59 protein-coding genes and 1 riboswitch (1 of these 60 cut by a window edge) are annotated in these 54324 nt (G+C 58.2%); of the genes, 33 read left to right on the top strand and 26 right to left on the bottom strand.

Annotated features, from left to right (window positions below; genetic code table 11):
• Window positions 1-277 carry the 5' portion of a gamma-glutamylcyclotransferase gene (locus tag ACR0J8_RS05870; RefSeq protein WP_480889148.1) on the bottom strand. 254 nt of this gene lie to the left of the window's left edge, so the window shows 277 of its 531 coding nt (coding positions 1-277); its start codon is at window positions 275-277; its stop codon lies beyond the left edge, outside the window.
• Between the two features lie 67 nt (window positions 278-344).
• On the opposite strand from ACR0J8_RS05870, the gene ACR0J8_RS05865 reads away from it, so the two are divergent.
• Both ACR0J8_RS05865 and ACR0J8_RS05860 read left to right on the top strand, forming a co-directional pair.
• Window positions 345-1346: a DUF2125 domain-containing protein gene (locus ACR0J8_RS05865; protein ID WP_480524273.1), complete on the top strand. Its 1002-nt coding sequence runs from the start codon at window positions 345-347 to the stop codon at window positions 1344-1346.
• 58 nt (window positions 1347-1404) lie between these two features.
• Entirely contained in the window at window positions 1405-2247 is an 843-nt protein-coding gene (locus ACR0J8_RS05860) for an FkbM family methyltransferase (RefSeq protein ID WP_480889146.1), read from the top strand.
• A gap of 11 nt (window positions 2248-2258) precedes the next feature.
• Here the strand turns inward: ACR0J8_RS05860 and ACR0J8_RS05855 are convergent, their stop codons facing one another.
• The 4 genes from ACR0J8_RS05855 to ACR0J8_RS05840 all read right to left on the bottom strand — a co-directional run bounded on the left by ACR0J8_RS05855 (window position 2259) and on the right by ACR0J8_RS05840 (window position 6583).
• Window positions 2259-3104 (bottom strand): extensin-like domain-containing protein, encoded by an 846-nt coding sequence (locus ACR0J8_RS05855; protein WP_480524270.1) that lies wholly within the window; start codon window positions 3102-3104, stop codon window positions 2259-2261.
• Entirely contained in the window at window positions 3101-4021 is a 921-nt protein-coding gene (locus tag ACR0J8_RS05850) for a prephenate/arogenate dehydrogenase family protein (protein ID WP_480524268.1), read from the bottom strand. Before ACR0J8_RS05850 ends, ACR0J8_RS05855 begins: the two co-directional genes overlap by 4 nt.
• Window positions 4018-5103: a histidinol-phosphate transaminase gene (gene hisC, locus ACR0J8_RS05845; RefSeq protein ID WP_480524266.1), complete on the bottom strand. Its 1086-nt coding sequence runs from the start codon at window positions 5101-5103 to the stop codon at window positions 4018-4020. The genes ACR0J8_RS05850 and hisC overlap by 4 nt, the downstream gene beginning before the upstream one ends.
• 64 nt (window positions 5104-5167) lie before the next feature.
• A complete protein-coding gene (locus ACR0J8_RS05840) occupies window positions 5168-6583 on the bottom strand; it encodes an aminotransferase class V-fold PLP-dependent enzyme (RefSeq protein WP_480524265.1) in 1416 nt (471 codons plus the stop codon).
• A 103-nt stretch (window positions 6584-6686) separates the two neighbouring features.
• Between ACR0J8_RS05840 and ACR0J8_RS05835 the strand changes: the two genes are divergently transcribed.
• A complete protein-coding gene (locus tag ACR0J8_RS05835; RefSeq protein ID WP_480524263.1) occupies window positions 6687-7148 on the top strand; it encodes an Lrp/AsnC family transcriptional regulator in 462 nt (153 codons plus the stop codon).
• Between the two features lie 124 nt (window positions 7149-7272).
• Here ACR0J8_RS05835 and rpsD read toward each other — a convergent pair whose 3' ends face one another.
• Together rpsD and ACR0J8_RS05825 are read right to left on the bottom strand one after the other, a co-directional pair.
• Window positions 7273-7893, bottom strand: coding sequence for a 30S ribosomal protein S4 (gene rpsD, locus ACR0J8_RS05830; RefSeq protein WP_170614785.1), 621 nt, complete (start codon window positions 7891-7893; stop codon window positions 7273-7275).
• 218 nt (window positions 7894-8111) lie between these two features.
• Entirely contained in the window at window positions 8112-8564 is a 453-nt protein-coding gene (locus tag ACR0J8_RS05825; protein WP_480524260.1) for a hypothetical protein, read from the bottom strand.
• Window positions 8565-8907: 343 nt separating this feature from the next.
• Here ACR0J8_RS05825 and ACR0J8_RS05820 point away from each other — a divergent pair, with 343 nt between their 5' ends.
• Entirely contained in the window at window positions 8908-9330 is a 423-nt protein-coding gene (locus tag ACR0J8_RS05820; RefSeq protein WP_480524258.1) for a hypothetical protein, read from the top strand.
• Between the two features lie 216 nt (window positions 9331-9546).
• On the top strand, window positions 9547-9909 hold the full coding sequence (locus ACR0J8_RS05815; protein WP_480524256.1) for a hypothetical protein: 363 nt from the start codon (window positions 9547-9549) through the stop codon (window positions 9907-9909).
• A 115-nt stretch (window positions 9910-10024) separates the two neighbouring features.
• Here the strand turns inward: ACR0J8_RS05815 and ACR0J8_RS05810 are convergent, their stop codons facing one another.
• Complete coding sequence (locus ACR0J8_RS05810) at window positions 10025-10828, bottom strand: glycoside hydrolase family 25 protein (RefSeq protein ID WP_480524254.1); 804 nt, start codon at window positions 10826-10828, stop codon at window positions 10025-10027.
• A 389-nt stretch (window positions 10829-11217) separates the two neighbouring features.
• Here ACR0J8_RS05810 and rplS point away from each other — a divergent pair, with 389 nt between their 5' ends.
• Window positions 11218-11601, top strand: coding sequence for a 50S ribosomal protein L19 (gene rplS / locus ACR0J8_RS05805; protein WP_170328369.1), 384 nt, complete (start codon window positions 11218-11220; stop codon window positions 11599-11601).
• Window positions 11602-11612: 11 nt separating this feature from the next.
• Window positions 11613-11834 (top strand): 50S ribosomal protein L31, encoded by a 222-nt coding sequence (gene rpmE / locus ACR0J8_RS05800; RefSeq protein WP_170428949.1) that lies wholly within the window; start codon window positions 11613-11615, stop codon window positions 11832-11834.
• Between the two features lie 67 nt (window positions 11835-11901).
• Here the strand turns inward: rpmE and ACR0J8_RS05795 are convergent, their stop codons facing one another.
• Window positions 11902-12273 carry a VOC family protein gene (locus tag ACR0J8_RS05795; RefSeq protein WP_480524252.1) on the bottom strand — a complete coding sequence of 124 codons (372 nt, stop codon included), beginning with the start codon at window positions 12271-12273 and terminating at the stop codon, window positions 11902-11904.
• A gap of 367 nt (window positions 12274-12640) precedes the next feature.
• Between ACR0J8_RS05795 and ACR0J8_RS05790 the strand changes: the two genes are divergently transcribed.
• A complete protein-coding gene (locus ACR0J8_RS05790) occupies window positions 12641-13450 on the top strand; it encodes a division plane positioning ATPase MipZ (RefSeq protein WP_170614791.1) in 810 nt (269 codons plus the stop codon).
• 36 nt (window positions 13451-13486) lie between these two features.
• Here ACR0J8_RS05790 and ACR0J8_RS05785 read toward each other — a convergent pair whose 3' ends face one another.
• Window positions 13487-14023, bottom strand: a complete 537-nt coding sequence (locus ACR0J8_RS05785; protein ID WP_480524250.1) for a winged helix-turn-helix transcriptional regulator — start codon at window positions 14021-14023, stop codon at window positions 13487-13489.
• Window positions 14024-14063: 40 nt separating this feature from the next.
• Here ACR0J8_RS05785 and ACR0J8_RS05780 point away from each other — a divergent pair, with 40 nt between their 5' ends.
• Window positions 14064-14441: a VOC family protein gene (locus tag ACR0J8_RS05780; RefSeq protein ID WP_170614793.1), complete on the top strand. Its 378-nt coding sequence runs from the start codon at window positions 14064-14066 to the stop codon at window positions 14439-14441.
• Between the two features lie 34 nt (window positions 14442-14475).
• Here ACR0J8_RS05780 and ACR0J8_RS05775 read toward each other — a convergent pair whose 3' ends face one another.
• Together ACR0J8_RS05775 and ACR0J8_RS05770 are read right to left on the bottom strand one after the other, a co-directional pair.
• Window positions 14476-15711 carry an adenylate/guanylate cyclase domain-containing protein gene (locus tag ACR0J8_RS05775; protein ID WP_170815751.1) on the bottom strand — a complete coding sequence of 412 codons (1236 nt, stop codon included), beginning with the start codon at window positions 15709-15711 and terminating at the stop codon, window positions 14476-14478.
• A gap of 61 nt (window positions 15712-15772) precedes the next feature.
• Entirely contained in the window at window positions 15773-16225 is a 453-nt protein-coding gene (locus ACR0J8_RS05770; RefSeq protein WP_480524248.1) for a MarR family winged helix-turn-helix transcriptional regulator, read from the bottom strand.
• 57 nt (window positions 16226-16282) lie between these two features.
• On the opposite strand from ACR0J8_RS05770, the gene hmgA reads away from it, so the two are divergent.
• Genes hmgA through fahA form a run of 3 tightly spaced genes read left to right on the top strand, consistent with a single transcriptional unit; the run spans window position 16283 to window position 19564 of the window.
• Window positions 16283-17638, top strand: coding sequence for a homogentisate 1,2-dioxygenase (hmgA, locus tag ACR0J8_RS05765; protein WP_480889141.1), 1356 nt, complete (start codon window positions 16283-16285; stop codon window positions 17636-17638).
• A 6-nt stretch (window positions 17639-17644) separates the two neighbouring features.
• A complete protein-coding gene (locus ACR0J8_RS05760) occupies window positions 17645-18268 on the top strand; it encodes a LysE family translocator (RefSeq protein ID WP_480524244.1) in 624 nt (207 codons plus the stop codon).
• A 39-nt stretch (window positions 18269-18307) separates the two neighbouring features.
• Complete coding sequence (fahA, locus tag ACR0J8_RS05755) at window positions 18308-19564, top strand: fumarylacetoacetase (RefSeq protein ID WP_480524243.1); 1257 nt, start codon at window positions 18308-18310, stop codon at window positions 19562-19564.
• Between the two features lie 99 nt (window positions 19565-19663).
• On the opposite strand, the gene ACR0J8_RS05750 is transcribed toward fahA, so the two are convergent.
• The gene (locus ACR0J8_RS05750) at window positions 19664-20545 is read right to left on the bottom strand and encodes a LysR family transcriptional regulator (protein WP_480889139.1); all 882 of its coding nucleotides are present in this window, start codon (window positions 20543-20545) and stop codon (window positions 19664-19666) included.
• A gap of 103 nt (window positions 20546-20648) precedes the next feature.
• Between ACR0J8_RS05750 and ACR0J8_RS05745 the strand changes: the two genes are divergently transcribed.
• The 13 genes from ACR0J8_RS05745 (at window position 20649) to ACR0J8_RS05685 (ending at window position 36670) form a co-directional block, all read left to right on the top strand.
• Window positions 20649-22091: an aldehyde dehydrogenase family protein gene (locus tag ACR0J8_RS05745; protein WP_480524239.1), complete on the top strand. Its 1443-nt coding sequence runs from the start codon at window positions 20649-20651 to the stop codon at window positions 22089-22091.
• Window positions 22091-23068 carry a membrane dipeptidase gene (locus ACR0J8_RS05740; protein ID WP_170614801.1) on the top strand — a complete coding sequence of 326 codons (978 nt, stop codon included), beginning with the start codon at window positions 22091-22093 and terminating at the stop codon, window positions 23066-23068. Before ACR0J8_RS05745 ends, ACR0J8_RS05740 begins: the two co-directional genes overlap by 1 nt.
• A complete protein-coding gene (locus ACR0J8_RS05735) occupies window positions 23065-24750 on the top strand; it encodes a hypothetical protein (protein WP_480524238.1) in 1686 nt (561 codons plus the stop codon). The genes ACR0J8_RS05740 and ACR0J8_RS05735 overlap by 4 nt, the downstream gene beginning before the upstream one ends.
• Complete coding sequence (locus ACR0J8_RS05730) at window positions 24747-25334, top strand: DUF3726 domain-containing protein (protein WP_480524236.1); 588 nt, start codon at window positions 24747-24749, stop codon at window positions 25332-25334. The genes ACR0J8_RS05735 and ACR0J8_RS05730 overlap by 4 nt, the downstream gene beginning before the upstream one ends.
• Window positions 25335-25344: 10 nt before the next feature.
• On the top strand, window positions 25345-26355 hold the full coding sequence (locus tag ACR0J8_RS05725) for an Ldh family oxidoreductase (protein WP_480524234.1): 1011 nt from the start codon (window positions 25345-25347) through the stop codon (window positions 26353-26355).
• Between the two features lie 101 nt (window positions 26356-26456).
• The gene (gene iadA, locus ACR0J8_RS05720) at window positions 26457-27623 is read left to right on the top strand and encodes a beta-aspartyl-peptidase (protein ID WP_480889136.1); all 1167 of its coding nucleotides are present in this window, start codon (window positions 26457-26459) and stop codon (window positions 27621-27623) included.
• A gap of 56 nt (window positions 27624-27679) precedes the next feature.
• The gene (locus tag ACR0J8_RS05715; protein WP_170614806.1) at window positions 27680-28567 is read left to right on the top strand and encodes a cyanophycinase; all 888 of its coding nucleotides are present in this window, start codon (window positions 27680-27682) and stop codon (window positions 28565-28567) included.
• Between the two features lie 23 nt (window positions 28568-28590).
• Window positions 28591-31392 carry a cyanophycin synthetase gene (gene cphA / locus ACR0J8_RS05710; protein WP_480524231.1) on the top strand — a complete coding sequence of 934 codons (2802 nt, stop codon included), beginning with the start codon at window positions 28591-28593 and terminating at the stop codon, window positions 31390-31392.
• Between the two features lie 15 nt (window positions 31393-31407).
• Window positions 31408-33144: a Mur ligase family protein gene (locus tag ACR0J8_RS05705; protein WP_480889134.1), complete on the top strand. Its 1737-nt coding sequence runs from the start codon at window positions 31408-31410 to the stop codon at window positions 33142-33144.
• A 108-nt stretch (window positions 33145-33252) separates the two neighbouring features.
• Window positions 33253-33455, top strand: a riboswitch (cobalamin riboswitch).
• A 101-nt stretch (window positions 33456-33556) separates the two neighbouring features.
• Window positions 33557-33913 carry a DUF1636 family protein gene (locus ACR0J8_RS05700; RefSeq protein ID WP_480524227.1) on the top strand — a complete coding sequence of 119 codons (357 nt, stop codon included), beginning with the start codon at window positions 33557-33559 and terminating at the stop codon, window positions 33911-33913.
• Complete coding sequence (locus ACR0J8_RS05695; RefSeq protein ID WP_480524225.1) at window positions 33910-34695, top strand: ABC transporter ATP-binding protein; 786 nt, start codon at window positions 33910-33912, stop codon at window positions 34693-34695. Before ACR0J8_RS05700 ends, ACR0J8_RS05695 begins: the two co-directional genes overlap by 4 nt.
• A gap of 18 nt (window positions 34696-34713) precedes the next feature.
• Window positions 34714-35661, top strand: a complete 948-nt coding sequence (locus ACR0J8_RS05690; protein WP_480524224.1) for an ABC transporter substrate-binding protein — start codon at window positions 34714-34716, stop codon at window positions 35659-35661.
• A gap of 1 nt (window position 35662) precedes the next feature.
• The gene (locus ACR0J8_RS05685) at window positions 35663-36670 is read left to right on the top strand and encodes an iron ABC transporter permease (protein WP_170681002.1); all 1008 of its coding nucleotides are present in this window, start codon (window positions 35663-35665) and stop codon (window positions 36668-36670) included.
• Between the two features lie 54 nt (window positions 36671-36724).
• Here ACR0J8_RS05685 and tcuB read toward each other — a convergent pair whose 3' ends face one another.
• Genes tcuB through ACR0J8_RS05670 form a run of 3 tightly spaced genes read right to left on the bottom strand, consistent with a single transcriptional unit; the run spans window position 36725 to window position 39868 of the window.
• Window positions 36725-37792, bottom strand: a complete 1068-nt coding sequence (gene tcuB / locus ACR0J8_RS05680) for a tricarballylate utilization 4Fe-4S protein TcuB (protein WP_480889127.1) — start codon at window positions 37790-37792, stop codon at window positions 36725-36727.
• Window positions 37782-39176 (bottom strand): FAD-dependent tricarballylate dehydrogenase TcuA, encoded by a 1395-nt coding sequence (gene tcuA / locus ACR0J8_RS05675; protein WP_480524220.1) that lies wholly within the window; start codon window positions 39174-39176, stop codon window positions 37782-37784. Before tcuA ends, tcuB begins: the two co-directional genes overlap by 11 nt.
• An 11-nt stretch (window positions 39177-39187) precedes the next feature.
• Window positions 39188-39868, bottom strand: coding sequence for a GntR family transcriptional regulator (locus ACR0J8_RS05670; RefSeq protein ID WP_480524219.1), 681 nt, complete (start codon window positions 39866-39868; stop codon window positions 39188-39190).
• A gap of 122 nt (window positions 39869-39990) precedes the next feature.
• On the opposite strand from ACR0J8_RS05670, the gene ACR0J8_RS05665 reads away from it, so the two are divergent.
• Window positions 39991-41010, top strand: a complete 1020-nt coding sequence (locus ACR0J8_RS05665; RefSeq protein ID WP_480524218.1) for an AbrB family transcriptional regulator — start codon at window positions 39991-39993, stop codon at window positions 41008-41010.
• Here the strand turns inward: ACR0J8_RS05665 and ACR0J8_RS05660 are convergent.
• Window positions 40979-41521, bottom strand: a complete 543-nt coding sequence (locus ACR0J8_RS05660) for an NAD(P)-dependent oxidoreductase (RefSeq protein WP_480524435.1) — start codon at window positions 41519-41521, stop codon at window positions 40979-40981. The genes ACR0J8_RS05665 and ACR0J8_RS05660 overlap by 32 nt on opposite strands.
• A gap of 3 nt (window positions 41522-41524) precedes the next feature.
• Window positions 41525-41668 carry a hypothetical protein gene (locus tag ACR0J8_RS05655; protein ID WP_480889124.1) on the bottom strand — a complete coding sequence of 48 codons (144 nt, stop codon included), beginning with the start codon at window positions 41666-41668 and terminating at the stop codon, window positions 41525-41527.
• Window positions 41669-41716: 48 nt separating this feature from the next.
• Here ACR0J8_RS05655 and ACR0J8_RS05650 point away from each other — a divergent pair, with 48 nt between their 5' ends.
• On the top strand, window positions 41717-41902 hold the full coding sequence (locus tag ACR0J8_RS05650; protein WP_480524214.1) for a sensor histidine kinase: 186 nt from the start codon (window positions 41717-41719) through the stop codon (window positions 41900-41902).
• Between the two features lie 184 nt (window positions 41903-42086).
• Here the strand turns inward: ACR0J8_RS05650 and ACR0J8_RS05645 are convergent, their stop codons facing one another.
• Window positions 42087-42932 (bottom strand): LysR family transcriptional regulator, encoded by an 846-nt coding sequence (locus ACR0J8_RS05645; RefSeq protein ID WP_480524212.1) that lies wholly within the window; start codon window positions 42930-42932, stop codon window positions 42087-42089.
• Window positions 42933-43018: 86 nt separating this feature from the next.
• Between ACR0J8_RS05645 and ACR0J8_RS05640 the strand changes: the two genes are divergently transcribed.
• The 3 genes from ACR0J8_RS05640 to ACR0J8_RS05630 all read left to right on the top strand — a co-directional run bounded on the left by ACR0J8_RS05640 (window position 43019) and on the right by ACR0J8_RS05630 (window position 45451).
• Window positions 43019-43486: a cytochrome c gene (locus tag ACR0J8_RS05640; protein WP_170807858.1), complete on the top strand. Its 468-nt coding sequence runs from the start codon at window positions 43019-43021 to the stop codon at window positions 43484-43486.
• 13 nt (window positions 43487-43499) lie between these two features.
• Entirely contained in the window at window positions 43500-44408 is a 909-nt protein-coding gene (locus ACR0J8_RS05635; RefSeq protein WP_480889121.1) for a c-type cytochrome, read from the top strand.
• A 206-nt stretch (window positions 44409-44614) separates the two neighbouring features.
• Window positions 44615-45451, top strand: a complete 837-nt coding sequence (locus ACR0J8_RS05630; RefSeq protein WP_480524208.1) for a hypothetical protein — start codon at window positions 44615-44617, stop codon at window positions 45449-45451.
• A 75-nt stretch (window positions 45452-45526) separates the two neighbouring features.
• Here the strand turns inward: ACR0J8_RS05630 and ACR0J8_RS05625 are convergent, their stop codons facing one another.
• From ACR0J8_RS05625 to ACR0J8_RS05615, 3 genes are all read right to left on the bottom strand, one after another.
• Complete coding sequence (locus ACR0J8_RS05625; RefSeq protein ID WP_480524206.1) at window positions 45527-46174, bottom strand: response regulator; 648 nt, start codon at window positions 46172-46174, stop codon at window positions 45527-45529.
• The gene (locus ACR0J8_RS05620) at window positions 46171-47553 is read right to left on the bottom strand and encodes a sensor histidine kinase (RefSeq protein WP_480889119.1); all 1383 of its coding nucleotides are present in this window, start codon (window positions 47551-47553) and stop codon (window positions 46171-46173) included. The genes ACR0J8_RS05625 and ACR0J8_RS05620 overlap by 4 nt, the downstream gene beginning before the upstream one ends.
• A gap of 124 nt (window positions 47554-47677) precedes the next feature.
• The gene (locus tag ACR0J8_RS05615; protein ID WP_480524202.1) at window positions 47678-48076 is read right to left on the bottom strand and encodes a MerR family transcriptional regulator; all 399 of its coding nucleotides are present in this window, start codon (window positions 48074-48076) and stop codon (window positions 47678-47680) included.
• Window positions 48077-48175: 99 nt separating this feature from the next.
• On the opposite strand from ACR0J8_RS05615, the gene ACR0J8_RS05610 reads away from it, so the two are divergent.
• A complete protein-coding gene (locus tag ACR0J8_RS05610) occupies window positions 48176-48499 on the top strand; it encodes a hypothetical protein (RefSeq protein WP_480524200.1) in 324 nt (107 codons plus the stop codon).
• A 4-nt stretch (window positions 48500-48503) separates the two neighbouring features.
• On the top strand, window positions 48504-48722 hold the full coding sequence (locus ACR0J8_RS05605) for a GDCCVxC domain-containing (seleno)protein (protein WP_480442187.1): 219 nt from the start codon (window positions 48504-48506) through the stop codon (window positions 48720-48722).
• A 69-nt stretch (window positions 48723-48791) separates the two neighbouring features.
• Here ACR0J8_RS05605 and ACR0J8_RS05600 read toward each other — a convergent pair whose 3' ends face one another.
• The 4 genes from ACR0J8_RS05600 to ACR0J8_RS05585 all read right to left on the bottom strand — a co-directional run bounded on the left by ACR0J8_RS05600 (window position 48792) and on the right by ACR0J8_RS05585 (window position 52997).
• Window positions 48792-49829, bottom strand: coding sequence for a glutathione S-transferase C-terminal domain-containing protein (locus tag ACR0J8_RS05600; RefSeq protein ID WP_480524198.1), 1038 nt, complete (start codon window positions 49827-49829; stop codon window positions 48792-48794).
• A 10-nt stretch (window positions 49830-49839) separates the two neighbouring features.
• On the bottom strand, window positions 49840-50406 hold the full coding sequence (locus ACR0J8_RS05595; RefSeq protein ID WP_480524196.1) for a hemerythrin domain-containing protein: 567 nt from the start codon (window positions 50404-50406) through the stop codon (window positions 49840-49842).
• Window positions 50407-50480: 74 nt separating this feature from the next.
• Window positions 50481-52013: a glutamate synthase-related protein gene (locus ACR0J8_RS05590; protein WP_480889116.1), complete on the bottom strand. Its 1533-nt coding sequence runs from the start codon at window positions 52011-52013 to the stop codon at window positions 50481-50483.
• Between the two features lie 3 nt (window positions 52014-52016).
• Window positions 52017-52997: a glutathione S-transferase family protein gene (locus tag ACR0J8_RS05585; RefSeq protein WP_480524192.1), complete on the bottom strand. Its 981-nt coding sequence runs from the start codon at window positions 52995-52997 to the stop codon at window positions 52017-52019.
• Window positions 52998-53142: 145 nt separating this feature from the next.
• Here ACR0J8_RS05585 and ACR0J8_RS05580 point away from each other — a divergent pair, with 145 nt between their 5' ends.
• Entirely contained in the window at window positions 53143-54051 is a 909-nt protein-coding gene (locus ACR0J8_RS05580; RefSeq protein WP_480889236.1) for a LysR family transcriptional regulator, read from the top strand.
• Window positions 54052-54324: the final 273 nt, after the last annotated feature.

Here is a 54324-nt window from a genome sequence, read left to right as displayed (position 1 = left end):
CGACATAGGCCGAGGAAATCAGCTCGCGCTCGCGCAGTTCGTGCAGGGTGCGTTCCTCGTGCCCCGTTTCGACCGCCAGTGCCAGACCCTTGCAATGGGCGTCGGTCTGCTCGTCCAGCGCCAGCACCAGACCCGGGTGGTCCTCGGTGCCGCGGTGGTGGATGGAACTCATGCAGAAAGAGCGTGCGTATCCGTGCAAGGTTGCGCGTTCGCTGCGCGCCACCGGAAACCCAGGATTCCACAGCAGCGATCCATATCCGAAAACCCACATCGTCATTACACTGGTCCTTGCCCGTTTGCGCCTATAAACATCAAATCCGACGCAGGAAAAAGGGCCATTTGTCATGCGCCGTCTGATACGAGTACTCATATTTGTTGCCGTCGCCTGGAGTGCCTATTGGTTCATCGCCGGTTATGGGCTGCGCAGTGCGATCACCGCCTGGTTCGACAAGCAACAGGAACTGGGTTGGCAGGCCGATTTTTCCGAAGTCGCAACAGCGGGTTACCCGACGCATCACGTGACCCGGCTGAACAACCCGGGGCTGGCCGATCCGGTCAACGGCACCGCCTGGAGCGCCGACTGGATCGAGTTCGAAAGCCCTGCGATCTGGCCCGGTCGGCAGGTGCTGCGGTTTGCGGATACGCCCCAACGGCTGTCCTATTTCGACCAGACGGCGACCGTTCAGGCAACGGATTTGCAGGCAGAACTGCAATTGCAGCCGGGTGTCGCACTTGTTCTGGAAAAGATGGCCCTGACTGCGGACAAGTGGATTGTCGCTGGCGAAGCTGCTGCGGTGGCCGGTGGTGAAACCCTTGATCTGCTTATGGAGCAGTCTGGCCAGCCTGAAGCATACAAGGTCAGCGCCCGGATCGACGGCTTTCGCCCCGGCATGGATCTGCGCGACCTCATGCGGTCGGCCACATCGCTGCCGCAGGCATTTGAAACGCTGGCGATGGACATGACCGTCACCTTTGACAAGTCCTGGGACCGTTCTGCGCTTGAGGAAAGCAGGCCACAGCCGGTAGCCATCGATCTGAGGCTGGCGGAAGTCAGATGGGGTGAGTTGCGCCTGTTTGCTGCTGGCGAGCTGGATGTTGACGCGCAGGGCATTCCAACCGGCGAAATCGCCATCAAGGCCGAAAACTGGCGCGACATGATCGCCATGGCCAACGCCGCCGGTGCCTTGCCGGATCAGGCGGTTGATCCGGTCACGCGGGCGCTGAACTTTATGGCCGGTTTGGGCGGAAATCCGAATGCGCTGGACCTACAGCTCAATTTCCGCGACGGATTCGTAGCACTGGGCCCGTTGCCCCTTGGACCGGCACCCCGGTTGATATTGCGGTGATGCCCGGCGATACCTTGGGCAGACACGAAACAGAATTCAGCGCTTACGGGAACGGTCAATGGGACTAAGAACACTCATTTCCAATCGGATTTCGAACTGGGCGCTGGGACACAAGAAGATCAGGCGCGAACTGCTGCGGCAGTTGTGGAAAGATGACGTTCTGTTCTTTCGCAATTTCGACGATCACAGCCTAGTCTATTACCCTCATGACGTCATCGGAGAACACCTGACGAAATTCGGTGAGTTCAGTCGCGAACCGGTGCGTGAACTGGCCGAATATCTGACCCGTTCGGGCCAGCCCCCGGAAGGCGGTTCCGTGCTTGAGGTCGGTGCAAATATCGGTACACACACAGTTTATTTCTTCAGGGATCTGCACTGCAACTCGGTTGTTGCGATCGAACCCGACCCCGAAAACCACGAATTGCTGTGGCGGAACGTTCAGATCAACGACCTGAACGATAAAGTGACCATTCTGCGCGTTGGCGCATCTGACAAAACCGGGCAGTTGCCCTTCGTCACCAGTGAACTGAACCGTGGAGGTTCGAAAATCGGAGAGGCGCAGGATAATGCGATCATGGTGGAGGTGACCACCGTTGATTCACTGCTTGCGTCCCAGGCGCAATCGCTTCAGGATCTTCGTCTGATCTGGATCGACGTCGAAGGGCATGAATTGCAGGTGCTGCAAGGCGCGCTGCGAACCCTGGGCGAAATCAAACCCCCGGTCTATCTGGAATACACCCCCAATCCGGATGCGTCTGAAAACGAAAAGCTGCGGGATATTCTGTTTGAGGCCTATGATCACGTCGTTGATTTTGCGAACGGTCAAACTGTTCTGACCCGGGACAGTTTCAATCACATCCACGCACAGACCGATCTGCTGGCACTGAATCTGAAACCGTAAGCGCGCCTGAACTAGCGGCAGAACGTACCGCTGCGGTACCGCGCCGTATCCAGGTGGAAATGATCGCGGTGATACCTGTCCGAGTTTGGCCCCAGCACGGTTCCGAACGGGCCACAGGCACCGCGCCAGACCTTGATCAGCTGCTTTTGCGAGGGGTTTTTACGCCAACCGTTCAAAACCGTCACAACCTCACCATCGGCCATTGTGAAACCCGAGATGTCGATGGCACGCCCCTTGCCGTGTTCTGAAATCCGGGCACCTTTTTGGCTGTTGCGCGTGCGGCAGGCGTAATGGGCCGCCACCTGCAACTCGACTACCGGACCACGTCTTTTGAAGGTGGGAATGACGGCTTTGTCGACCCATTTGTTGAGCGCGATCGCCGTGCCGCAATCCATCGTCGACGGGCGGCTAAGCGCAACGCCCGAAACTGATGTGATCTGGACCGCATCCTTGATCCCGCAGGCCTTGATCTTGCCCGGCACCTTGCCTACCGCTTTGCCCTGTATTGCGATGTCACCGCATACGGACCCCTTGCGCAGTTTGCGTTTCTTCAGAAAAGCCTGTTGCTCCAACTCTTTGGGGCGCAGGTACGGCATCAGTGACGTGTCCGGCCCCTGCAGCGGCAGATCCGATGGTCGCGCAGCAGCAGCCAAAACCTGAGGCGATTCCGGACGTGTTTGGGGCCGCATCTCTGACAGCGCCGCAACGGTTGCTGCCGCTTTGGAAATCACTGCGCCCCCAGCAAAGGCCGCCGGGCGCGTCAATGGAAACAGCGATTGTTCTGGTGGCGCAGCCGTGGTTGCGGTGGCGATCAACACCGCAGTTCCGACCAGTATGCGCCCCCAGATCTTTGTCATGAATGGGCCTTGCCACGTCCAAAGTCAGGCGCGTCCGTATCCTGACCCGCGTCAATGATACCGCGTCGGATCGCGCGGGTGCGGGTGAAGTAATCGAACAGATGCTCGCCATCCCCGGTGCGGATCGCACGTTGCAGGGCAAAAAGCTCTTCGGTAAAGCGCCCGAGAATTTCCAGCGTCGCGTCCTTGTTGGTCAGAAACACATCGCGCCACATGGTCGGATCAGACGCTGCAATCCGGGTGAAATCCCGGAAACCGGCTGCCGAGTACTTGATCACCTCGCTATCTGTGACCCGCCGCAGATCGTCCGCGACGCCCACCATCGTATAGGCAATCAGGTGCGGCGCATGAGAGGTCACGGCCAGAACCAGATCGTGATGGTCGGCATCCATTTCATCGACATTCGAGCCCATCCCCTCCCACAGGGCACGCAGCCGGGTAACGGCTACAGGGTCAGCGTCTTCCACCGGCACCAATAGGCACCAGCGATTGTCGAACAGTTCCGCAAACCCGGCTTCGGGGCCTGAATGCTCGGTTCCGGCCAATGGGTGGGCGGGAATGAAATGCACGCCATCGGGAACGTGCGGTGACACGGCCTGAATAACGTGGCGCTTGACCGAACCGACATCCGTCACGGTGGCGCCCGGTTTCAGAACCGGCGCGATATCCTGCGCAACAGCTTCCATCGCACCAACGGGAACGCACAGCACCACCAGATCGGCCCCTTCAACGGCCGCGCGCGCCGTGTCGCACACGCGGTCGCACAACCCGATGCGCCGCGCCGTATCACGGGTGGCTTCGGACCGTGCATAGCCCGTGACTTCGCCGGCCAGACCAGCGCGCTTGATGGCCCAAAACATCGAGGAAGCGATCAGACCGAGCCCGATCAGCGCCACCCGGTCATATATCTGGCTCATGCGGCGCCCCCTTTGAACGCGGTGATTGCTGCCACGACACGGCGGCAGGCCTCTTCATCGCCAACGGTGATCCGCAGCGCGTTCGGCAGGTTGTAGCCTGCAACCCGCCGAACAATCAAACCCTGAGTTTTCAGGTAGTCGTCGCAGGCCTCGGCTTCGGCCTGATCAGCAAAGCGCGCCAGGATGAAATTGGTGCAAGACCGGTCTGACGGAACGCCGATCTTCGCCAGCTCACCCGACAGCCAAACGCGCAGGCGGGCGTTCTCGGTCTGGCAAAACGTCATGTAATCGGTGTCCCGCACCGCCGCTTCTGCCGCGGCCAGCGCAGTCTGCGACAGGTTGAAGGGCTGGCGTACCCGGTTGAGCACATCGATGATCGGCTGCTGCGCGTACCCCCAGCCGACACGCAGCCCGCCCAGACCGTAGATCTTGGAAAAGGTCCGCGTCATGATCACATTTTCAAAACGGTCCACCAATGCCGCGCCGCCATCAAACCCATCGACAAACTCGGCGTAGGCGCCATCAACCACCATCAGGCAGCTTTCGGGCAGGTTTTCCGCCAATCTCGTCAGTTCGGCCTCGGAAATCATGGTCGAAGTCGGATTGCCTGGATTGGTGACAAAAACGATCCGTGTGCGTTCGGTGACCCCCGCCAGAATGGCGTCCACATCGACCGTGCGATCCGTTTCGGCCACCATGACCGGGTCCGCGCCGACCATACGGGCGATGATCGGGTACATGGAAAATCCATGCTCGGTATGGATCACCTCATCGCCCGGTCCCGCATAGGCCTGCGCCACGAACTGAAGAACTTCGTCGCTGCCGACGCCACAGATGATCCGCGCCGCATCCAGCCCGTTCCGCTCGCCGATTGCACTGCGCAGACTGGCATGATCCGTGCTGGGATAGCGATGCAGCATGGCAGCAGTTTCCCGAACGGCCTCAATCGCCTTTGGGCCCGGACCAAAGGGGTTTTCGTTGGAACTCAGCTTGATGACATCCGCCACGCCTTTGATATGCGACTGGCCGCCCTGATACAGCGCGATGTCCATGATGCCGGGTTGCGGGGTAATCTTGGTCATGAGGGGCTCCGTTATCCGAGCCCCTCATACCCGTCTCAACGGATTGAGAAAAGCGGCAATTCCCTTATGCCGCCCGGAAGCGGGCCGTTGCCGGATCAGCGTCGTAGAATGGCGCGAATTCTTCGGTCCGGTGCGACAGGTCATTAACACTGTCGATGATGAACTGAACCGTCTCTTCGGTCATCAGGTACGAGAAGTTCAGCCGCACCCAGCCGGGTTTCTTCATCTCTTTCCCTGCGGACAATTCGGCATGCAAAACCTCGGATGTTGCACGGTCTATACCCAGCAGTCGGTGCGCATAAGGTCCGGCGCAGGCACATCCGCCCCGAGCCTGAATGCCAAACACATCGCTCAGCATGCGGGTAAACAACTGCTGGTGCACGGGCTGGCCGGAATTGTCGCGTACGAGAAACGAAAAGATGGGCAGGCGGTGCGGGTTGTCCACGCCCAGCAATGTCAGGTTTGGATTGCCACGCCAGCCGTCCAGCGCGATTTGATTGTAAAGCGCCTCGCGCTTTGCGATCTCATCGGCGCCGACGACATCCTTGACGATAAAGGCCAGCGCGGCGCGGATATCTCCGATGACGTTTGGCGTTCCGGCCTCTTCCCGGGTGGCAAGATCTTCGCTGTAATCATGGCGCCAGGGCGACACGAAACTGACCGTTCCGCCACCGGGCCAGCTGGGGCAGGTGCGCTGAACCGCATGACTGTTCACGATCAAAACGCCCGACGCCCCCGGCCCGCCCGGAAATTTGTGTGGTGACACGACTATCGCATCCTTGCGCGCGTCCGCCGGCCCCATATCCATCGGCAGATAAGGTCCGCCACCGGCATAGTCCCAGACCGACACAGCACCATGCTCCTTCAGCAACCGTGTGACCGGATCGGGATCGGTGATGATGCCCGTCACGTTTGATGCCGCCGAAAACGAACCAATCAACAGATCCGCATCCTGGTTTGCGACCAGCGCCTCTTTCAGTGCATCCAGATCAAGGCCACCCTCCGGGCCTTCGGGAATTTCGATCACCCGCGCCTTGCTTTCCCGCCATGGCAGAATATTCGAATGATGTTCATACGGCCCGATCAGGACAACCGGCTGGTCAGCTTGCTCTATCCCCAGCAAACTGACCAGCCGGTTGAGACCCGCAGTGGCGCCCGACCCGGCAAAAATCACCGCGTCTTCTCCCCTTGCGCCTACAATGCGGGCGATCTCTGCGCGTGCTTCGCGGCGCAAACGTGTCATATAGGATCCGCAAAAAGAGGCCTCAGTATGGCTGTTGGCATAGAACGGCAACACATGCCCGGCCACATAGTTTTCGACCTGTCGCAACGCACGGCCGGAGGCCACGTAATCCGCATAGACAAGCGGTACGTCCCGATGCAGACCAGGGATCAAAACGTTCTCTCCGATCAGCCCTTTACGCAGGGATGAATCTTGAGCGGCGGTCTGAAGGTTTGCTCGAAATTCGGACAAGGTCATTGCATCTGCTCCATTCCTTTGGAAGCAATGTGATTGAACCTTGTTCTAAAAACTTCACCTAATTTTGCTTCATTTTCCGTTATTTTGTGTCATATGATCAGGAATGGCCTCGAAATTAGATCAAATAGACACACGCATTCTGAAAGAGCTGCAACGGGATGCTTCGTTGTCGCAACGCGAGTTGGCCGACCGGGTCGGCCTGTCGCAGAATGCGTGCTGGCGCCGCCTCAAGGCGTTGACCGACGATGGCGTGCTGCAAGGCTCCAGTGCCCGGATCGCGCGTGAAAAGCTGGGGCTCAGCCTAGTTGTCTTTGTCATGCTGCGCACCCGGCACCATTCAACGGAATGGCTGCAGGCTTTTCGCAGCCACGTCCTGACCATCCCTGAAGTGGTGGATTTCCACCGGATCGGCGGCGACTATGACTATCAACTCAAAGTGGTGACCCAGGACATGGCATCTTACGACAAGGTCTACCAGCGCCTGATCGAAAAGGTGGAACTGGACAGCGTGACTTCGTATTTCGCCATGGAAGCGATTGCCGAGGGGCGTCCGCTACCGCTCTGATCCGCACTTCATCTGGCCAGAAATATCCCGGGGGAAGCGCGGCCTGCCGCGATGGGGGCAGAGCTCCCAACAAAAAAAGGCCGCGCAGAACAGCGCGACCTTTGAAACTTGGGATCGGCGAAGATCAGTTCTTCGCGTAGAATTCGACGACCAGGTTCGGCTCCATGACGACCGGGTAAGGCACATCGCTCAGGCCCGGTGCGCGCACGAAGGTCGCGGTCATTTTCGAATGGTCGGCGTCGATGTAGTCAGGCACATCACGCTCGGCCAGAGCAGCGGCTTCCAGAACAACGGCCAGTTGCTTGGACTTGTCACGCACTTCGATCACGTCGCCTTCCTTGACACGGTAGGACGGGATGTTGACGCGCTGGCCGTTCACCTTGACGTGGCCGTGGTTCACGAACTGACGTGCAGCAAACACGGTCGCCACGAACTTGGCGCGATAGACAACAGCGTCCAGGCGACGCTCCAGCAGACCGATCAGGTTTTCACCGGTATCGCCTTTGACACGCTCGGCTTCGGCGTAGATGCGGCGGAACTGCTTCTCGGTCAGGTCGCCATAATAGCCTTTCAGCTTCTGCTTGGCACGCAGCTGCAGACCGAAGTCCGACAGTTTGCCCTTGCGGCGCTGGCCGTGCTGGCCGGGGCCGTATTCGCGACGGTTGACCGGGGATTTCGGACGACCCCAGATGTTTTCGCCCATCCGGCGGTCGATTTTGTACTTGGCAGACGTGCGTTTGGTCACGACTGATCTCCTTCGTTCAGGTCGAGGCCCATTCGGGCCACTATGAAGGGCGTTGTCCTCTTGAGGTTTCCCCCATGACAGGCATCCCCTTGCGGGGGCCACCAACACCAATGAAGCCGCGCTTATATCCGTGAATTTCGGAGAGTCAACAGGTCTCGGGGCTTTGATTTTTCAACCCGCAGGGAAACAGCCGGCCTGTTGCACCAATAATGGGGAAGTTACAGAAGGCCGTTCCGTGCCGGAAATGCGATCACTGTGCTGTTGCTGTGATCGATGGCGTCCAGTGGCAGGCCGATTTCCCGGATGTCGCTGACCCAGTAATCCTGATCCCGCTCGGGGAAATCCTGTTCAAAAACCAGCGTCGGCGCGTCTTCACCTTCGGGGACAATCAACTCCGCTCGATATTGCCGTGCACCGTTGGTCAGAACAACAGTGCCGAACGCATCACCGGGTATCTCCGAAGAGGAATATACGCTTTCAGCAACAACTCTGCTGCCGACGCTTTCTGCCCTGCCCAGCATCATCTCGGCAGCCACGTCCAGCCGACGTGCCACGCCGCGCCAGGACCATGCCGCACCTACCGTCAACGATTCCAGAGGCGCAGCCTCAAGCCCGTCGATTTCAGTTTGTGTCCACAAGATAGCTTTGCGACCGTTTTGTCCGGTTCTCATTTGCCCGCCCGACCTTTCAACAAACTACACGTTACCGATGCGTATTTATCTATTAAGAATTGGTCGGAAAAAAGACCGAATTGCAGCATTCACAGGAATGTTGTGCTTTTGCCATTTCAAATCGATACTCCCGGGCTTTTCACTGAGTTTTAGTACACGGACCATCGACATCTAAGAACGCGTTCACCCCCCCACTTTGGCCGTCTCATCCGCGCGATTGTGACCAGAAAGTCGCAGAAAGCAGCAATGAACCAATTCACTTTGAGGTTGCTAGAAAATGCAGGTACTCAGCTTGGAGAATACCGGTCGGAATCGACCTCCCAAGAGTGAATAAGTTTGTAAAATGAAAAAGTTATTGTTTGGTGCATTGCTTGTTGTGAGTGCTTGTGCCGCCAATCCCGGACCGTCCATCCCCGTAAAGCCCGGCCACGATCTTGCCTTTGCCCGCAGGGCAGTTCAGAGCTGCTCGGCCAATGCCGAGGCCGGCGGCACCAGCGCCGTTGTCGGTGGCTATGCAACCGGTGTCATTCTGGTCGGCGTGGTTCTGGGCCCGGCGATTGTCGGGATGAATCAGGACACCATTTATGAAAACGGCAAGATCGACGGCGTCGACCGCTGCCTGGCCAAGCACGGCTTTGAACGCCGTGACCTGACGGATGGTGAAGTCTTCTGGCTGGGCGACAGTTACGGGACGGAACGCGAGAACCGGTTAAGTCACCTTATCGGCGGCGGCACCGTTGAAAGCTACAAACCGACTTTGAATTGATGCGTGCACTTGCCTGACGGCATCCGTGGCGGGGAACGTCGCCGCCTCGGCATGCGCGTGGCAAGTCCCCGGAAGTACGGCTATCAAGCCCGATCGGCACAGGATACCTGACCGGATTACAAAAGTTGTCATTGCGAAATCATTGCCCGCGAGACGGTTGGTCTCTTAGCTTTTGGACAGGGTTTCAGACCCAACAATTTCAAGCAGGAGATTACAATGAAAACTGGAATGATACTTGGAATTATCGGCGGTGTTATCGCCTTATTGGTCGGTGCGGTGGGCTACAGCGCCTCATCCGCCCTCGGCTCGTTGTCCAGCGGCATCGGGTATGAGCAGGGCGCGTCATCCGCGCAGTTCTACAGCATCATGTCGCTGGTGTTGCCGGTCGCCGGCCTTCTGGGCGGAGGCATCGCCGGCAGGAACGCGCAGGTTGGAGCTGGCCTGATGGGCCTGTCCGCTGTCGGAATTTTATGGGCCTTCGGCCTGAGCTTTTTGTCAATTGTTCCCGCCGTCCTTCTTGGGCTCGGCGCTTTTCTGGTGCTTTCAGAAGGCGAAAGCAGTTCGCACGAAAATAGCTGAGACACCTACCAAAACAGGCCTGCCCAAATGGGCAAGCCTGACCGGATCATCCGTGCTTTTGCTGTTACCCGGAATTCGCAAAAGCGAACGCCCGGAGCTCACCCCCCAAGAAAACTCAGTTGCCTCCAGCCTTCCAGCGGGCCCAGATTTCCGGCTCTCCGTTGAATGTGTTGATATCAACCTTGCCCTGGACCCCCGGGACCAGCCCGGTGCCGGTGTATTGCCAGAAACGCCAGATCGTATTCGGATAGACATCTCGCGGGTGCCCGGCAACCGAACGCAACCAGAACTCGGTTTTGGGCAGGCGACTGATATTGGTGTCCTGATAGAAATCCACGGTGGTGTAGACGATCGGTCTGCGCCCGTAGTGACGCTCGAGAATATTCAGGAATTTCTCGGCCTCGGCCCGCACTGTTTTGCCATCGGGCCGCAAAGTGCAGGTCTTGGAATGTGGCGTCCATTCCATGTCGAGAACATGGGGCAGATCGGCGCCCTTGGGCACGTTGCGGATAAACCAGCGGGCCTGTTCGGCAGCAGGACGGCAAAAGTAATAATAGTGATACGCGCCCCACGGCACACCCGCTGCCTGCGCGCCCTGCCTGTGTTCGTTGAAGCGCGGGTCTGCGAAATCGCCCCCTTCAGTGGCCTTGATGAACACAAAGCTGACCCCGGCAGAGCGGGCAGTGCGCCAATCGATCGAGTCCTGCCAGCGCGACACGTCCAGCCCATGGACCGGGTAGCTTCCGGGTTGCCGCCCCTCCCACTCATGAGGGTCCGCATCGCCAAAGCGAGGGTGAATAACCAATGGCGGTTCCGGGTCCGTTACCTCGAAGTGCTCGACCACCTGTGGTGGCGGAGGACGCCGCCCGCATGATACAAGTGTCAGCCCGATGAGTGCCAGTAAGACCACTAAGCGCATTATTCTAACCTGCCTGAAATATCTGCTCGTATTGTTGGGTTCAGAATGACAAATCTGCGTGATAAGACAACGCTACAATTGCGTGACGGCGGAAACTTACCGCTTGCACACCGGGCACCTTCAGAAATTGACAATTCATGCTTGATCCCGGGCACCAAAACGCCTAAAGCAGCGCAATCCGGTGCCGCGTCATGCGACTCCGGTGTTTTGGTTTGTTTCGCAGCGTGACGTCCCGCTTTCTTCGGCCCGGACGCGATGCGGCAAACCAGACCAAAGGAACATTCGATCTGACCTCTGGCGGGCTGTACGCAGGACCCGGTGAAGACCAAGAGCTCTCAGGCCGTGCCCAAACTTCGTGGACCAACCACGAGCAGATAGGAGTACCTGCGATGGACCTGATCGCACAGCTTGAGGCGGAACAGATCGCCGCCCTGGGGAAAGACATCCCCGATTTCAAAGCCGGAGACACCATCCGTGTCGGCTTTAAAGTGACCGAAGGGTCGCGTACCCGTGTGCAGAACTACGAAGGCGTCTGCATCGCGCGCAAAGGTGGCAGCGGCATCGCCGGTTCGTTCACCGTTCGCAAGATTTCGTTTGGCGAAGGCGTGGAGCGTGTGTTCCCGCTGCATTCGACCAACATTGACAGCATCACCGTTGTCCGCCGTGGCCGCGTCCGTCGCGCCAAACTGTACTATCTGCGCTCGCGCCGTGGTAAGTCCGCGCGTATCGCAGAAGTCACCAACTACAAGCCCAAGGCTGGCGCCGAGGCGTAAGGAGCGGAAAGATGAAAAAAGACATCCATCCCGATTATCACGTCATCAACGTCAAAATGACCGATGGCACCGTGGTTCAGATGAAATCCACCTGGGGCGCCGAAGGCGACCAGCTGGCTCTGGAAATCGACCCCTCCTCGCACCCCGCGTGGACCGGTGGCTCGTCGCGCCTGATGGACGCCGGCGGCCGCGTGTCGAAGTTCAAGAAAAAATACGAAGGTCTGGGCTTCTAAGCCTGACCGGTTCCGAATGCAGAAGGCCGCCCATTGGGCGGCCTTTTTTTGTGGAGCGCGTTGGGCTTTATCCGAACAGGTAAAAGCACAGCTTGTTGCCGTCCGGGTCCCGCACATATGCGCCGTAGAAGCGGTCAGGCACACGCTGACCCGGCTCGCCGTCGTCCGTCGCGCCAAGGCTGATGGCCCTGTCATACATGGTGGTGACCGCATCTTTGGATTCGGCGGCAAAGGCCAGCATGTTGCCATTTCCTGACGCGCAGGTTTCGCCGTCATAGGGTTCGCAAACCGCCAGCATGGGTGCAGTCGGATCGTTGCCGATGAACGCAATCCGACCGGCATCGATCAGAACCTTCGCGCCTTTGTCCGCGAAAAGCGCAGTATAGAACTCCTTGGCCTTGTCCATGTTGGAAACACCAATGGTAACATATCCGATCATTCAGGATGTCCTTTGCTGATTGCTTAGCTGTTTGCGACGCACTGTCCGTCAGGTGCCACAGGTATACAAGTCACGAAACCGGCATCGACTGACCTTGAAAGCCCACTGGGAAAGTGCAGGTCACGGCCTTCGCAACCACGCGCTGTTTTTGCCTGTCTGGCCCATCGTTTCTTTGGCAAATCTGAGAAACGGTGCAAGCCGCCCGTCTTGTTGCACGGCGTAACCCGCCCGGGCCGCGCTGTTTTCCGGTTTCCTCGCCAATAATAGGCCAATACACCGCTTGAGGTTCTTTCCTTCCCACTAAACACAACATATAGTGGCCACAAACAACGTGTGGGCAAACACGGCGGGACTTGGGAATACAAGCATGGCACATATCATTGTGGTCGGGAACGAAAAGGGCGGCGCAGGCAAATCGACCGTTTCGATGCATGTGGCGACGGCGCTGGCGCGGCTGGGGCACAAGGTCAGCACACTGGATCTGGACCTGCGGCAGCGCAGCCTTGGGCGTTACTTCGAAAACCGCCTGAACTTTCTCAGAAGTTCGGACCTGAGCCTGCCCAGCCCGCGTCATCACGACCTGCCCGAAATCGATGCGGCCACGCTGAAGCCGGGCGAGAATATCTATGACCACCGCCTGTCCGCCGCCGTTGCTGAACTGGAAAGCGACAGCGATTTCATCCTGATCGACTGCCCCGGCTCGCACACGCGCCTCAGCCAGGTGGCGCATTCGTTGGCCGACACGTTGATCACGCCGCTGAACGACAGCTTCATCGACTTCGACTTGTTGGCGAGGATCGACTCGAAGGGTGAAAAGATCCTCGGGCCGTCGGTCTATTCGGAAATGGTATGGAACGCGCGTCAGCTGCGGGCGCAGGCCGGGCTGAAACCCATCGACTGGGTTGTGGTCCGCAACCGGGTCGGCACACAGCGCATGGTCAACAAGGAAAAGATGCAGCGCGCGATCGAGATGCTGTCTCAGCGGATCGGTTTCCGGGTTGCATCCGGCTTTTCCGAACGGGTGATTTTCCGCGAGCTGTTTCCGCGCGGTCTGACCCTTCTGGACCTCAAGGATATCGGTGTCAAACAGCTGAACATCTCGAACATAGCCGCGCGACAAGAGCTGCGCGACATGATGAAGGAACTGAACCTGCCGGGGGTCGAGATCGACTTCTGACGGGGCACATCTTCACCGCTGCCTTGAACATCCTGATCATTTTGCCAGGGCGATCGCCTTGTTGACCTCGATGCCACGATTGATGGCAAGGTAGGTCGGAAAGGGCGATCGGCCTGAGACATCGATGTCGCGCCTAAGCCAGTCATGCGTTTCCAAAAGATAGAGCGACTTCGACAGCGCGCGGTCGGTGATCGTGGACAGATCTGATTTTATGACAGAAAAGCGCTGGGGTTTTTGCGTCACGGCCAGAATCGGCACGGTCCAGCTTCGCCTCAGAAGGGCAAAGTCGTCTTCGTCGGGCACGGCCTTAACAATTCTGCTTGCAACCTCGGCCATTTCTCTACCGTTCTGCGTCAGCCGGAATTCGGGTCGCAGTGGATGACCGTGGCCGGGGTTTTTCTCAAGAAGCCCTAACTCGATCAGGTGCCCAAGGCTTTGGGTAAACGAACTGCGGCCTGCCCCCGTCGCCGCAATCAGCGGTGCCTGCCGCCCCGGAACGCCCGCGTGCAGCTTTGCCAGAATGCTCAGCGACCATGCCCGCGACGTAAGCTTGACAAGTGACTTTGTGTCCATAAAGTATAGTTACTTTATTATTAGATAGTAGGAAAGACCGATGCTGCCAGTTTCTTTGGAAAACACGATCACGCTTGCGATCTCAGTCCGCGACCGTCACGCCAGCGCCAAATGGTACAGCGACATGCTTGGGTTTGAGCTGATCCATCACATTGACGAGGCCGGCTGGAGCGAAATGCAGACAAAGACCGACGGCGTAACCTTGGGACTGGGCGAGCAGACCGAACCCGCGCCCGGTAACACCGTCCCTGTATTTGGAGTAAGCGACATCAAAACGGCAAGGGGCGCGCTGGAAACGGCCGGGGTCAAATTCGACGGCGACACAGAAACCATCGAGGGGATGGTCAGCACCGCCACATTCTACGACTTGGACGGCAACGCCATGATGTTGGCGCAGGACCTGACCGGACAAGGATGACATCTTACGACCGGCGCAATCCCACGGGCCGCCGTTATTCGGCGGCCCTGTAGACAGTAAACAGCTCTTTCGGCTCGGTCACACCGCGCAACATGTAGCGGCCCAACGATACAAGCTCGTGACTGCAAGGCTCGGCGGCCCGGGCGACGTCGTCTGATATCAGGATTCGCTGCCCCAGAGACCGGTGCATGCCGGAGATGCGGGCGGCCTGATTGACAGCGGGTCCGATCACGGTGAAATCCAGCCGGTTTTCCGCTCCGATATTGCCATAGAGGATCTCACCTGCGTGCAGCGCCAGGGTGTAACCAACAACGCGCAGACCCTCTGCCTGCCGCTGCGCGTTCCTTGCGGCCATTCGATCCTGCAACAGCGCCACGGCAGCAAGCGCGGCGCGGGCGTCTTCGTCGATTTCCCCGACATCGAACATGGCCATCAGCCCGTCGCCCATGAATTTCAGGATATTGCCACCGCATTCGTGCACGACCGCCACCACAACCGCCAGATAGTCATTCAGCATTTCGATGATTTCCGGGCCGGGCAATTGCTCGGACAGGCTGGTGAAATCTTCAAGATCGAAGTTCCAGATCACGGCGTCGATCTGCTGTAGCGAACCGCGGCGAATTTCCCCTGACAGCACCCGGCGACCCGCGTCCCGGCCCAGATAGACGCGCATCAGATCCCTGGCCATCCGGCTATTGGACGCCGATTTGAGCGCAAGTCCCAGATGGGGCAAGACGGAATTAATCAGGTTCAGATCATGATCGCGGAACCCCTCGGGCGCGTCGCTGGTCCAGGACATCAGCACTCCGTCGACCGAAGTGTCCGGTTCTTTCAGGGCCTCGCGCATGGGACGCTCGAAAGACACGCCTGTTGCGTAATAGTCCGTGGCACCCTGCTCGCGCAGTTCATTGAGCAAAGGAAAACGGCTGGGCGTGTTCTGATCGACCAGCCGTTCACGCAGGTCCTGCATGTCCTCTGTCATCAACGCATAAAGCGGGCTTTGCTGCCATTGCGGGCTGGGTTCTTCGGAATACTCGAACTTCTGATAGTCTCCGCCATGCCCGTGATACCAGCTGTATCCTGTGCCGCCATACACCGGGTGCAGGGCGGATTGCGCCGCGTGAAATCGCATGAGGGGCACACCCAGATCAACCAGTCGCGCGCAGTACCCGTCCAGCAACTCTTCTTTTCCGGCCCCTTCCAGCCCCCGGTCGACCAGCCATTCGATCAGAGAGTCCGCTTTTGCCGTTTCGGTGTCGGGGGCCGTCATATTCAAGTCCTGTATCAAGTCTCTTGATCATCTGGGGTAAGGGACGGCAAATTACCAGTGCTCAAACCATTCCCGCCAGCTTCCGAAGCATTTGCCGCAACAGGATAACCTCGTCATCGGAAAACGCATTGGCAAGCTTTGCGTCATATTGCTCGGCAATGTCGCGCAGTTCGCGATATACGCGCGTGCCGGCGTCCGTCAGCCTGAGATGCTCGACCCGGCGGTCCGTGTCGCTTTGGGTGCGCGCCAGGTAACGGCGCTTTTCCAGCCGCTGAACCGCCCGGCTGATCTTGGTCTTGTGCACCTTGGCCCTTTGGCCGATCTCCTTAGCGGTCATTTCCCCGAAGTTGCCAAGATGGAACAGCACGCGCCATTCGGTGCGCAGCATGCCGTGCCGCCCTTTGTAAATGCGCTGGAACTCAAGCGAAACCTCTTCCGCAGCCATGTTCAGAAGAAACGGCAGGAATTCCTGCAGATCAAAGTCATCTTTTTTGTGTGAATCGGGCTTTGCCATACTTGTTAGTTACAAAATCAACTATTACCCGACAAGCAGCAAATGGAGGAACACAGGATGAACCGTCCGACTGATCCACACAAACTGACCCAGGCCAGCACTCCGGTCGGGACCCACGCGGGCTACATGCCCGGCTTTGGCAACGACTTCGAAACCGAGGCTTTGCCGGGTGCGCTGCCGCAGGGCATGAACAGCCCACAGAAATGCAACTATGGCCTTTATGGCGAACAGTTAAGCGGCACAGCTTTTACCGCCAACCCGCCCGAGCGGACCTGGTGTTATCGCATCCGCCCTTCGGTCAAGCATTCACACCGTTATGAAAAGATCGACCTGCCGCACTGGAAATCTGCACCCTGTGTTGATCCGGATGTGATCAGCCTGGGTCAGTATCGCTGGGACGCGGTCCCGCATTCTCAGGAGAACCTGACCTGGCTGACCGGAATGCGCACCATGACGACAGCAGGCGACGTAAACACGCAAGTCGGAATGGCGAGCCATATCTATCTGGTCACCGAGTCCATGGTGGATGACTATTTCTATTCCGCCGATTCCGAATTGCTGGTCGTGCCGCAGGAAGGCCGCCTGCGCTTTGCGACCGAGTTGGGCATCATTGACCTGGAGCCGAAAGAGATCGCCATCCTGCCGCGTGGTCTGGTTTATCGGGTCGAAGTGCTGGAAGGCCCGGCGCGCGGCTTTGTCTGCGAAAATTACGGGCAGAAGTTTGAACTTCCAGGCCGTGGCCCCATTGGCGCGAATTGCATGGCCAATCCCCGCGATTTCAAGGCACCTGTCGCCGCTTTTGAAGATCGCGAAACCGCGTCGACCGTGACCATCAAATGGTGCGGACAATTCCACACGACAAAGATCGGGCACAGCCCGCTGGACGTCGTGGCCTGGCATGGAAACTACGCGCCCTACAAATACGATCTGCGCAATTACTGCCCGGTCGGCGCAATCCTGTTCGACCATCCCGATCCGTCGATCTTTACCGTCCTGACCGCTCCGTCCGGGCAACCCGGCACGGCCAATATCGACTTTGTTCTGTTCCGCGAACGCTGGATGGTGATGGAGGATACGTTCCGCCCGCCCTGGTATCACAAGAACATCATGTCCGAACTGATGGGCAATATCTACGGTCAGTACGACGCCAAACCGCAGGGCTTTGTTCCGGGCGGCATGAGCTTGCACAACATGATGCTACCACACGGACCCGACAAGGATGCCTTTGAAAAAGCGTCGAATTCCAACCTGGGTCCGGACAAGCTGGACAAGACCATGTCCTTCATGTTCGAAACGCGGTTCCCGCAGCATCTGACGCCCTTCGCAGCCAACGAGGCGCCCTTGCAGGATGACTACATCGATTGCTGGACTTCGCTTGAGAAAAAGTTCGATGGAACGCCTGGAAAGAAGTAGTCAGCCATGAGCCTGGACATCTGGATCACCTATGTCGGAACCGTCCTGCTGTTGATGAGCACTCCGGGGCCGAGCCAGTTGCTGATGCTGTCAAACTCGGCGGCCAACGGCTTTTCCCGGGGTCTGTTCACGACAGCAGGGGATCTGACGGCAAATCTGCTGCAAATGCTGGCGGCGGGTCTTGGGCTGGCGACGCTGATTGCCACATCGGGCATGGCACTGACCGTGATCAAATGGCTCGGCGTGGCGTATCTGGTCTTTCTTGGCGCACGATCCATCCTGCGGGCTGAACGCAAGACGCTTCAGAAAGCCGTCAGAACAAGCCGGAAATCACTTTGGGCGCAAGGGTTTACCACGTCTGCGGCAAACCCGAAGGCCGTGGTGTTCTTTGCCGCCCTTTTCCCGTTGTTCATCGACGGCGCCTACCCGTTCTGGCCGCAGTTTGCCGTTTTGTCGGCGACCTATCTGGTCATGGACGGCCTGTTCCTTTCGGCCTATGGCGGCAGCGCAAGCTGGCTGGCCAGACGGCTCAGGGGACAGGCGCGGCTTTGGCTTGACCGGGCGAGCGGCATTTTCATGATATTGGCGGCAATACTGCTTGGGTTGAAGTCCCTCCGCCCGACAGCATAACGGCGGAATCACGCTACAAGACACAAAAAAGGACAGACCATGCCTTTGAAAAAATCCTGGGTGGCTTCGGCCAATGACGCGACGCACCCGTTTCCGCTGAACAACCTGCCCTATGGGGTCTTTTCGACCGAGGGTGAAGAACCCCGGTGCGGCGTCGCCATCGGAGACATGATCCTGGACGTCACCTCTGCCGAGGCCGAAGGCCTGATCAACCTGGGTGACGAGCCGCTTTTCGATTTGCCCTTTTGGAACCCGCTGATGGAGGAAGGCCCGGCCGTCTGGGGCGCATTGCGCGATCGGCTGACCGCCCTGCTGGCCGACGGGTCGGACGAACAGGCAAAGGTCCAGCCACTGTTGGTGCGACAGGATGAGGCCGAGTTGCACATGCCCTTTGCGGTCAGCGAATACACCGATTTCTACGCGGGCCGGAATCACGCCTTCAACGTCGGGACAATGTTCCGTGGCCCCGAAAATGCGTTGCCGCCGAACTGGCTGCATATCCCGATCGGTTATAACGGGCGCGCCTCATCCGTGGTGGTTTCGGGCACCGATATTCGCCGCCCTTGGGGGCAGCTCAAATCGCCCGATCAGGATCTGCCGACATTTTTGCCCAGCCGCCGGTTCGATATCGAGCTTGAAATGGGGGCAATTGTCGGCACTCCGTCCGATGGTCCGATCTCGGTTCAGACGGCAGATGACCACATTTTCGGCTATGTCCTGCTGAATGACTGGTCCGCGCGCGATATTCAGGCATGGGAATACCAGCCGCTGGGCCCGTTTCAGGCCAAGGCCACCGCGACTTCGATCAGCCCGTGGATCGTCACCAAGGCAGCGCTTGAACCCTTCCGGTGTGACACACCGGAGCGTGAGTTCGAATTGTTGGATCACCTCAAGGATTGCGGCCCGATGCTCTATGACATCGAGCTGGAGGTCACGATGGCGCCCGAAGGCAAGGCAGCCACCACCATCGCGCGAACGAACTACAACGAGATGTACTATTCCGCTGCGCAACAGTTGGCCCATCACTCCACATCGGGTTGTCCGATGAATGCAGGTGATCTGCTTGGGTCAGGGACGATTTCGGGCGAGACAAAAGCCGAACGTGGATCCTTGCTGGAACTCAGCTGGGGTGGGAAGGAACCACTTACGCTGGACGGCGGAGAGACACGCAGTTTCATCGAGGACGGTGACACACTGACTCTGAAAGGTGCGGCCAAAGGGGATGGGTATGTCATCGGGTTCGGTGATTGCGTCGGAACCGTTCTGCCGGCACTGTCTGACCCCTATAAGTCCTGAGTTTTTTTGGAGACTTCCGCCGGTCCTGCAGGCAGGCATCGGCGGGGGTCTCCATTGCAAGACTGTGGTGCGTTTGTAGTCATCATGTCTTCCGCGTCATCATTGCCCGCCTCCCAGATCAAGGCCCTGAATGAAGGCACTGATCTCATCAGTCATGTCCTGAAACCGTGACCGTTCGCTGACATAAAGATAGACCTGCCTTTTGTCTGCAAGGTCCGAAATGGGCCGGAAGGCCGTCGCCTCGGGGATGAACTGGGCAACGGTTTGCGGAAGAACCGTCACCCATCTGCCTGTGCGCACCATCGTTACAAGCGAGTGTGTGTTGTGGATGGTGACATCCGCACTTTCGATGGCCTGCACAAATCGCGGCGAGCGGATCAGGCCGCACAATGCGTTCCGGATAAACGGAGCCGATGCGACATCATCAATTGTCGGTGCGGCTTCAGCTTTGATCAACGGATGGTCCGACGCGCAAACCAATCCGAACAGGTCTTCAAACAGGGCAATCGCCCGGAACCCGTTCAGTGCGTGGTGGCCCGAGGCAATTCCGATATCAGCCTTGCCTTCGACCAGCGCGTCGAGCACCTGCTGCGTATCCGTATCGCGCAGCTCGATTTTGAGGCCGGGAAACCGCTGCGTCATATGCGCCAGCGCCGCTGGGAAAACCAGCGCCGCAACCGACGGGACCGAAACGATCCGCAACAGGCCGTGTTCGGCATCCGCTGCCGCCTCAATGTTCTGCACGGTTTGATCGAATTGACGAACCTGTTTCAGTGCAAGCTCGAACACCTGCTGCCCCAAAGGTGAAAGACGGTTCTTGCGCTCGCCCTCGAACAGTTTTTTGCCGAGGTGTTCCTCAAATTGCTTCAATGTCATCGACACGGCGGATTGCGTCCGCCCAAGCCTGTCGGCGGCTTCATTCAGCTGACCGGTTTGGGCAACGGTGCAAAAACACCGCAAAGTTTCGATCTTGACTGCCACGGTTCAAGATTCCTGAATTTTTCTTCACTTATTTGAGTTTGACTGATGTTGCTGCAAAAAGCCATCCTATCAGAAATCCTGTTTTTCGACTCTGGGGCGCATTGTGACCAAACTGAACCTGATCGCCGGCGAATGGCTGGCGGGAGAAAGCGAAATTGAAAACCGCAACCCTTCGGACCTGAGCGATCTGGTCGGCATGTTCGCGCAGGCCAGCCCGGACCAGCTGGACGCGACGCTGGATCATGCGCGCGTTGCGCAGGCCGAATGGGAGGCCTATCTGCCCGAGCGCAAGCAAGCCGTTCTGATGAATATCGGGAATGAGCTGATGTCGCGCGCCGAAGAGTTGGGCACGCTGCTGTCACGAGAGGAAGGCAAACCGCTGGCCGAGGGCAAGGGCGAGGTCTATCGCGCAGGCCAGTTCTTTACTTATTACGCCGCAGAATGCCTGCGTCAGATCGGTGAAAATGCAGACAGTGTCCGGCCGGGTGTCGAGATTGACGTACGCCGCGAAGCTGTTGGTGTTGTGGCGATCATCAGCCCATGGAATTTCCCAACCGCGACCGCTTCTTGGAAGATTGCCCCGGCGCTGTGTTATGGCAACGCGGTTGTCTGGAAACCCGCGAACATCACCCCGGCGTCGGCTGTGGCCCTGACCGAAATCATCGAACGACAGGACATCCCCAAGGGTTTGTTCAGCCTTGTCATGGGCTCAGGCCGATCCATTGGCCAACGGCTGGTGGAAAGCTCAAAGGTCAACGCGATCTCTTTCACCGGTTCGGTTCCGGTCGGAAAGGGCATCGCTGCCGCCGCCATCCAGAACCTGACCAAGGTGCAGATGGAGATGGGGTCCAAGAACGCTCTGGCGGTGATGGATGACGCTGATCTGGATCTGGCCGTCACACTGGCGCTTGGCGGCGCTTTTGGCGGCACTGGCCAGAAATGCACTGCGTCTTCGCGTCTGGTCGTTCATGCCGGTGTGCATGATGCGTTTGTCGAAAAGCTCGTGGCCGGTGCGAAGGCCATGAAGGTCGGCCATGCCCTGCAGGATGGGGTGCAGATGGGGCCGGTTGTCAGTCAGCAGCAGCTCAAGGAAAACCTGAGCTATGTGGAGCTTGGCAAATCCGAAGGCGCCGAGCTTGCCTGTGGTGGCCAGTTGCTCGACATGCCGCATGACGGGTTCTACATGTCCCCCGGCGTGTTCCTGAACACGACCAACGATTTGCGCATCAACCGTGAGGAAATGTTCGCGCCCCTGACCAGCGTCATCAAAGTTGGCAGCTATGACGAAGCGCTGAGCGTGGTGAACGACACCAATTTTGGCCTGACCTCGGGCATTGTCACCAAGTCGCTGGCCCGCGCCACGCACTTCCGCCGCAATGCACGTACCGGTGTTGTCACGGTCAACCTGCCCACCGCCGGAACCGACTATCACGTGCCTTTTGGCGGGCGCGGCGACAGCTCGTATGGCCCGCGTGAACAGGGCAAGGCGGCGGCCGAATTCTACACCACCGTCAAAACAGCCTATATCAGCGCGGGTCCCGTCTGATGCGGATTGACGGGCTGCAATACGCCAACTGGTCGGAAAAGATTTTTCGCCAACTGCGCGAAGGTGGCGTGGACGCGATCCACGTCACCATCTCGTATCACGAGAATTTTCGCGAAACGGTTCTGAACTTTGAAAAGTGGAACCGCTGGTTCGAGCAGTATCCGGATCTGATCATGAAAGGCCGTTGGGCCAGCGACATCGACACAGCCCGCGATACCGGCCGGACGGCAGTGTTCTTCGGATTTCAGAACCCCAGCCCCATCGAGGACGATATCGGGCTGGTGGAAATCCTGCATGACCTTGGTGCGCGGTTCATGCAACTGACGTACAACAACCAGTCCCTTCTGGCGACCGGCTGTTACGAGGCCGAAGACACCGGCATTACCCGCATGGGCAAACAGGTCATCAAAGAGATGAACCGCGTAGGCCTTGTGGTCGACATGAGCCATTCGGCAGACCGGTCGACCATCGAGGCCGCCGAACTGTCCGAGCGTCCCATTGCCATCACTCACGCCAATCCGCACGAATGGTCTCCGGCCCTGCGCAACAAGCGCGCGGAGGTTATTCGTGCGGTGACGGAAAATGGTGGGATGCTCGGCTTTTCGGTCTACCCTCATCACCTGAAAGACAAATCCGCCTGCACGATTGAAAGTTTCTGTGAGATGATCGCACGTACTGCCGACACATACGGCGTTCAGCATCTGGGGATCGGCACCGATCTGTGCCAGGATCAGCCCGACAGTGTGGTCGAATGGATGCGTGTAGGGCGCTGGACGAAAGAGATCGATTACGGCGAAGGCTCGGCCAGCAATCCCGGCTTTCCGCCGATGCCGGACTGGTTCCGCGACAATCGCGATTTCGGCAACATCGAGGCCGGATTGCGTACCGTCGGCATGAGCGAAGACGAAATTGCCGGTATCATGGGCGGTAACTGGTATCGGTTCTTTAATGAAAGCTTCGGACCCCAACACGCATGACACCCCCCGCCCCTCATATCGCGCGACGTGATCCTGCGAAGGTGATGCGCCTTTCCCGCCTGGGCTCGCTGCATCAATGTCGCCTCAGCTTCATGCGGCAACTGACGCGGCGCATGGCGGAGGAGGCCTGGGTTTTCTCTCGCCCGGTCTTTGAGATTGATGACAACGGTGTCGGCCATGCGGTTTATACAGCTTGCGGTCCCGAGCGCGCGTATTCTCTGGTCGCGTTTGCCCATGACCTGCCGCCCGAACAACGCTCGGACCGGGTGATTGCCGAGGCGTGGGATGCCACTTTCACACTGTTTGACGGGGTTCCGACGTCCGAGGATATCGCGCGACTGTCAAGGAATGTCCCGCTGCAAGAGGCGGGGCGCGTCAGCGAAAGCGAACTGTCCTTGTCCCGGGCCAACCGGTCCGTTCGCTTATGGACCCATGTTGTCGACAGTCTTGCCGCCGGTAAACAGCCTGAACTGGAGCAAATTTACAAGGTCGGCTATCTGATGCGGACAACGGCGGTTTACGGTTCCGGCAAGTTCGGCGCGGCCGATCGCGAAATAACGGCAGATCGTTCCGAAGTTAGTGGCCCGTTCCAGATCGAGATGCTGTCAGTCTACCTGACCCGGGTTTTTGTGCGCGATCTGGTACAGCATATGGCGAATGTCAAAGGCAATGGACAGGCTGCGGTGCTTGACCCGCAAATCGCACGCTGGCTGGGCATCGGCAATTCCACAGGGTTGGGAATGGCGCCGTTTATCGTCAACCATCCGATCTTGTTCAACAACTGGATCATGGCACGGGAAGAGGCCATCGCCCGCGTGCGCGGCATCGAAACTGCATCCAGCGACGAAGTTCAAAAATTCCTGAACATCTTTGACCGCAGCAAGCTGTCGACCTCATGGTGGCGGTCGGATCACCCGATACAGATTGAAAAACTGGCGACTCTGAACGCTGATCTGAAGGCCATCTCGGACTATCTGGAACAGGATGACCTGACGCAGAACCATCCTTGGGACCGGCTTGTGCGCTGGTCAGAGAACACGCTCAACGAAGAAGGTCAAGAACTGGTCGTCTCGCTGATCATGGAACCCTACCCCGAGCTTGTGGATGGATTGGCAAGCTGCATGGCCGACAGCAACACGCAGGCGCATCTGATCGACGGCGCGATGACGGTGAAACAGGTCCGTTCGCTGATCCGCGAAAACTTTGACTGGGCACTGGATGTTGATTGGACCAACCCGCAGAATTGCGCACGGGCTTGGTATGTCTCGGAAGAAAAGCTGGAACCCAGATTGGGTGAGCGGTTCGAGGAGCCGATCTCGGACTATGAACAACCGCTGGCACCAGCACGTGATGCGGCACTTGCCTGCCAGCAGCTTGCCAGTTGGCAGGACAACGCACCTATCGCTGAGTTTCTGCTGCAACACCCGGAACACCGGCATACGGTTCGACGGGCTCAGATGTCATGCGTCGCGCCTTATGGCGAAATCCGTGACAATACGATCAGTGCAGATGTTCTGCCCATCGACATGTTGCGTGCCAAACTCTCGTTTTTCGGAGCAACCCATTTCGATCCGCGGTCAGACCGATGGGTTCGCATCTGCATGTATTCAGGCGCACCCTACCCCGAGGAATTGACCCCTCAAACGGCGGATCTGTGGGTTTACCCGGAGGCTGTGGAATGAGCTATTCCCTGAACGAGGTTGAAGCCACAGCCAAACGGGCCGCACGCGGCGCGGGCTACAGTTGGGGACTGGCCGAGGAAGCCGGCAAGGCAACACGCTGGCTATGCGCGCAGGGGTTGGACGGTACCGGAGCGCTGGCGCGGCTGCTGGAACAAGAAACGATCCGGTCAGGCGAACGCGGTCCGTGTCCCCTTTCAAACGGCGCATATCTGTCCGACAGCGCGCATATTCTGAAGTCAGACCCTATGATGTTGCGGCAAGTCGAATGCCCACTCCTTCTGGTGCCGTTTGCGGCCTATGCCGCACGTCGACTGGATACTTGTGTTGCAATCACCTGCGATGGCGCTGAGATTGTTACTGACGGAGCCGTTGTTTCAACCTACGATGCGCTGCCCAATCGTGCCGATCGCGTTGAAATCCGTCCAAGCGGCGATTTGACCAGCATCGCGCCACATCGATCCCGCGCCACCCCCAACCCAGGGGATTGGGAGACCCTGAACAGGTTTGCCCACCGCACCTACGCCCCCGCCACCGATGCCTCCCGCGTTCTGGGTGCCGGTGCCGGGCTTTCCGACAATGACTGAAGAGAAACCCATGATCGAAACCCGCACCCTGACCCTCGCAGAAATCGAAGATTTGGCCTTTCGCGCGCTTGTCGCTGCGGGCACCACCGAGGCCAACGCCCGCCCGCTGGCAGTGGCCACCGCTGCAACCGAAGCGGATGGTGTTGCAAGCCACGGCCTCGCCTATATCCCGATTTATTGTGAGCATGTGCAGTGCGGCAAGGTGGATGGTCGGGCCGAGCCCGTTCTGACCCGCCCGCGCCCCGGTGTCATCAACGTCGACGCGGCGACGGGTTTTGCACATTCCGCCATCGATCTCGGGTTCGAGGCGCTGACAAAGGCTGCGCGCGAGCAGGGCGTGGCAGTGCTTGCAATCCGCAACAGCTATAACTGCGGTGTTCTGGGATATCATACATATCGGCTGGCGCAGGCCGGTCTGGTGGGTCTGGGCTTTACCAACGCCCCCGCTTCGATCGCACCATCCGGAGGATCGAAACCTGTGGTTGGCACCAACCCGTTCTCGGTTGCGGTTCCCGGCCCGGACGGGCAGCCATCGCTGCTGATTGATCAGAGCGCCAGCACCATCGCCAAAAGCGAAGTGATGAAACACGCGCGCGAAGGCAAGGCCATTCCCGTCGGCTGGGCGCTGGACCCCGATGGCAACCCGACAACCGACCCCAATGTCGGCCTCAAAGGCTCGATGGCGCCGTCCGGCGGCTACAAGGGCGTGGGCGTTGCATTGCTGACCGAGGTCATGGCCGCCGCGCTGACCGGAGCCACACTGGGCATCCATGCATCGCCGTTTTCGGGTACCGCCGGCGGCCCGCCCAAGACAGGCCAGTTCTTTATTGCGATCGATCCCGCCGCCATATCCGGCGACAGTTTCGCCACTGGGATAGGCGCGTTGGTAGATGCAATCAGGGCGCAGTCGGGCGCCCATCTTCCGGGGGACGGTCGCGGCGCGAAGCGTGCAGCGGCAAAGACCGATGGGGTGGCTGTCAATGTTGCCACCCTGGACAAAATCGAAACCTTCCTGAACTGAATCTGGCGGAACATGATCCTCAGCTAATCGCACGGAACTGTTTGAGCTTTGCGAAAGGGTCAAATAAAGAACGTTCGTTTTGTATATGACGGACCACAGATATGCTGACCCTGATCAGGAATGCCAATCTTTTTACACCCGAGCCCTTTGGGATCGGTCATCTTTTGGTCGCTGCCGGACAGATCGTTTATCTGGGCCGGGACCTGCCTGATCTGGGCGGGCCGTTGCAGGTTGACGTGTTGGATGCCGAAGGCGCGCCGGTTGTGCCCGGTCTGATCGACGGCCATGCCCACATCACGGGTGGGGGCGGCGAAACCGGACCTGCCAGCCGAGTGCCGCCGATGGTATTGTCCTCGTTCACGCGGGCGGGCGTCACCTCGGTCGTTGGGGTTTTGGGGACCGACGATCTGACCCGCAATACGCAGACACTGGTGCAGCAGGCCTACGGTCTTCGCACAGAAGGACTTTCGGCCTGGTGCCACACGGGCGGCTATCACGTCCCGCTGACCACGCTGACCGGGTCCGCCCGTGGCGACATCGTGTTCCTTGACCCGGTCATCGGTGTCGGTGAACTGGCGATCAGCGATCATCGCTCCAGCCAGCCGACACTGGACGAGTTCCTGCGCATTGCCAGCGAGGCGCATGTTGCAGGGTTGATGACAGGCAAGGCCGGGATCGTTCATTGCCATATGGGGGATGGCGTGCGCGGGCTTTCGATGCTGGAACAGGCGATCGAGACCAGCGAAATTCCGGCCCGGGTCTTCAATCCGACCCATGTCAACCGCAACAAGCCGCTGTTCGAACAGGCCGTCGCCCTTGCCCGTCATGGCTGTTTCATTGATGCCACGGCCTTTCCCTGCGCGCATGTCGATCCGGGCATTTCCGCTGCCGAAGCCTATGTTCAGTTTCGTGATGCCGGCGGGCGGACAGACCGCTTCACCATCAGCTCCGATGGTGGCGGCTGCCTGCCCGCGTTCGACCATGAGGGCAACTTGACCCGTTTTGGCGTTGGCCTGTCTGACACATTGCCCGAAACGCTGGCCGAGATGGTGGGCATGGGCGTACCTCTGGATGAGGCTCTGCGCCCGTTGACATCAAATGTCGCCGACTTGCTGAAATTGCGTGGAAAAGGCCGATTGAGCGCCGGAAAAGACGCCGATCTGGTGGTTCTTGACGAAAACCTTGGCATACGGCATGTGATGGCGCGGGGGGAATGGCATGTCCGCAGCGCCCTAATAGCCCGGCGCGGCATGTATGAACAAATATAAGCGCCTGTGCGGCCCCGGCGGCTGCACCGCATCAGGACGAAGAAGGTAATCTTGACATGTGCCCTGCACCCGTTGATGCAGACACCCCTCGCGGGTTCATCATTCCGATTGGTGGCGGCGAAGACCGCGTGAAGGAAATGCAGATCCACCGCAAGTTCGTGGAGCTGTCAGGCGGCGCGGATGCCGACATCGTTGTGATCCCGACCGCCTCGATGCTGGAAGAAACGGGGCCGGACTATAACCGCATCTTTTCCGAGCTTGGCGCGGGTCAGGTCGAATTCCTGCCCATCTCGCGCCGCGCCGACTGTGACAACCCCGATTACGCCGGAATGCTGGACCGGGCGACCGGCATTTTCATGACTGGTGGCAACCAGTTGCGCCTGTCCGCGATTCTCGGCGGAACGCTGGTAGCGCAGAAAATCCGCCGCCGGAATGCGGCGGGCGTGCCGGTTGCCGGAACCTCTGCCGGGGCGTCGATCATGTCCGAACATATGGTCGCCGGAGGCAGCAGCAACTCGGCCCCCGCCGAAGGCAACATCACGCTTGCACCGGGCATGGGCCTGACCAACGCGGTGATCATCGACCAGCATTTTACCCAGCGCAACCGGCTGGGGCGTTTGCTAACCGCCTCATCTTTCAACCCTTTTCTGATCGGCCTTGGAATTGACGAGGACACCGCCGCCTTTATCGGCCCCGACAACGTCCTTGAGGTTGTTGGCAGCGGCACGGTCACGGTCGTGGATGCCAGCCATCTGACGCATTCGTCGATGTGGGATGCACGCCGGGGCGAAGCACTGAGCCTTTTGGGTCTTCGGCTTGACGTTCTGGGCGAAGGGTGCCGTTATGACCTGATGGCTCGCCAGGCCTTTCCGCCAGATGAGCATATGGCGTTCTGCACCTTGCCCGATTTGTCCGGCGATGAGGACGCCTCCGGGGGGAAATGAACAATTAATAAACGAGGAGCCTTATGAAAATAATCTCTACCAATGTCTTCGTCGGTCCCAACGTCTGGGCAAGTTTTCCGGTTATTCGACACGTCATTGATCTGGGATTGTTGGAAGATTGGCCCTCGGCCCGAATAGGCCCCGAATTCATCGACGCATTGGTCGCGGCCCTCCCCGGCCTTGCCGAGCATGGCTGTTCCTACCGCGAGCCCGGCGGCTTTATCCGCCGTCTGCGCGAGGATGAAGGCACCTGGCTGGGTCACGTGCTGGAACATTGTGCCATCGAGGTTCAGAACGTGGCCGGCACGGATGTGACATTTGGCCGGACGCGGGGCACGGGCGAACCCGGCCAGTACAATATGGTCTACGAATACCGCCAGCGCGACGTGGGACTTGATGCCGGGAAACTGGCCATGCGCCTGCTGATGCACCTGCTGCCGCAAAACCTCAAGGAAGCCCTGGACTATGATTTCGATCCCGATTTCGATTGGGACGACGAGTTGCGCAGCTTTGTTCTGCGTGCCCAGCGCAAGGAATTCGGTCCCTCGACCGGGTCGTTGGTCAAGGCCGCCGAAGAACGTGACATTCCATGGATCCGCCTGAACGAAGGATCGCTGGTTCAGTTCGGGCATGGCAAGTATCAGCGCCGTATTCAGGCGACCATCACGTCCGAGACCAAACATATCTCGGTCGAGATTTCCTGCGACAAGGAAGATACCCACAATCTGCTGAACGATCTGGGCCTGCCGGTGCCGCAACAGCGCATGGTCTATTCGGCCCGCGAAGCCGCGAAAGCAGCTGGCCGGATCGGATTTCCGGTGGTGGTCAAACCGCTGAATGCCAATCACGGCCGCGGAGTATCGATCAATCTGAACTCGGAATCCGAGGTCGAGGCCGGTTTTGCTGAGGCCAAGGAACACTCGCGAAGCCGCGCCATTCTGGTTGAAAGCTTCATTACAGGATTTGATCACCGGATGCTGGTGGTGAACAACAAGCTGGTCGCCGTCGCCAAACGGGTTCCGGGTCATGTGATGGGGGATGGCAAGCATACGATTGCGGAACTGGTCGCTATCGTTAACCAGGATCCGCGCCGGGGCATCGGGCACGAAAAAGTGCTGACCATGCTGGAAATCGACAATCAGGCCAAACGCCTGATGGAAAACGCCGGTGTGACCGAAGAAACCGTTTTGCCGGAAGGAGAGGTTTTCTATTTGCGCTCTACCGCGAACCTGTCCACAGGCGGCACGGCCATCGACCTGACCGATGTGGTTCATCCCGACAACCGCGACATGGCTGAACGCGCCATCATGGCGGTTGGGCTGGATGTAGGCGGCGTCGATTTTCTGATCGACGACATCACCAAGTCCTACAAGGATATCGGCGGCGCGATTGTCGAGGTGAACGCAGCCCCCGGATTCCGGATGCACGTAGCTCCGTCCGAAGGCCAACCGCGCGATGTTGCCGGTCGGGTGATCGACATGCTGTTCCCGGTCGGGGACAAGACACGCATCCCCATTGCGGCAATCACGGGAACCAACGGGAAAACCACAACATCGCGGATGTTGAACCATATCATGAAAACCAGCGGCAAGACCGTTGGCATGACCTCGACTGACGGGGTCTATGTGGATGGCAAGCTGAGCGTCAAGGGCGACATGACCGGGCCCAAGTCGGCCCAGATCGTGCTGCGCGATCCGATGGTCGATTTCGCCGTGATGGAGACCGCGCGTGGCGGGCTGGTGCGTTCGGGCCTGGGCTATCAAAGCTCGAACGTTGCCGCCTGTCTGAACGTATCGGCCGACCATCTGGGGCTGGGTGGCATCAACACGGTCGAAGAGCTTGCCGTGGTCAAACGCGTCGTGGTGGAAAGCGCCACGGATACGGCCGTTCTGAATGCCGACGACATCAACTGCCTGAAGATGGCGGATTATGCCGGGGCAAGTCAGATCTTCTATGTCACGACCAATCCCGGCCACAGTCTTGTGAAAGAACATATCAAGGAAGGCGGCAAGGCCATCGTGCTGGAAAAAGGCATGAACGGCGACATGCTGACCATCTACGACAATGGCCTGCATATCCCCGTGCTCTGGTCGCACCTGATCCCGGCGACACTGGAAGGCAAGGCGATCTTCAACGTGCAGAACGCCATGTTTGCTGCAGCCATGGCCTATAGTTTTGGCGTTGATCTGGACAATATCCGCCACGGGCTGCGGACCTTTGACACCAGCTATTTCCAGGCACCGGGGCGGATGAACGTTTATGACGAACATCCGTTCAAGGTAATCCTGGATTATGGCCACAACCCCGCCGCCCTGAAGGCAATGGCGGCGCTGGCCGACCAGCTAGAGATCAAGGGCCGCAGGCTGTGCGTCGTATCGATGCCCGGTGACCGTCGTGACGAGGACGTCGAGGATGCGGGCGCGGCGCTGGCCGGTCATTTTGACCACTTCATCTGCAAGGCTGACGACCGCCGTCGCGGACGCGGGCATGACGAAATTCCTCAGATGCTGCGGCAGGCGTTGATTGCAGGCGGCACGCCGGATGAGGCGATCACAATCATCCCTGATGAGGTCGAAGCGGTGACGGCGGGTCTTGAAATGGCAGCTCCCGGCGATCTGCTGGTGATATTCGGCGACGACACCACCCGCTGCTGGAAACAGATCATCTACTTCAATTCGGATGGCGACGCGCCCGAAGCTGAAGCGATCGCCAAGCCTGCCCCTGTTGAGACCTCTTTCGAGGACATGTTCGATAGCGATCAGGCCCTGATCCGGGACGAGCGCGGCGTGCGTCTGGCCCGCGAAATCAGCGAAGACGCGGATTGAGCCGAGGGCACCGGAATGGACAGAATTGAAGAGCTTGAGACCGCGCTGACCATCCCCAGCGCGACCAGTGGCGCGTTTCGGGTAGACGATGCGCGCCGGCTGACCGGGCCCGGGTTGCTCTGGGATCACCCGGGCGCAATCATGGACGTCTTTTTTGACCAAGAGCAGTCTTCGCGTGTCATTGAGCTGTGGCAGCATCATGCACGTCGTGTGCTGGATGCGCTCGGCTGGCACCAAGAAAAGCTGACATATCGGGTATTCACCGGCGGCGTGAACCTTGCGATTTCAGCGCCGATGGATCAGCTATATTCAGCGATCTTTGCGGTCCAGACCGCATGGCATTTCTGTGCCGCGGCGCTGGTCGGGGAAACACCCGGCGATTTCGACAAGATGATCGCCAACGTCCGCGACGTCATGGCCAAAGAGGCAAATCCGGCCCTGATCGCCCTGATCCAGGCGGCGTCGGCGCGGGGCGTCGATATCCTGTGTGACGACGACGAGATTTCGATCGGCCACGGGGTCGGAAGCCGGACCTGGGCCTGGAACGCTCTGCCTGCGCCTGATGAAGTCGAGTGGGACGCCTTGCACAACATCCCCGTCGCCTTCATCACCGGAACCAATGGCAAGACCACAACGACCCGGCTGCTTGAGGCGATCGCCCGGGCGGCGGGCAAGGTTGCCGGGCTGACCTCGACCGAGTTTGTCCGCGTCGGCGACGACATCCTCGACCGTGGTGATTATTCCGGCCCCGGCGGAGCGCGCATGCTGCTGCGCGACCGGCGGCTTGAAGTCGCCTGTCTGGAGGTTGCCCGTGGCGGAATCCTGCGCCGGGGTCTTCCAACCCATGCCGCCTCGGCTGCGGCTGTCACAAATGTCGCCAATGATCATCTGGGTCAGTACGGCGTCAACACGGTTCCGGAGTTGGCGCAGGCCAAGTTCGCCGTGCATCGCACCCTTAAGAAAGATGGCGTTCTGGCCCTGAACGCGGATGACCCCTTTGTCCGGGATGAGGCGCTGAACACGTCCTGCAGGATCTGGTGGTTCTCGCTGGACCAGAAAAACGCACTGATCCAACAATCCCGCGAGCAAGGACATTGTTGTGCCTTCCTGCGGGACGAGATGATCGTGTTCTTCGATGGCTCCACGGAACAACCGGTGATTTCGGTTCACGATGTACCGCTCGCTATGGGTGGGGCTGCCAGGTACAATATCCTCAACGCAATGACTGCGCTGTGTCTGGCCTGCGCACTGGATATCCCGATGCAGGCCATTCGCACGGGATTGTCCGGTTTCAAGCCAGACGCCAAAGATAATCCGGGCCGGTGCAACGAGTTTTCCCATAGCGGCGCCCGCGTCTTTGTCGATTTTGCGCATAACCCACATTCGGTCGAAGCGGTGTGCGAGGCTTTGTCCGGACTTCCGGCAAAGCGCCGCTTCATACTGCTAAGCCATGCCGGGGACCGGTCCGATCAGGACATCATCGATGTCACGCAAACGGCATTGCGGTTCCAGCCGGATGTGATCGTCGCTGCCGAGCTTGAGGGTTATCTGCGGGGACGCAACCTTGGTGAGATTCCAAAGCTGATTAAGCAGGCGGCAATGAACAACGGTCTTCGGGATGAGCAGATCCTGAGCGCGCCTTCCCCGGTCGAGGCGAGCAGGACAATACTGGATCAGATCGAACCGGGCGATCTTGCCCTGTTGCTGGTCTTGTCCGAGCGCGAACAGGTTCTGAAACTGCTGGAGAATTGAACCGGCACGCTGAACGCGAGGCACCCGGGCAGTTACCGATGGATGCCGCTCCGCCGCCGAACAGAGTGTCCTGGCAACAATTCTGTATTGACGCATGCCCGGGTCTGAGGCACTTAGCTAGAAGATGGTTCCCGAAGGAAGACCCGAGGGATGAAAAGGGAATACGGTGCGGCCCAGTGGGCCAAGTCCGTAACTGCCCCCGCAACTGTAAGCGGTGAGCGACGCCAAACACCCACTGGCCGAATGGGCCGGGAAGGAAGGCCAAGCAAGGACCCGCGAGTCAGGAGACCTGCCATCAATGTTCAACCAACCCGGGGCGGGGCGCCCTGGAAGGAGGCTTAGATGGCACGTCAGTCACGTGTTTACATGATCAGCACCTTCTGTCCGCGCTTGGCAACAAGTGGAGCGGACCATGTCAGACGCCACTGATCATGTTCTTCTGATCTGTTCGACATGCAACGGTGATTTGTCTGCGGACAAAATACGCTCTTCTTTGTCAGATGCGCTGCCGTCCGCGTTTGCCATTCGCACGGTCGATTGCATGGCCGGGTGTGCGCAGCCGACAACTGTTGGGTTTCAGGCCGCCGGCAAAGCCCAATACCTGTTCGGCGACATCCGGACCCCGCATGACATCGCGGCCTTGGCCGAATTCGCGTTGCAATATCAGAACAGTGCCGATGGATGGACCTGCGCGTCCGACAGGCCGAGCGCGCTTTTTGACAAAACCCTTTCCCGTTTGCCCCGAATGACTTTGGAGGAGCATTCATGACGACCTCTGCATTTCTTGCCGTGCGTGACGTCGAGTACTATGCGCTGAATGGTGATGTACTGCTGCAAGCGGCGTCTTTCGAACTGGAAGAAGGTGCCATCCTTGCAATTGCCGGGCCGAACGGGGCCGGGAAGACGACGCTTCTGAACCTGTTGTGCGGCACAGCCGAACTGGCGCTGGGCGACGTTTTGATCAATGGGCGCAGCCTGAAACACATGCCCGCCAACCAGCGCGCCCGAATGATCGCTGTTGTCAGCCAGCACGAGCTGCCGGATAGCAGATTGTCTTTGCGGGAATATGTGGCCTTGGGGCGAATCCCGATCCGGGCTGACCGGTCGAAAGAGGGCCACGCCGCCGAACTGGACAGGGTTTTGAACCTGACAGGTCTGAGTGATCTGGCGGAAAAACGAATGGGCGTACTTTCCGGGGGCGAACGTCAACGCGCGCATATCGCGCGTGCTCTGGCACAGAACCCTTCACTATTGTTTTTGGACGAACCGACAAACCATCTGGACCCCGACGCCAAGGGGCGGATGCTGTCGCTCGTTGCCGAGTTGGGCATAACGGTGGTCATGATCGTCCACGACCTCGTCATGATCCCCGAATTCGCCACTCACGTGGCCATGATGAAATCCGCGCGGCTCACGGGCTTTGGTCCCGTGGCCGATGTGCTGACCTCGGACCGGGTCCGGGAAACCTTTGGCGTCGACTACCTGTGCTTTCACCATGAGGGCCGCGTGATTCCGGCGCTGGATATCCGAAAAACCTCGGTCTCAAACTAACCCTAGGAGCATCTTTGAATGAAACAGATCTGGTCGGTGGTCCTGACCACAGCCCTGGCAGGCGGTGCGTCGGCACAAGAAATTGCCGTCGACAATTGCGGCAAGTCGCTAGTTTTTGAAACTGCACCCGAGCGGATTGTCGTGCACGATATGAACATGACCGACATGGCCTTTGCGCTGGGTCTGCAAGACAAGATCGTCGGGCTGACCGGCATCACCGGATGGTACAAAACCAGCCCGGAATTCGATACGCTGCGCGGCGATATTCCCGAGCTTGCGCCCAAATACCCAACGGTCGAGAACCTTGTGGCCGTCGAACCCGACATGTTCTTCGCGGGCTGGTATTACGGGATGAAGCCGGGCGGAGACGTGACACCTGACACGCTGGAACCCTTTGGCATCAAAACCTTGATCCTGTCCGAAAGCTGCGTGCATCTGGACAAGGACCGCCCCGAAGCCAGCATGAACCTGCTGTTTGATGACGTTCTGCGACTGGGCGAGGTCATGCAGGTCGAAGACAAGGCGAAGGAACTGGTTGATGGTTGGAAAGAAGAACTGACCGAGATCGAAACCCGGACCGCCGATCTGCCCAAACCGCGCGTTTTCCTGTTGGATGGTCCGGCTGATGCGCCCTTCACCGCGGGCAAGTTTGCCATTCCCGATGCGATAATTTCCGCAGCGGGCGGTGAAAACGTGACCCATGACATGGATACAAGCTGGGGCCGCACCTCGTGGGAAACGGTAGCGGCCGCCAACCCCGAATTTCTGGTGCTGCTGGATTACCAAACCGGCAACGGCGCCGAGGATACCTTCAAATTTCTGCAGGAGCATCCGGTTATGTCCCAGACAGATGCTGTCAAGAATGAAGCCTGGATTGGCCTGCGGTACGAGGAACTGACCCCGGGACCGGCAAATATCGAGGCGATCCTGAAAATGGCGCAGGCCATGCATCCGGATCTCAACTGATATGGGCCGACTCGGCCTGACACTTCTGCTGGGGGCGGTCGTTCTGGCCGCCCTTTTGCTGATCTCAACCATCTACGGCACCACATCCATTCCGGTTTCCGACACGTTCACCGCTGTCTTGCTGGGAACCGGTCTGAGTGACGGGGACATGTCGCCTTTGCACCGGATCGTGTTTGATTTGCGCCTGCCGCGCGCCCTGTTCGCGGCCGTAATCGGCGCCGGGTTGGGCATCGTCGGCGTGGTCCTGCAAACCACAACGCGCAACGATCTTGCTGATCCGTTCCTGTTCGGCCTGTCCTCGGGTGCGGCGGCCGGCGCCGTGTTTGTGATCACCGTGACCGGCGACGTGCTGGGCTTTTGGACCCTGCCGTTGGCCGCGTTCTGCGGCGGGCTTGTGGCGTCGGGCATCGTGCTGGCGCTGGTTCACGGTTTACGCACAAGCGCGCCCGAAAAACTGATCCTGGCCGGGCTTGCGGTTTCGTTCCTGTTCTCGGCCATCACCAACTACCTGATTTTTGCAGGCGACAGCCGCGCCGCGCATTCCGTGATTTTCTGGATGCTGGGCGGTCTGGGCCTGGCCCGCTGGGAGACGTTTCCGCTGGTCTGCGCAGGCCTGCTTCTGATCCTGAGCTTTTCTCTCTACCGCAGCCGCTGGCTCGACGCGCTGCTGACCGGCGATCTTACTGCCTCCACCCTCGGCGTACCCGTGCGCGGACTGCGGTTCAGCATGTTCTTTGTTGCGGCGCTGGCAACGGCGGTGTTCGTCTCGGTCGCCGGTGTCATCGGTTTCGTCGGTCTGATGGTCCCCCACATCGCCCGCGGAATCGCGGGGCCGCTGCATGGCCATCTGCTGCCGACCGCAGCTCTCGTCGGCGCGGCATTGCTGACGGGCTCGGATATTATCAGCCGTTTGTTGCTGGCCCCGCAGGAATTGCCTGTCGGGATCGTGACAACCTCAATCGGATCGGCGTTCGTGTTCCTGCTCCTGTTCAGGACCAGAGCCCGCTGACCGGACCCTTTCCACCTTCGATCCAGGGCGCAAGCAGCGGCTGGTGCGAACCATTTATGTGCCGCGCTTCCTCTGTGCATCTCTGATAAGTGCGGCGAGGCGATAGAACCCATGTGCCATCTTGGTATAGGGCATCAGCAGGAAGAAGGTCAGAACCGACCCCAGATGGATGGCCAGAAGTGCGGGCATCACTGTGGTCGAGCCGAGCACGTAAAGGACAAGGCCGCTGAGGCCAACAAACCCCAGCAACAGGATAAAGCCCATTTCTCCGCCCCACGCGGAGGTGTCGCCAAGGTCACGATCGGATTTCTGCTTCAACATGACCATGCCGCCACAGCCGATGGTCAACAGGATACCGCCTGAGACGCCAAGCAGCTTGGGTAATGACCAGAATCCGTAGGGTGCATGCAGGCCAAAGCCGTAATGCATCACTGTCGCAACCGAGGTTGAGGCAAAGCAAAGCAGGAACCCATACATGATCGCCTGATGCACGTGTCGGCGGGCCTGGCTGAACCGGTCTTCATCTTCGAAATTGCAGCCTTCGCCGTGGCCGGCGGCAAGATCCTGCATCGTTCCGGCGCGTTTGAACGCCGCCGTCAGATCGGCCCATTGGATCGGTTTTCCGTCAACCGCACGCCAATAGCGGCGCAAGCTGATGGCGATGCTGAACAGCGGCAGCAGGAAGGCGGGCATAAAGATCGCCACCATCGCTTTGTGGGAAAGAGCCGCATAGAAACCGTCGCCGCCAGAAGACCCGATTGCCCGGACCGCCCAAAACAGCGCGGCAAAACCGAGGACCAGCGCAAGCACAATTGCCCCTCCTTGGGTGTGGAAGCGACGCGCCAAAGGCTGGGGCCAGGCGAAGCTTTCCCAACTGTCACGGCGCACCTCGGCCAAAGCAGCAGGCAGGTTCAGATCAAACTCGTGCGGGGCGGTGTACTGGCAGGCATAATAGCAACCCCTGCAATTGTGACAGAGGTTGGCGAGTTGGGTGATGTCGCCATCCGAGAACGCGCGCTCGGCGTGCAATGACGGGAAAACCGAGCAGTAACCCTCGCAATACCGGCAGGCATTGCAAATCTCGGTCTGACGGCGGGCATCCTGTATCAGTTCAGTTTGCATGAGCGGCGGCCTCACGTCCTGCTATGCGTCCGAACACCGTTCCAATGGTCATGCCGAACCCGGCCAGATACCCCTGCCCCAGGATCGATCCCGCCATGGTTTCTCCGGCCGCCCAAAGGTTCCTGATCTTGCCGTTAGGGGTTGAACACTGTGCCGTCTCGTCGACCTTGAGCCCCAGATAGGTGAAGGTCACACCGGTGCGCAGCGAGTAGCCATAGAACGGCGGTTCCGAGATTGGGCGGGCCCAGTTTGTCTTTGGTGGTGTCAGGCCGGATGTGGAAACTCCGTCCAGCTCGGTTGGATGGAAGCCGCTGCCGTCGCCACAGGCGGCATTGAATTCGGCGACCGTTGCCTTCAGCTTTCCGGCAGGCAAGTCCATTATGTCGGCCAGTTCATCCAGAGTATCAGCCTGAAGCGGCGGGAAAACAGACGGCATGAACAGGTTCAGCGATTTGGCGTCGATGATCACGTAGCCCACCTGTTCCGGCTGGGCCGCCACCAGACGACCCCAGATCGCGTAGCGCTTGGGCCAGACATCCTCGCCCTCGTCATAGAACCGCTCGGCGTTCTTGTTCACGACGATGGAGAACGGCACGCAGTCAAGACGGGTGACAATGCCACCGTCAAACTTGGGCGCGCGTCCGTCGATCGCAACGGCGTGGCATTGGGTCGGGTCGCCGACGCTATCGACACCCTGATCCAGCAGATCGGCCAGCACCACACCGCGGTTATAGGGCGTACCACGGATCAGGAAGTTTTGCGCCGCCGGTCCCCAGGCACGGGTCAGCCAATCGGTGTCGGCCTGAAACCCGCCCGAGGCAACAATGATCGCCTTCGGTGCGATGCGGTGGGACTGCCCCTCGCAGGTATAGTCGACCCATTCGACCCTGTCGCTATTCAGTTCCAGATGGGTGACGGCAGCCTCGTACAACACTTCAACGCCCAGCCCTGCCGCAGTCCTGTAATACGCATTGACCAGGGACTTGCCACCACCCATGAAAAACGCATTGGTTCGCGCCAGCGACAGGGTCCCCGAAAGCGACGGCTGGAACCGGACCCCGTGTTCTTCCATCCAAGGCAGGCATTCCTCGGAAGTGCGGATCGCCAGCCGTGCGAGACGCTCGTCAGTTTGTCCGTCGGTCACCTTCAAAAGATCGGACAGGTATTCGTCCTCGCCATACGCTTCGACAAGCGGACCCAGAGGGCCCGAATGCATACAGCGAAAGTTGCGGGTGTGACGCGAGTTTCCACCGCGATAGGGTTTCGGCGCTGCCTCCAGGATCAGAACACGGGCTCCCGCCTCAGCTGCCGTCATCGCGGCGCAGAGGGCGGCATTTCCCCCGCCGATCACTGCAATATCATAAGCTTCGGTCTGAGGGGCCATTTCCGGTTGTCCTATTGGCCTTGATCGCTGGTGCGATCTCGTTCCTGCAATGCGCGAATGCGCATGCGTTGCGCAGCCTGGATATGCGCTCGCATTTCCGTCTCGGCCGCCGCCCCGTCACGTGTTTTGAGGGCGGCCATGATACGGCGATGTTCGGCCACGGCAGCCTCAGCCCGATCGCTGTCCAGCAGTTGCGATGGGCCAAGGATCAACAAAGCCTTTTGCAAGGACAGCATGGATTTTGCCAGAAACCGGTTCTTGGCCGCATCCAGTAGCGTTGCGTGAAAAATCCGGTTGATCCTCGCCGCATCCGGACCTGTTCCCGCCTCGGCCAGACGCTCATTCAAAACCTCAAGCTCGTCCAGTTCCACGTCCGACGCGGCCCGCGCAGCAAGGCGCGCTGCAGTGCCTTCAAGCACGGCGCGCATCTCGTACAGTTCCATGACCTCGGCGTAATCCAGGCTGCGGACCGTCGCGCCCAATCGCGGGACATGCGTGACCAACCCGTCGGCCTCAAGCTGACGGATGGCTTCGCGGACCGGCGTTCGGCTGACGCCAAGCCGATCGGACAGCTCAATCTCCCGCAGTCGGTCACCAGGCAACAACGACCCTTCGCGGATCTCGTCCAGCAATCTCTGATAGGCAGAGCTGCCTTGCGGGCCGGGCAGTAATGGGTCGTCCTGAATAGTCATAACACTCACACTTGCATATTGCGTCCATTTGTATACATTTGGATACATAGCGAGTCAACAGCGTCGGAAACCAACCTTTGTCCACCCCAGGAAACCAGACTTCGCTGTTCGTGAAGCGGTCGATGACCCTTGGCCTCGCGCTGTTCGGCACCGCGATCTTTTGGGCGCTGGACCTGCCGCTGCCGTTTTTGTTCGGCCCAATGACCGCTTGCCTGATTGCGGCACTGGCCCACGCACCAATGGAAGGGTTTGGTCAGGTTTCTGTCGCAGCCCGGACCATTCTGGGTGTCGCTGTTGGTGCCTCGATCACGCCTGCCCTGTTCGCCGAACTGCCCAAGATGGCGGCATCGATCATGCTAATCCCCTTCTTCATCATTCTGATCGCGCTGGTCGGGGTTCCGTTCTTTCGCAAAGTGTGGGGGTTCGATGAGAAAACCGCATTCTACGCCGCAATGCCGGGCGGATTGCAGGATATGATCATCTTCGGGACCGAAGCCGGCGCCGATCCACGCACCCTGTCGCTGATTCACGGTACACGCGTTCTGATTATTGTTACTTTGGCACCGCTGTTTCTGACAGTGTTCTACGATGCTGAACTGACCAACCCCATCGGGCAGCCCGCAAGCAATCTGCCGGTGCACGAAATTCTGCTCATGGTTCTGGCCGCCTTGGTCGGCTGGAAAGGCGGAGAGCGAATTGGCCTGTTCGGCGCATCCATCCTCGGGCCGATGATCCTGACCGCTGCTCTGTCCTTGGGGGATTTCATCCACTCCCGTCCTCCGCGTGAAGCTATTCTGGCTGCGCAGTTCTTCATAGGGTGCGGGATCGGAGTGAAATTCGTTGGCGTCACATGGGGCGAATTGCGCCGCGTCGTTGCCGCCGGCGTTGCCTATGTCGTTGTTCTTGCAATCTTGGCTGCGGGTTTTACGGCTGTTGTCACCACACTCGGGCTGGGTCACCCTGTCGAGGCGTTCCTTGCTTTTGCACCCGGAGGTCAGGCCGAGATGACTGTGCTGGCCATTGTTTCAGGCGCGGATTTGGGATTCGTGATCACTCATCACCTGACGCGGATTGTGCTGGTTATCATTGGCGCGCCCATCGCGGCCAATCTTATTTTGCGCTGGTCCAGACCTCGGGATTGATCATATGGATCGGAGCGCCTTCGGCAAAGGCGTTCACCTGATCAAAGATATCCGCAAATTGCAGGTCAAACTCATCTTCGGTCACCAAACCGATATGCGGCGTTGCGATCAGGTTGGGATGCGACAGCAACGGGTCGTCAGGATCGGTCAGCGGTTCGGTGTCAAACACGTCAATTGCCGCATTTCCGGGGCGGCCGTTATTGAGCGCTTGTAACAGCGCGCCGGGTTCGATCAGACCGGCCCGCGACGTGTTCACAAACAGCGAACCGGGCTTCATCGCCTGTAAGTCGGCTGCCGTGATGATACCGCGGGTGTCCGGTTTCAGGCGCACATGGATCGAAACGACATCGCTGCCGGAAAAAAACGCCTGTCGGCTGGATGCGACCGCCGCACCATCGGCGGCTGCGCGGGCGCGGCCATCTTCAGACGACCACCAAACAACGCTCATGCCAAACGCCTCGGCATAGCCCGCAACGGCCCGGGCAATACGCCCATAGCCATAAAGGCCCAGTTGTCACCCGCGCAGTGTCTTGCCGACCCCGGATTGCCAGCGCCCTGCCTTGACCGATTCCATTTGCGCCGGCAGGTTCCGCATTCCGGCCATGGTCAGCGCCCAGGTCAGTTCAGCAGCAGCGTAAGACGGCGTGCCCGCGTGCATGTTCGAACAGAGCAGCACTATGTTGTCAGTACATGCCTGAACGTCCACATGCGGATAGACCCCGACCAAAGCGAAGCAGCTTTTGGGCGATTTTCACAACTGGAGCACTCCGAAGGCAGCGGGCTGGGCCTGTCCATCGTTGCCGCCGTCGCACAGCGTCACGGTGGGCAGGTTTCAATCAACAAAGCCGCGCGTGGCGCAAGTCTTACGCTCGAGTTTCCTTGTGTTCCGTAAACTCTGACCGGGTTTCAACGTTGCCCACCCTGCCCATCTAACTGGTCCATTTCATCACCGGACATGGTTCTATCGAGATGATGATTTAAGGCACAGACGCGTGTTGGCCCCGCGTAAACGCGGTAGTTCTTAGTATGGCTGTTCTGCCGAAAAGATGGCCGCAGTACTTCTTTTCGGTATGATGTCAACGTGCCAGTGCTTTGGGTAACCGTCCAGCCAACGCCCGCTGAACGACGGCAAACCTCGGGGTGTGCGCGATTTCCTCAAGTGTCGCGACCCAGAGCGGAACCTCAAAATCCGGAACCGCGTCGTCCGACTTGCGAAGCCGGGCGTCCGCGTCGCCAATGAATGTGGGCAGAAAGGTCTTGCCCACGCCCGAAGCCGCCATCTGCTGGAGGACCAGAAAACTGTCTGCTCCGTTGGTTATATCGTCAGCATTCACGTGTTCCGCCATCCAGTTAGCCGGGAGAGAGCGGCTTAATGCGCCATCAAGCCTCATCCATTTTTGATCTGGGGAACCATCATCATAAACTCCGAACGACAATGTACCCGAGCGTTCCCCAACCAGACCTTCCCCAAGCTGAACCGACGGCCGTACTGCGATATCTGCAGTCAACCGGGGCAGATCATGGTGGCTGTTTCCACTCAACAAAGTCAGTTCCAAGCCGGGGTAAAGATTTGAAATATCAGTCAGTATTTTTGGCAGCACAAGCTGGCAGAGGCTGTCAGTGGATGCAATGCGCACGCGACCGACAGGGGACCGGTTTGCACCCACAATTGCCCGCTCCACCGAAAGGACCGCGTCTTCAACGCCTTCCATGGCAGAAAGAACTGCTCGGGCCTCGGGGAGCGCGCAATATCCCGACGGGCTTTTCTGAAAGATAGTGCAGCCATTTCGCTGTTCGAACGCGGCCACTCTGCGCAGGACCGTTGCATGTGTGACACCCAAGGCAGACGCCGCTGCATTCAACGATCCGTATTTGGTGACGGCAAGCGCGTATCGGATATCATCCCAATTGTCGTTGTTCATAAATTAACAGGGGACGACGAATAACAAACAATTACAAGAAAATTCGTTCAAGCTAACATTCGGTGTATTCAACAGGGAGAAATACCATGAAGAAGAAAATTACGATTTTCGCGGCAGGTCTTTTGTCGGTAGCCGCAATAGGAACAGCCATCGCCCAGGAAAGTCAGAACCCGGCTGTAAAAGCTCGGACCTCAATCATGAAGCTTTATGCCTTTAATCTGGAAACACTCGGCGGAATGATAAAGGGAGAGGTGGAATACGATGCCGAGGCGGCAACTCGGGCTGCCAACAATATTGTCGTTCTGACGCAGATCGATCAATCCGCAATGTGGCCGGCTGGTTCCGACAATGCGTCCGACCCAGCCACCCGTGCCCTGCCCGCCATCTGGGAGAACTTTCCCGACGTCGGAACAAAGGTGCAGGCTGTGGCTGACGCCGCCGTTGCGATGCAGGCTGCGGCAGGACAAGATGTAGAAGCCGTGAAAGCGGCGATGGGACAATTGGGCGGAGCCTGTACGGCATGTCACAAGGCATACAGAGCGCCAGAAAACTGATGAGGCACTGAAGGTGCGGCGTTTCTTGCGATTGGCCGCTGGTGTCGTGATTTTAGTCGGGTTGGCTGGTGTACTGCTGACCCGACCGCAAAGAGTGGATCCGGCGCAACTGAATGATGTCACCGCCGATCTCGTCAGAGGTGAGGCTGTTTTCTATGCAGGCGGATGTGCATCCTGTCACGCGGCGCCGGATGCCACCGGAGAGGAGAAGCTTAAACTCGCCGGAGGGCGTCGGTTTGAAACGGGTTTTGGCACATTCATAGCCCCCAACATTTCCAGTGATCGGGAAGCCGGAATTGGGTCCTGGTCTGCGCTGGATCTGGCCAACGCCCTGCTTCATGGCACGGGTCCCGAGGGGCAACATTATTACCCGGCTTTTCCTTATACGTCTTATGCCAACATGACCTTGGAGGATGTTGCGTCTCTCCATGCCTTCCTCGGCACCCTGCCAGCTGTCGCCGTGGAAAGTAACGCGCATGAGGTCGGCTTTCCATTCAGCATTCGACGCGGGCTGGGGGGATGGAAGCTTTTGTACCTGAAGCCAGGTTGGGTGGTTGAAGGCGACCTGACGGACCAACAAGCCCGAGGCCGATATCTGGTCGAGGCGTTAGGACACTGCGCTGAATGCCACACACCGCGAAATTCCTTCGGTGGTCTGCAACGTGATCTGTGGCTGGCAGGCGCGCCAAACCCAAGCGGCAAGGGTCGCATCCCCGGCCTGACCGCCGACCAGCTTGATTGGTCTGAAGCTGACATAGCGGAATACCTGAGATCCGGTTTCACACCGGACTATGACAGCGCGGGTGGTGAAATGGCGGAGGTCATCGAGAACACATCACAGCTTACAGATGACGACCGCTTGGCGATTGCCGCCTATCTCAAAGCCGTTTCCCTGCCGTCCGCTGCGCCTGTGCCGGAGTAACTGCCGTTCGAGGAAATGGGTCTTTGGTATCGGGAAACCGCCCCTGTGATGCGCCCCGAAACTGACGGTGGTTCAAAAGGCCACAGGATCTTGGCTAAGACGTTCGGCTTGAAAATCGTCAGACCTAAGCCCGATGTGGGAAGGCCCGACCAAGGGTAGCCTGTCTTCAGTATCAAAAAACGCGTCAAACGGCATTGGAGGCGGATATGAAAGCCCAAAAAAAGTTAGGTCAACTTCTAAGCACAGTGGCATTGGCTTCGTTGATTGCAGCGACGCCTTACGTGCCAAAGTTTGACGCAGACGGTCGCCTTCAGTTTGAACCGGTCTACGCGTTCGCCAAAAGCGGCAAGGGCAAAGACGGGGATGATCGCGACGATGACCGGGACGACAACTCGGGATCGGGAAACAGCGGCCGTGGTGGTGACCGCGACGATGGTCGCGACGACGACCGAGATGATGATCGCGACAATGACAGGGATGACGATCGTGACGACGACCGGGATGATGATCGTGACGACAATTCAGGATCGGGCAAAAGCGGTCGTGATGATGATGATGACGATGATGATGACTCAAAGCGCTCCAACAGGGGCAGCGGTAAAAAGGATCGGTCTCAGACCGGCGGCAGACCAACAGGTTCGGCCGGGATAACGAAGGTTGAGACAAATGCGAGCGGCATCGAAGTTCGTTACGCCGACGGAACCAAGGAAGAGATCGAAAACGGTCGCTATGAAAGAAAGAATGCGCAAAACCGAACCGTCGAGGAGCGTCCCGCGACTGGTGCCGACGTCTCACGACTGCGGTCTTTGGCGAACGGCATCTCAATCAACAACGTACGCTCAAGTGGCCAAGGCGGCGCATCTGGCAGTCGCCCCACGAAAATTGAACGCCAAGGCGACAACATCGAAGTGAACTACGCCAATGGGTGGAAAGAAGAGATCGAGTTTGGGCGCTATGAACTGAAAGATCCGTTCAACCGGACTGTTGTTGAAAGAAACGCAACCGCCTCGGATCGACGCAGATTGCAGGCAATCGCAAATTAAACGGCGCTCCTGGCAGAAGTACCCCAGGCGGTCTCTCATAAGCAGAGACCGCCTTATTCATCGAAGACACGGCGATTAGTCTCCTCTGTTCCAAGCATCGTGCGCTATCAAAGCGGCCTCCACCCGATTTCGCGCGTGAAGCTTGGACAAGATCGCCGTCATGTAATGCTTCACGGTTTTCTCCTGAAGACCCAGCCCTACGGCGATTTCCCTGTTGCTCAACCCCTTGGCCACATGGCGCAGGATTTCCTCCTCGCGATGCGTGAGATCATTCAGGATGTCTCTGTTTTTGCGGGCACCGTTTTCGCTGTTGATCTTAAGCAGCACGCGTGAGGCCAGACCCGGCGAGACAAACCCTTCGCCCGCAGCAATGCTGCGCAGAGAAGCTGTCAGCTCGCTCGCTGTCACGCCCTTGACAATGTACCCTATGGCTCCGGCTTCCAGTGCATCCGCAATGTCACTGCTGTTTTCCGAGACCGTCAGGATCGCAATGAAGGGTGGGTTTGTCATTGCCGCAATCATGCGTGTTGCGCTTATCCCGCCTCCCGGCATCGAGAGGTCAAGAATGGCGATGTCTGGCTGATGCAATCCGACGAGCGCTATCGCCTCTTCCGAACTTGAACCGGCGGCGAGAACCTCGAACCCGTCGGCCTCATCCAAGGTACGCTGCAGGCCGTCCCTGAAAATCGGATGATCATCCGCTATAACGACAGATGTGGTCATAATGCACTCATCTTTCTGGGAAATAATGTCATTGCTATTGTGGTGCCGTTGCCGGGGCGCGACGATACACTGAACCTGCCACCAATGCTCTCGACCCGATCTCGCAGGCCCAATAATCCCTGCCCTCCATCGTCGCGCAAAACGGTTTCGTCCGAAGTGTCAAAACCGGGTCCGTCGTCGCTGACCTGAATGACGATGCGGTCACTTTGCACTTCACTGGTGACGGTGCATCGCGAACCCGGGGCATATCTTGCTGCATTGGAGAGCGTTTCCTGCAAAAACCGAAAAACACACAACTTGTCCGACAGTGACAATTCCGGCGACTGGCGACCCTGAAACGAAATCTCCGGCCGCAGCGGGCTGTGTTCCGAGTGATCTTCAACGGCCCTCTTCACGACATCGATGAGAGCAAGATTGTCGATGTCCGGAGCCGACAGCCCCCGCGACAATGCACGAATTTCTGCAAGGGACTTCTGCAAGGATTGATGAATTTCTTCGGCCTCTTTGGGCTTGGCAGACCCTTCGGGAAACGCTGCTTCCAATCGAAGGGCAGCCAGAGACAGGTACTGAGCGGGACCATCATGCAGTTCGGCACCAAGCTTCTTGAGAAACCGATCCGTCTGCGTGGCATATCTTTCCGACGCTTCGACGACACGTGACCGCAACTGGGCGTTCTGCTCGGCCATCTGTTCGCTTTCTGCAAGGCGCTTTTCCAGAAGACGCCCCTGTCGCTGAATTGTGTTGTCACCAATTGCAACAATCGAAAACAACACGATCGTGCTGGCCACAAATGCCGAGCCGACAACCAACCAGCTTGTTCTTCTTGCCTTGGCAAGGTCCAGTTCCAGTTGATCAGCCCTTTCGTAGAACTCCGCAACCGCAATGATTTCACCGGACCAAAGCTCGCGAATGGGGCTGTACACTTCAAGTAAAGGTATCCCAAGGGCCGCTTCGGCGGCGCTTTCGGCATGATCAAGCTCTTCAAAAGAGCCGGAGATTTTTCCGCCCCAAGCTTGCTTCAGATCGTCGGTCAGGCTGAACCGGCTGCCAATTATCGCAGTATCCGAGGCGTGGGCGATGACACCTCCTTGTTTCCAGAATTTGTAGGAAATAACGCGGTCGCGCATTGGCTGGGTCATGAATATCTCGTCCAGTGCCCGGCTTGCCTGCTCCGAAATTCGGTCGCCGTGCGCCAATTCCTGACTGAGGGGGGAAACGATGCTTTCCATATAAAGCGCGGCAGAGTTGGCGGAATTCTGGACGACAGCATTCTGAATTCGATTTGACACCCAGACCCCAACTATCGCGGTCGCAGTGCCCATCACAGCAATGCTGGCCGCAAGAAAAACTCGCGACAGCGACCAATTGCCAATTGTCAAGTCAGCTATTTTTCCTCTCATTGTGAAATCGACTATGAACTACAATCTCTTACCGCACCACAGACCTTGGTCTGACGTGAAATGTCGGCTACTCGAAACCCAGGTTCTGACCCAGAAGCCCACGTCAGGTGTCTTCCATCTTTCTCAGTCTTTGCAGCATCGGGCAGTGAACGTTGCCACTATCACAATTGGCTGTAAGCTCTTTCAAGGCGCGCTCCAGGCGTTTGAGTTCATCAGTCTTGCTACGAACACTGACAATGTGAGCCTCGGCTAATTCTTTGACTGATCGGCAGTCATCGGTACTTCCCTCTGACAGTTCCAAAAGCGCCTTGGCGTCTGAAAGCGGAAACCCCAGGTCACGGCACTTCTTCAGAAAGCGAAGTCTTCCGACATCGTTCGCTGAATAGAGGCGGCGATTGTTCAGAGCTCGCGCGGGTCTTGGTACGATACCTTCGCGTTCGTAATAGCGGATGGTTTCTATTCTGACACCGCTTTGCCGGGAAGCCTCTCCTATCGCAATCATGTGAATTGACCCCTCTTGATCCTGTAGTCGCTACAGGAGTTATACAATCTGACAGTTGGTGCCTCAACTCGATCAAATTGAATACCCACGGAGTGAAACATGAAGAAATACGTGATCCTAAGCTACCTTGGATCGGCTTCTGCTCTGGGCGTCGCAACATGCTGTGTTCTTCCAATGGCCGTGATGTTGCTGGGCTTGGGAGGCAGCTGGTTGGCGGTATTCGGAAAAATTGCTGCGGGAAGTTATTACGTTCTCGCCATCTCAACAGCGCTGGTCGCGATTGGGTGGTTTCTATCTCATCGAAACAGGGCCTTGGGGCAGTTGAAGTGGTGGCTAGCAGGAAGCTCGTTGATCACCGCACTGGCATGGGTCATCGTGTTCAAAGAGGCTCAGATCAACGACTATCTAATCATGAAGATGTGAGACAATGACGAAACAAACCGTGGTGCTCGACAGTACTCTGACTTGCCCTGAATGTGGGCACGTCGAAACCGAGAAAATGCCAACAGACTCCTGCCAGTGGTTCTATGAATGCAAGTCATGCAAGGCCGTTTTGAAGCCGCTGGAGGGCGATTGCTGTGTATTCTGCTCTTACGCGACGGTCCCATGTCCGCCAATCCAGTTGGGGGATGACTGCTGCAGTTAGTATCGCATATGGGGCGGCAACTCTGGGTCAGTCGATGTTGAAACGTTGCATGCGCGCCCAAAATGAAGATCACTTCGCATGGCGATGGTCCGCTAGTTCCGGATGTTTGTAGGCCTCGGGGTATGTCATTGGTTTCGTGGGGCCAAGGGGTACAACACCATTCCAGCTTCGACCAAAATACCCTTGGCGGCAGTGTTCAATTGAACCGCTGTTTTCCACGCCCGGCACGGAATGCGCGCGGCAAAGCCAGCGCCATAGGTTCGGGTAGTCAAGGATCTTGGCACCGTTGAGCTTCATACGCAGGTAATAGACCGGGTCGTGTCGATACAGCGTCGGAAACAGGCGAAGGTCTGCTTCGGTGAAATGATCGCCCGTCAGAAACATGCGACCGTCGCTGGCAAGGCGTGTGTCAAGCTGTGACAGAGTGTCAAAATAGGCGGTGAAAGCCGCCGCATATACGCTTTGATCAGACGAAAATCCGGCTTTGTAGGCACCGTTGTTGATATTGACGTAAACCAGTTCGTTCAGCTCGTCGATTTCTGTCCGAATGGCCGGATCATCCGGGTAAAGAACTGGCCGTTCATCGTTGCCACGCGAACTGCCCAGTTCGACCGCATTGCGATCCAGCATGCGAATGATCTCGGCGCTTTCGTTGTTGACGATGCGCTTTGACTTTTTATCGTACAGGATTGGAACCGATTTTTCTTCAGAACTTTCTGCCCGATATATGTCGCGCACCAGCCTGAAACCCTGGCCAGTGCCGGTCTCGGCGGTGCATTCCGGAAGTGCTGTCCCGGTCAGCGAAGCCACCAGGTCGGGTGCGAATTGCCAGTGGTTCGGGCCTTCAGGGTCTTCTTCGTCTGTTCGGTTGGGAAACATCACATCCATCGAAATACTGCCCTGCAGGCCCAACACGTTGCGGGCCAGTGTAACCCGGTGGCACCACGGGCAGTTGAGCGCGACAAACAGGTGATACCTGCCCGGTTCTGCGGGAAAATCAGTATCGCCGATGGCATGCCGGAAACCGCTGACGCCGCGCACGAATTCCCCTCGGGCGCGGCGCAGTTCGGCATTTGACTGGTCTTCCTGTTTAGAACGGTCCGTCATTGTTCAAGCTTCACCCTCTCAGACGGTGGTGCAGAATGATAGGCACCGCAAGCTCTTCTTCATCACTTAGATGGCGTTTCAGAAAGGCCTCGATCACTTCCGACGTATCGCGCAGCGCTCCGACCTCTGAACGTGCCTGGGCCTCATCCAGATGGATCAGCTTGATCGCCCGATTGGCTGTTCGGGTGTATTGATCAAGGACCAGATCAAGATCAGCATGATCCTTTTCCAATACCTCCAGGCCCGCATCAAAGCGGGGGTCCGCCGCAGAGAGTTCGGGAAAATAACTGCGATCTTCCCAGCCGTGATGGCCGCGCAGATTGCCGACAAGCGCGTTGCCATAATAGGACAAACGGGCGGCGTACGCGTCGGGTGACACCGTTCGGTCCAGAAAATGCTCGGCATCGGTCCGAACCAATTCGGCAAGACGGCGAAACATCTGATGGGCGCCCAGCCAGTGGCGCGTTTTCTCTTTGAAGCCGGGATGGGAGTCCCAACTGTCGCGCGGATATGTCTCGAGCAAGATCTGCATCTCGCCCGGCATGTTTTCGGTTCGGATATAGTGGTTATCAAGCATGAGCTTACTCCTTTCCGCAAGGATGTGTGGCCCAAATGTTCCGACCGTTAGACCCACGGCTGCACAGCCGCTGTCTATGTCCGCACACCGGCAAAGCGAATTCCGCTCAAATCCGAGACACTGCGTTTCCATGTCGTGATATCGCGCAGACTGAAATCGCTCAGCGATGGGTGACCGCAGGCTCTTGCCAATACTTGCATCAGTTCGACACTCGCACCGAAGTAGCGCGCAAGCCTCTCCGCGCTGACTTGTACATCCAGCCTTTTCCGCAGCTCGGGTTTCTGCGTCGCTACACCAACCGGGCAATTGTTGGAATTACACATGCGAGCCGCAATACAGCCAACGGCCTGCATGGCCGAATTGCTGACCGCAATTACATCAGCGCCCAAAGCCATTGCCTTGGTGAAATCCTCGGCCACGCGCAGCCCGCCGGTGACAACCAGTGTAACTTCGTGGCCTGTTTTTTGATCCAGATGCGCCCGGGCACGTGCAAGCGCCGGGATCGTGGGTACCGAAATATGATCACGGAAAATCAGCGGAGCGGCGCCAGTGCCACCGCCCCGACCATCCAGAATGATGTAATCGGCGCTGGCCGCCAGCGCAAAGTCGATGTCGTCCTCGATGTGATTTGCGGACAATTTAAAGCCAATCGGAATACCGCCAGAGCGTTCCCGCACCTCATCCGCCAGTTTGCGGAAGTCTTCCGGGCCTTCCAGATCTGGGAAGGTCGCAGGCGAAATCGCGTTTTGGCCCGGCTCCAGCCCGCGCACCTCGGCAATTTTTCCCTGCACCTTTTCGCCAGGCAGGTGGCCACCGGTCCCGGTTTTCGCGCCCTGTCCCCCTTTGAAATGGAAGGCTTGTACGCGTTCCACCAACTCCGGCCGCCAGCCAAACCTGGCCGAGGCGAGTTCGTAGAAGTAGCGAGAGTTTTCCGCCTGCTCTTCCGGCAACATGCCACCCTCTCCGGAACAGATGCCGGTCCCGGCCAGTTCGGCGCCACGTGCCAATGCGGTCTTTGCCTCCTCAGACAGGGCCCCAAAGCTCATGTCGGAGACAAATAGCGGGATATCCAGTTTCAGCGGCTTGGTGGCCCGTGGGCCGATTGTGACCGAGGTCGATACCAAGGCGCCATCCAGCAGTGGCTTTCGCGCCATCTGCGCGGGCAGAATCTGGATGTCGTCCCAATGCGGCAAATCTTTGCGCGGCACGCCCATGGCGCCCATTTCCCCGTGGTGACCCAACTTGGAAAGGCCGTCCCTTGCCAGTTCATGAATGCGGGCAACCGTTGGCTCTTCGGGGGTCGGCGTCGCCTTGGGCACATCGCTCACCGGTTCGGGTGCCGGGTCGCCCTCGGACAGGTCACCCAGTCTGGTGTGGCTGCCGTCGCAGAACGGAGCATTGGCGCTGGCTTTACAGCGGCACAAAACAGCCGGGCCGTCCTTTTCTGCCATGAACTTCAGCGGGGCAATCCCGGTTCCGGTGTGGCTGCCGTTGCAGAAGGGCTGTTTTTGCGAGCGCCCGCACCGGCACCAGAAATAGGTTTTACCTTTCTCAAGCTCGACACGTTCCGGGGTCTTAGCGGCGATGATGGGTGGTGTGGTTGTCATGTCTTAATCCAATCTGTCGCGATCATGGGGTAAGGAGTAGTCGATACAGGGACCTATCGGGATGACCCGCGACGGGTTCACCGTTTCATGACTGGCATAATAGTGGTCCTTGATATGCGCCATGTTGACGGTCGCTGCGACGCCGGGCTGTTGGTACAGATCCCGTACATATTCCGACAGATTAGGATAATCCGCGATCCGGCGGATATTGCATTTGAAATGACCCACATAAACCGGGTCAAAACGCACAAGCGTCGTGAACAGGCGCCAGTCTGCCTCGGTAGTCTTGTTTCCGGTCAGGTAACGCTGTTTGCCCAAACGCTCGTCCAGCCAGTCCAGGGTTTCGAACAAAGGGACGACCGCCTCTTCATAGGCATCTTGCGTGGTGGCAAATCCCGCCTTGTAGACCCCGTTGTTCACGGTGTCGTAAATCCGGTCATTCAGGGCATCAATCTCGGGGCGCAGCTCCTTTGGATAGTAGTCCCCCGGCTTTGCTCCGATCCCGTCGAACGCCGTGTTGAACATCCGGATTATTTCGGGGGACTCGTTCGAAACAATGGTCTTGGTCTTTTTGTCCCAGAGAACCGGTACTGTCACCCGCCCGGAATAGTCCGGTTTTGCAGCGGTATAGACCTGGTGCAGAAAATCTGCGCCGTTGATTGTATCCGGCACGGCACCTGGACCGGGTCGAAGTGTCCAACCGTTCTCTGCCATGTACCAATGCACGACCGAGATCGAGATCATTTTCTCCAGTCCCTTGAGTGTGCGAAAGATCAGCGTTCTGTGCGCCCAAGGACACGCCAGAGAAACATAAAGATGGTAACGCCCGGCTTCGGCCTTGAACCCGCCTTCGCCGCTTGGTCCGGGCGCGCCGTCTGCTGTGACCCAATTCCTGAACTGTGGTGCCCGCCGCACGAACCGACCTGCGGTATCCGAGGTGTTGTACCATTGATTTACCCAGCGTCCTTCTTGCAGAAGTCCCATGAGCTGTCCTTTCCAAGCCGCAAACCGTGCCACGTGTTAAGACGTGCCGCATCGTTTCGCTTCAGACTAACTGGTTCATTTTTTCAACCCAGAGACTAATATTAGCCCACCTTGTTCTAATTTGGAGAACGATGCCGTGGGCCAGATGGAAGACATGCGACTGTTCGTTGCAGTCATAGAAGCGGGCAGCATAACGCGGGCTGCCCAGAGCCTTGGAATTGCAAAATCCGCTGTCAGCCGAAGGGTTTCTCTACTGGAGGGTCGCTATGAAACTGTTCTGATCGACCGGCAGCGTGGAAACTGGGAAATAACCGAGACCGGTCGCGAACTGTTTCAGAGAGCAACCCGACTGGTACAGGATATGGATGAAATCACGGATGATTTCACAAGCACTTCCGCCGTGGTCGAAGGACCGTTAAGTGTAAGTGTTCCGCTGGAGTTTGGTGTTTCATTCCTTCAGCCCGCACTTTTTGACTTTAAGCGGAAATACCCGCAAATCCGGCTCACCGTAAACTTCGACGAACGCCAGGTGGATCTGTCCCGAGAGAATTTCGATCTGGCTATCCGGATAACGAACGAACCCGAGGCCAAGCTACTCGCAACGCGTGTCGGCTCTGTTTGGCATGGACTGTTTTGCAGTCGAGGGTATCTGGAGACTCATCCTGCCCCAAAAGAACTGCGAAATCTCCATGACCATCAGTTGTTGTTCTTTGGATCAGCCCACCGCGCAACATGGGAGTTTCTTTCAACACCCGGAAAGACGGAAATCTTTGAGTTCCAACCATACCTCAACTCCAACAGCGGGACGTTCTTGCTGAACGCCATGAAGCAAGGATTAGGAATAGCCCGCCTTCCCAATTTCATCCTTGGACATCTGCAACACTCTGACGACATTGTTCAGGTCCTACCTGAAGTAAAAATCGAAAACTGGGGCATTTTTCTGGTGCATGCTGAAAACAGACGTATGAACCGCCGCATGAGGTTATTTACCGAAGCCATCAAAACCTTCTGCGCCCGGTCACAAAAAAGCATCCAGGAGTCTGACACCGCATAATAAGGTGGCCGCAATATTACTGGCTCTCCATTGTGAATTCCCGCTTCAACAGTGTGATCGTGGCTTGGAGTGAGAAACCCAAATGCGCTGGACACGACAGTTTCTTTCAAGCCGCACACATGAAGTTGCGACAGCTTACTCCCGGATGATGCCTGAATCACAATTCAGGAATGTGGACCTGATCCTAATACTCTTGGTCCTAGTCGGATATACGCGGCGGGCGCGGAACTTTCCAAAAGGGCTAAAACGACCAGCTTCGGCAAGCATTTGGTT

This window comes from Ruegeria sp. N11 (assembly GCF_056531525.1).
This window is presented reverse-complemented; position numbering and strand designations above follow the sequence as displayed.

What these genes read in the sequence shown, in the direction of transcription:
- ACR0J8_RS05865 (WP_480524273.1), top strand. Translation starts at nt 345, where the DNA reads ATGCGCCGTCTGATACGAGTACTCATATTTGTTGCCGTCGCCTGGAGT.
- ACR0J8_RS05860 (WP_480889146.1), top strand. Translation starts at nt 1,405, where the DNA reads ATGGGACTAAGAACACTCATTTCCAATCGGATTTCGAACTGGGCGCTG.
- ACR0J8_RS05855 (WP_480524270.1), bottom strand. Translation starts at nt 3,104, where the DNA reads ATGACAAAGATCTGGGGGCGCATACTGGTCGGAACTGCGGTGTTGATC.
- ACR0J8_RS05850 (WP_480524268.1), bottom strand. Translation starts at nt 4,021, where the DNA reads ATGAGCCAGATATATGACCGGGTGGCGCTGATCGGGCTCGGTCTGATC.
- hisC (WP_480524266.1), bottom strand. Translation starts at nt 5,103, where the DNA reads ATGACCAAGATTACCCCGCAACCCGGCATCATGGACATCGCGCTGTAT.
- ACR0J8_RS05840 (WP_480524265.1), bottom strand. Translation starts at nt 6,583, where the DNA reads ATGACCTTGTCCGAATTTCGAGCAAACCTTCAGACCGCCGCTCAAGAT.
- ACR0J8_RS05835 (WP_480524263.1), top strand. Translation starts at nt 6,687, where the DNA reads ATGGCCTCGAAATTAGATCAAATAGACACACGCATTCTGAAAGAGCTG.
- ACR0J8_RS05825 (WP_480524260.1), bottom strand. Translation starts at nt 8,564, where the DNA reads ATGAGAACCGGACAAAACGGTCGCAAAGCTATCTTGTGGACACAAACT.
- ACR0J8_RS05820 (WP_480524258.1), top strand. Translation starts at nt 8,908, where the DNA reads ATGAAAAAGTTATTGTTTGGTGCATTGCTTGTTGTGAGTGCTTGTGCC.
- ACR0J8_RS05815 (WP_480524256.1), top strand. Translation starts at nt 9,547, where the DNA reads ATGAAAACTGGAATGATACTTGGAATTATCGGCGGTGTTATCGCCTTA.
- ACR0J8_RS05810 (WP_480524254.1), bottom strand. Translation starts at nt 10,828, where the DNA reads ATGCGCTTAGTGGTCTTACTGGCACTCATCGGGCTGACACTTGTATCA.
- rplS (WP_170328369.1), top strand. Translation starts at nt 11,218, where the DNA reads ATGGACCTGATCGCACAGCTTGAGGCGGAACAGATCGCCGCCCTGGGG.
- rpmE (WP_170428949.1), top strand. Translation starts at nt 11,613, where the DNA reads ATGAAAAAAGACATCCATCCCGATTATCACGTCATCAACGTCAAAATG.
- ACR0J8_RS05795 (WP_480524252.1), bottom strand. Translation starts at nt 12,273, where the DNA reads ATGATCGGATATGTTACCATTGGTGTTTCCAACATGGACAAGGCCAAG.
- ACR0J8_RS05790 (WP_170614791.1), top strand. Translation starts at nt 12,641, where the DNA reads ATGGCACATATCATTGTGGTCGGGAACGAAAAGGGCGGCGCAGGCAAA.
- ACR0J8_RS05785 (WP_480524250.1), bottom strand. Translation starts at nt 14,023, where the DNA reads ATGGACACAAAGTCACTTGTCAAGCTTACGTCGCGGGCATGGTCGCTG.
- ACR0J8_RS05780 (WP_170614793.1), top strand. Translation starts at nt 14,064, where the DNA reads ATGCTGCCAGTTTCTTTGGAAAACACGATCACGCTTGCGATCTCAGTC.
- ACR0J8_RS05775 (WP_170815751.1), bottom strand. Translation starts at nt 15,711, where the DNA reads ATGACGGCCCCCGACACCGAAACGGCAAAAGCGGACTCTCTGATCGAA.
- ACR0J8_RS05770 (WP_480524248.1), bottom strand. Translation starts at nt 16,225, where the DNA reads ATGGCAAAGCCCGATTCACACAAAAAAGATGACTTTGATCTGCAGGAA.
- hmgA (WP_480889141.1), top strand. Translation starts at nt 16,283, where the DNA reads ATGAACCGTCCGACTGATCCACACAAACTGACCCAGGCCAGCACTCCG.
- ACR0J8_RS05760 (WP_480524244.1), top strand. Translation starts at nt 17,645, where the DNA reads ATGAGCCTGGACATCTGGATCACCTATGTCGGAACCGTCCTGCTGTTG.
- fahA (WP_480524243.1), top strand. Translation starts at nt 18,308, where the DNA reads ATGCCTTTGAAAAAATCCTGGGTGGCTTCGGCCAATGACGCGACGCAC.
- ACR0J8_RS05740 (WP_170614801.1), top strand. Translation starts at nt 22,091, where the DNA reads ATGCGGATTGACGGGCTGCAATACGCCAACTGGTCGGAAAAGATTTTT.
- ACR0J8_RS05735 (WP_480524238.1), top strand. Translation starts at nt 23,065, where the DNA reads ATGACACCCCCCGCCCCTCATATCGCGCGACGTGATCCTGCGAAGGTG.
- ACR0J8_RS05730 (WP_480524236.1), top strand. Translation starts at nt 24,747, where the DNA reads ATGAGCTATTCCCTGAACGAGGTTGAAGCCACAGCCAAACGGGCCGCA.
- ACR0J8_RS05725 (WP_480524234.1), top strand. Translation starts at nt 25,345, where the DNA reads ATGATCGAAACCCGCACCCTGACCCTCGCAGAAATCGAAGATTTGGCC.
- iadA (WP_480889136.1), top strand. Translation starts at nt 26,457, where the DNA reads ATGCTGACCCTGATCAGGAATGCCAATCTTTTTACACCCGAGCCCTTT.
- ACR0J8_RS05715 (WP_170614806.1), top strand. Translation starts at nt 27,680, where the DNA reads ATGTGCCCTGCACCCGTTGATGCAGACACCCCTCGCGGGTTCATCATT.
- cphA (WP_480524231.1), top strand. Translation starts at nt 28,591, where the DNA reads ATGAAAATAATCTCTACCAATGTCTTCGTCGGTCCCAACGTCTGGGCA.
- ACR0J8_RS05705 (WP_480889134.1), top strand. Translation starts at nt 31,408, where the DNA reads ATGGACAGAATTGAAGAGCTTGAGACCGCGCTGACCATCCCCAGCGCG.
- ACR0J8_RS05700 (WP_480524227.1), top strand. Translation starts at nt 33,557, where the DNA reads ATGTCAGACGCCACTGATCATGTTCTTCTGATCTGTTCGACATGCAAC.
- ACR0J8_RS05695 (WP_480524225.1), top strand. Translation starts at nt 33,910, where the DNA reads ATGACGACCTCTGCATTTCTTGCCGTGCGTGACGTCGAGTACTATGCG.
- ACR0J8_RS05690 (WP_480524224.1), top strand. Translation starts at nt 34,714, where the DNA reads ATGAAACAGATCTGGTCGGTGGTCCTGACCACAGCCCTGGCAGGCGGT.
- ACR0J8_RS05685 (WP_170681002.1), top strand. Translation starts at nt 35,663, where the DNA reads ATGGGCCGACTCGGCCTGACACTTCTGCTGGGGGCGGTCGTTCTGGCC.
- tcuB (WP_480889127.1), bottom strand. Translation starts at nt 37,792, where the DNA reads ATGCAAACTGAACTGATACAGGATGCCCGCCGTCAGACCGAGATTTGC.
- tcuA (WP_480524220.1), bottom strand. Translation starts at nt 39,176, where the DNA reads ATGGCCCCTCAGACCGAAGCTTATGATATTGCAGTGATCGGCGGGGGA.
- ACR0J8_RS05670 (WP_480524219.1), bottom strand. Translation starts at nt 39,868, where the DNA reads ATGACTATTCAGGACGACCCATTACTGCCCGGCCCGCAAGGCAGCTCT.
- ACR0J8_RS05665 (WP_480524218.1), top strand. Translation starts at nt 39,991, where the DNA reads ATGACCCTTGGCCTCGCGCTGTTCGGCACCGCGATCTTTTGGGCGCTG.
- ACR0J8_RS05655 (WP_480889124.1), bottom strand. Translation starts at nt 41,668, where the DNA reads ATGCACGCGGGCACGCCGTCTTACGCTGCTGCTGAACTGACCTGGGCG.
- ACR0J8_RS05650 (WP_480524214.1), top strand. Translation starts at nt 41,717, where the DNA reads ATGCGGATAGACCCCGACCAAAGCGAAGCAGCTTTTGGGCGATTTTCA.
- ACR0J8_RS05645 (WP_480524212.1), bottom strand. Translation starts at nt 42,932, where the DNA reads ATGAACAACGACAATTGGGATGATATCCGATACGCGCTTGCCGTCACC.
- ACR0J8_RS05640 (WP_170807858.1), top strand. Translation starts at nt 43,019, where the DNA reads ATGAAGAAGAAAATTACGATTTTCGCGGCAGGTCTTTTGTCGGTAGCC.
- ACR0J8_RS05630 (WP_480524208.1), top strand. Translation starts at nt 44,615, where the DNA reads ATGAAAGCCCAAAAAAAGTTAGGTCAACTTCTAAGCACAGTGGCATTG.
- ACR0J8_RS05625 (WP_480524206.1), bottom strand. Translation starts at nt 46,174, where the DNA reads ATGACCACATCTGTCGTTATAGCGGATGATCATCCGATTTTCAGGGAC.
- ACR0J8_RS05615 (WP_480524202.1), bottom strand. Translation starts at nt 48,076, where the DNA reads ATGATTGCGATAGGAGAGGCTTCCCGGCAAAGCGGTGTCAGAATAGAA.
- ACR0J8_RS05610 (WP_480524200.1), top strand. Translation starts at nt 48,176, where the DNA reads ATGAAGAAATACGTGATCCTAAGCTACCTTGGATCGGCTTCTGCTCTG.
- ACR0J8_RS05605 (WP_480442187.1), top strand. Translation starts at nt 48,504, where the DNA reads ATGACGAAACAAACCGTGGTGCTCGACAGTACTCTGACTTGCCCTGAA.
- ACR0J8_RS05600 (WP_480524198.1), bottom strand. Translation starts at nt 49,829, where the DNA reads ATGACGGACCGTTCTAAACAGGAAGACCAGTCAAATGCCGAACTGCGC.
- ACR0J8_RS05595 (WP_480524196.1), bottom strand. Translation starts at nt 50,406, where the DNA reads ATGCTTGATAACCACTATATCCGAACCGAAAACATGCCGGGCGAGATG.
- ACR0J8_RS05590 (WP_480889116.1), bottom strand. Translation starts at nt 52,013, where the DNA reads ATGACAACCACACCACCCATCATCGCCGCTAAGACCCCGGAACGTGTC.
- ACR0J8_RS05585 (WP_480524192.1), bottom strand. Translation starts at nt 52,997, where the DNA reads ATGGGACTTCTGCAAGAAGGACGCTGGGTAAATCAATGGTACAACACC.
- ACR0J8_RS05580 (WP_480889236.1), top strand. Translation starts at nt 53,143, where the DNA reads ATGGAAGACATGCGACTGTTCGTTGCAGTCATAGAAGCGGGCAGCATA.